The 54,518-nt window shown below is 67.0% G+C and carries 58 protein-coding genes, 1 tRNA gene and 1 riboswitch (1 of these 60 running past the window's edge); of the genes, 24 read left to right on the top strand and 35 right to left on the bottom strand.

Features of this window, described 5'->3' with window-relative positions; all coding sequences use genetic code 11:
- Both M8231_RS00305 and M8231_RS00300 read left to right on the top strand, forming a co-directional pair.
- On the top strand, positions 1-337 hold the 3' portion of the coding sequence (locus M8231_RS00305) for a glutathione S-transferase family protein (protein ID WP_249751686.1). 302 nt of this gene lie to the left of the window's left edge; 337 of the gene's 639 nt are visible here — the last part of the coding sequence; the start codon falls outside the window, past its left edge; its stop codon occupies positions 335-337.
- The gene (locus M8231_RS00300; protein ID WP_250201997.1) at positions 334-1,362 is read left to right on the top strand and encodes an oxidoreductase; all 1,029 of its coding nucleotides are present in this window, start codon (positions 334-336) and stop codon (positions 1,360-1,362) included. The genes M8231_RS00305 and M8231_RS00300 overlap by 4 nt, the downstream gene beginning before the upstream one ends.
- Here M8231_RS00300 and M8231_RS00295 read toward each other — a convergent pair.
- Positions 1,359-1,889 carry a hypothetical protein gene (locus tag M8231_RS00295; protein WP_250201996.1) on the bottom strand — a complete coding sequence of 177 codons (531 nt, stop codon included), beginning with the start codon at positions 1,887-1,889 and terminating at the stop codon, positions 1,359-1,361. The two genes, M8231_RS00300 and M8231_RS00295, sit on opposite strands and share 4 nt — an antisense overlap.
- A 124-nt stretch (positions 1,890-2,013) precedes the next feature.
- Here M8231_RS00295 and M8231_RS00290 point away from each other — a divergent pair, with 124 nt between their 5' ends.
- Positions 2,014-2,169 (top strand): hypothetical protein, encoded by a 156-nt coding sequence (locus M8231_RS00290; protein ID WP_250201995.1) that lies wholly within the window; start codon positions 2,014-2,016, stop codon positions 2,167-2,169.
- A 10-nt stretch (positions 2,170-2,179) separates the two neighbouring features.
- Here the strand turns inward: M8231_RS00290 and M8231_RS00285 are convergent.
- From M8231_RS00285 to M8231_RS00275, 3 genes are all read right to left on the bottom strand, one after another.
- A protein-coding gene (locus tag M8231_RS00285) for an IS3 family transposase (protein ID WP_376785546.1) occupies positions 2,180-3,369 on the bottom strand; the annotation gives its coding sequence in 2 pieces (ribosomal slippage) (positions 2,180-3,111 and positions 3,111-3,369; 1,191 coding nt in all).
- Between the two features lie 186 nt (positions 3,370-3,555).
- Positions 3,556-5,028 carry a sensor histidine kinase gene (locus M8231_RS00280; RefSeq protein WP_249751689.1) on the bottom strand — a complete coding sequence of 491 codons (1,473 nt, stop codon included), beginning with the start codon at positions 5,026-5,028 and terminating at the stop codon, positions 3,556-3,558.
- Positions 5,025-5,774: a TVP38/TMEM64 family protein gene (locus M8231_RS00275; RefSeq protein WP_249751690.1), complete on the bottom strand. Its 750-nt coding sequence runs from the start codon at positions 5,772-5,774 to the stop codon at positions 5,025-5,027. The genes M8231_RS00280 and M8231_RS00275 overlap by 4 nt, the downstream gene beginning before the upstream one ends.
- Before the next feature lie 128 nt (positions 5,775-5,902).
- Here M8231_RS00275 and rpmH point away from each other — a divergent pair, with 128 nt between their 5' ends.
- The 4 genes from rpmH to yihA are packed head-to-tail and all read left to right on the top strand — an operon-like array spanning position 5,903 to position 8,924.
- Positions 5,903-6,037 carry a 50S ribosomal protein L34 gene (gene rpmH / locus M8231_RS00270; RefSeq protein ID WP_003164000.1) on the top strand — a complete coding sequence of 45 codons (135 nt, stop codon included), beginning with the start codon at positions 5,903-5,905 and terminating at the stop codon, positions 6,035-6,037.
- A gap of 30 nt (positions 6,038-6,067) precedes the next feature.
- Positions 6,068-6,481: a ribonuclease P protein component gene (rnpA, locus tag M8231_RS00265; RefSeq protein WP_249751691.1), complete on the top strand. Its 414-nt coding sequence runs from the start codon at positions 6,068-6,070 to the stop codon at positions 6,479-6,481.
- Entirely contained in the window at positions 6,478-8,274 is a 1,797-nt protein-coding gene (gene yidC / locus M8231_RS00260) for a membrane protein insertase YidC (RefSeq protein WP_249751692.1), read from the top strand. The genes rnpA and yidC overlap by 4 nt, the downstream gene beginning before the upstream one ends.
- Complete coding sequence (gene yihA, locus M8231_RS00255; RefSeq protein WP_249751693.1) at positions 8,271-8,924, top strand: ribosome biogenesis GTP-binding protein YihA/YsxC; 654 nt, start codon at positions 8,271-8,273, stop codon at positions 8,922-8,924. Before yidC ends, yihA begins: the two co-directional genes overlap by 4 nt.
- Before the next feature lie 203 nt (positions 8,925-9,127).
- Here yihA and M8231_RS00250 read toward each other — a convergent pair whose 3' ends face one another.
- Together M8231_RS00250 and M8231_RS00245 are read right to left on the bottom strand one after the other, a co-directional pair.
- Positions 9,128-11,968, bottom strand: coding sequence for a M16 family metallopeptidase (locus M8231_RS00250; protein ID WP_250201994.1), 2,841 nt, complete (start codon positions 11,966-11,968; stop codon positions 9,128-9,130).
- Between the two features lie 108 nt (positions 11,969-12,076).
- Positions 12,077-13,039 carry an ABC transporter ATP-binding protein gene (locus M8231_RS00245; RefSeq protein ID WP_250202636.1) on the bottom strand — a complete coding sequence of 321 codons (963 nt, stop codon included), beginning with the start codon at positions 13,037-13,039 and terminating at the stop codon, positions 12,077-12,079.
- 117 nt (positions 13,040-13,156) lie between these two features.
- Here M8231_RS00245 and M8231_RS00240 point away from each other — a divergent pair, with 117 nt between their 5' ends.
- From M8231_RS00240 to M8231_RS16835, 5 genes are all read left to right on the top strand, one after another.
- Positions 13,157-13,396 carry a zinc-finger domain-containing protein gene (locus M8231_RS00240; protein WP_249751695.1) on the top strand — a complete coding sequence of 80 codons (240 nt, stop codon included), beginning with the start codon at positions 13,157-13,159 and terminating at the stop codon, positions 13,394-13,396.
- A gap of 37 nt (positions 13,397-13,433) precedes the next feature.
- A complete protein-coding gene (locus M8231_RS00235) occupies positions 13,434-13,874 on the top strand; it encodes a VOC family protein (RefSeq protein WP_249751696.1) in 441 nt (146 codons plus the stop codon).
- On the top strand, positions 13,874-14,485 hold the full coding sequence (locus tag M8231_RS00230; protein ID WP_249751697.1) for a DUF6655 family protein: 612 nt from the start codon (positions 13,874-13,876) through the stop codon (positions 14,483-14,485). The genes M8231_RS00235 and M8231_RS00230 overlap by 1 nt, the downstream gene beginning before the upstream one ends.
- A gap of 48 nt (positions 14,486-14,533) precedes the next feature.
- On the top strand, positions 14,534-17,455 hold the full coding sequence (gene polA / locus M8231_RS00225) for a DNA polymerase I (protein WP_250201993.1): 2,922 nt from the start codon (positions 14,534-14,536) through the stop codon (positions 17,453-17,455).
- Between the two features lie 97 nt (positions 17,456-17,552).
- Positions 17,553-19,886 (top strand): bifunctional diguanylate cyclase/phosphodiesterase, encoded by a 2,334-nt coding sequence (locus M8231_RS16835; protein ID WP_284150800.1) that lies wholly within the window; start codon positions 17,553-17,555, stop codon positions 19,884-19,886.
- On the opposite strand, the gene M8231_RS00205 is transcribed toward M8231_RS16835, so the two are convergent.
- Genes M8231_RS00205 through M8231_RS00185 form a run of 5 tightly spaced genes read right to left on the bottom strand, consistent with a single transcriptional unit; the run spans position 19,883 to position 24,515 of the window.
- Positions 19,883-20,890 carry an adenosine kinase gene (locus tag M8231_RS00205; RefSeq protein ID WP_249751698.1) on the bottom strand — a complete coding sequence of 336 codons (1,008 nt, stop codon included), beginning with the start codon at positions 20,888-20,890 and terminating at the stop codon, positions 19,883-19,885. The two genes, M8231_RS16835 and M8231_RS00205, sit on opposite strands and share 4 nt — an antisense overlap.
- Before the next feature lie 41 nt (positions 20,891-20,931).
- A complete protein-coding gene (locus tag M8231_RS00200; RefSeq protein ID WP_250201992.1) occupies positions 20,932-21,408 on the bottom strand; it encodes a hypothetical protein in 477 nt (158 codons plus the stop codon).
- Positions 21,409-21,425: 17 nt separating this feature from the next.
- Positions 21,426-23,006, bottom strand: a complete 1,581-nt coding sequence (gene ubiB / locus M8231_RS00195) for a 2-polyprenylphenol 6-hydroxylase (RefSeq protein ID WP_250201991.1) — start codon at positions 23,004-23,006, stop codon at positions 21,426-21,428.
- Positions 22,994-23,782, bottom strand: a complete 789-nt coding sequence (locus M8231_RS00190; RefSeq protein WP_249751701.1) for a class I SAM-dependent methyltransferase — start codon at positions 23,780-23,782, stop codon at positions 22,994-22,996. Before M8231_RS00190 ends, ubiB begins: the two co-directional genes overlap by 13 nt.
- Positions 23,783-23,813: 31 nt before the next feature.
- Positions 23,814-24,515 (bottom strand): Crp/Fnr family transcriptional regulator, encoded by a 702-nt coding sequence (locus M8231_RS00185; RefSeq protein WP_249751702.1) that lies wholly within the window; start codon positions 24,513-24,515, stop codon positions 23,814-23,816.
- A gap of 149 nt (positions 24,516-24,664) precedes the next feature.
- On the opposite strand from M8231_RS00185, the gene M8231_RS00180 reads away from it, so the two are divergent.
- The 3 genes from M8231_RS00180 to M8231_RS00170 all read left to right on the top strand — a co-directional run bounded on the left by M8231_RS00180 (position 24,665) and on the right by M8231_RS00170 (position 26,311).
- Complete coding sequence (locus M8231_RS00180; RefSeq protein WP_249751703.1) at positions 24,665-24,970, top strand: 4a-hydroxytetrahydrobiopterin dehydratase; 306 nt, start codon at positions 24,665-24,667, stop codon at positions 24,968-24,970.
- Positions 24,967-25,761, top strand: coding sequence for an SDR family oxidoreductase (locus M8231_RS00175; protein ID WP_250201990.1), 795 nt, complete (start codon positions 24,967-24,969; stop codon positions 25,759-25,761). The genes M8231_RS00180 and M8231_RS00175 overlap by 4 nt, the downstream gene beginning before the upstream one ends.
- A gap of 473 nt (positions 25,762-26,234) precedes the next feature.
- A tRNA-Arg gene (locus M8231_RS00170) sits at positions 26,235-26,311 on the top strand.
- A gap of 28 nt (positions 26,312-26,339) precedes the next feature.
- On the opposite strand, the gene crcB is transcribed toward M8231_RS00170, so the two are convergent.
- Entirely contained in the window at positions 26,340-26,729 is a 390-nt protein-coding gene (gene crcB, locus M8231_RS00165; protein ID WP_039247165.1) for a fluoride efflux transporter CrcB, read from the bottom strand.
- 26 nt (positions 26,730-26,755) lie between these two features.
- Positions 26,756-26,817, bottom strand: a riboswitch (Fluoride riboswitch).
- A 103-nt stretch (positions 26,818-26,920) separates the two neighbouring features.
- The gene (locus M8231_RS00160; RefSeq protein WP_250201989.1) at positions 26,921-27,460 is read right to left on the bottom strand and encodes a LysR substrate-binding domain-containing protein; all 540 of its coding nucleotides are present in this window, start codon (positions 27,458-27,460) and stop codon (positions 26,921-26,923) included.
- A 123-nt stretch (positions 27,461-27,583) separates the two neighbouring features.
- Between M8231_RS00160 and M8231_RS00155 the strand changes: the two genes are divergently transcribed.
- Positions 27,584-28,597, top strand: coding sequence for an IS110 family RNA-guided transposase (locus tag M8231_RS00155; RefSeq protein WP_205681960.1), 1,014 nt, complete (start codon positions 27,584-27,586; stop codon positions 28,595-28,597).
- A gap of 528 nt (positions 28,598-29,125) precedes the next feature.
- Here M8231_RS00155 and M8231_RS00150 read toward each other — a convergent pair.
- Complete coding sequence (locus M8231_RS00150) at positions 29,126-29,446, bottom strand: LysR family transcriptional regulator (RefSeq protein ID WP_250201988.1); 321 nt, start codon at positions 29,444-29,446, stop codon at positions 29,126-29,128.
- A 207-nt stretch (positions 29,447-29,653) separates the two neighbouring features.
- Here M8231_RS00150 and mbhE point away from each other — a divergent pair, with 207 nt between their 5' ends.
- The 8 genes from mbhE to M8231_RS00110 are packed head-to-tail and all read left to right on the top strand — an operon-like array spanning position 29,654 to position 36,292.
- On the top strand, positions 29,654-31,966 hold the full coding sequence (gene mbhE, locus M8231_RS00145; protein ID WP_205618581.1) for a hydrogen gas-evolving membrane-bound hydrogenase subunit E: 2,313 nt from the start codon (positions 29,654-29,656) through the stop codon (positions 31,964-31,966).
- A 2-nt stretch (positions 31,967-31,968) separates the two neighbouring features.
- The gene (locus tag M8231_RS00140; RefSeq protein ID WP_039246136.1) at positions 31,969-32,376 is read left to right on the top strand and encodes an MnhB domain-containing protein; all 408 of its coding nucleotides are present in this window, start codon (positions 31,969-31,971) and stop codon (positions 32,374-32,376) included.
- Positions 32,373-32,753, top strand: coding sequence for an NADH-quinone oxidoreductase subunit K (locus M8231_RS00135; RefSeq protein ID WP_039246135.1), 381 nt, complete (start codon positions 32,373-32,375; stop codon positions 32,751-32,753). The genes M8231_RS00140 and M8231_RS00135 overlap by 4 nt, the downstream gene beginning before the upstream one ends.
- Entirely contained in the window at positions 32,750-34,261 is a 1,512-nt protein-coding gene (locus tag M8231_RS00130) for a proton-conducting transporter transmembrane domain-containing protein (RefSeq protein WP_250201987.1), read from the top strand. The genes M8231_RS00135 and M8231_RS00130 overlap by 4 nt, the downstream gene beginning before the upstream one ends.
- The gene (locus M8231_RS00125; protein WP_039246132.1) at positions 34,258-34,599 is read left to right on the top strand and encodes a Na+/H+ antiporter subunit E; all 342 of its coding nucleotides are present in this window, start codon (positions 34,258-34,260) and stop codon (positions 34,597-34,599) included. Before M8231_RS00130 ends, M8231_RS00125 begins: the two co-directional genes overlap by 4 nt.
- Positions 34,596-34,889: an MrpF/PhaF family protein gene (locus M8231_RS00120; RefSeq protein WP_052247720.1), complete on the top strand. Its 294-nt coding sequence runs from the start codon at positions 34,596-34,598 to the stop codon at positions 34,887-34,889. The genes M8231_RS00125 and M8231_RS00120 overlap by 4 nt, the downstream gene beginning before the upstream one ends.
- Positions 34,886-35,281, top strand: coding sequence for a monovalent cation/H(+) antiporter subunit G (gene mnhG / locus M8231_RS00115; RefSeq protein ID WP_205618580.1), 396 nt, complete (start codon positions 34,886-34,888; stop codon positions 35,279-35,281). The genes M8231_RS00120 and mnhG overlap by 4 nt, the downstream gene beginning before the upstream one ends.
- 27 nt (positions 35,282-35,308) lie before the next feature.
- A complete protein-coding gene (locus M8231_RS00110) occupies positions 35,309-36,292 on the top strand; it encodes a LysR family transcriptional regulator (protein ID WP_039246130.1) in 984 nt (327 codons plus the stop codon).
- Here M8231_RS00110 and M8231_RS00105 read toward each other — a convergent pair.
- From M8231_RS00105 to M8231_RS17020, 21 genes are all read right to left on the bottom strand, one after another.
- Positions 36,225-36,464, bottom strand: a complete 240-nt coding sequence (locus M8231_RS00105) for a DUF2274 domain-containing protein (protein WP_084140360.1) — start codon at positions 36,462-36,464, stop codon at positions 36,225-36,227. The two genes, M8231_RS00110 and M8231_RS00105, sit on opposite strands and share 68 nt — an antisense overlap.
- 1 nt (position 36,465) lies before the next feature.
- Positions 36,466-37,638: a TraB/TrbI/VirB10 family type IV secretion system protein gene (locus M8231_RS00100; RefSeq protein ID WP_140926855.1), complete on the bottom strand. Its 1,173-nt coding sequence runs from the start codon at positions 37,636-37,638 to the stop codon at positions 36,466-36,468.
- Positions 37,635-38,615 carry a P-type conjugative transfer protein TrbG gene (gene trbG / locus M8231_RS00095; protein WP_039248291.1) on the bottom strand — a complete coding sequence of 327 codons (981 nt, stop codon included), beginning with the start codon at positions 38,613-38,615 and terminating at the stop codon, positions 37,635-37,637. Before trbG ends, M8231_RS00100 begins: the two co-directional genes overlap by 4 nt.
- A complete protein-coding gene (trbF, locus tag M8231_RS00090; protein ID WP_430803293.1) occupies positions 38,612-39,295 on the bottom strand; it encodes a conjugal transfer protein TrbF in 684 nt (227 codons plus the stop codon). Before trbF ends, trbG begins: the two co-directional genes overlap by 4 nt.
- Positions 39,296-39,300: 5 nt before the next feature.
- Entirely contained in the window at positions 39,301-40,653 is a 1,353-nt protein-coding gene (gene trbL / locus M8231_RS00085; protein WP_039248287.1) for a P-type conjugative transfer protein TrbL, read from the bottom strand.
- Positions 40,654-40,656: 3 nt separating this feature from the next.
- On the bottom strand, positions 40,657-40,941 hold the full coding sequence (gene trbK-alt, locus M8231_RS00080) for a putative entry exclusion protein TrbK-alt (protein ID WP_039248284.1): 285 nt from the start codon (positions 40,939-40,941) through the stop codon (positions 40,657-40,659).
- A 10-nt stretch (positions 40,942-40,951) separates the two neighbouring features.
- Complete coding sequence (trbJ, locus tag M8231_RS00075) at positions 40,952-41,719, bottom strand: P-type conjugative transfer protein TrbJ (RefSeq protein WP_250201986.1); 768 nt, start codon at positions 41,717-41,719, stop codon at positions 40,952-40,954.
- A 2-nt stretch (positions 41,720-41,721) separates the two neighbouring features.
- Positions 41,722-44,175 carry a conjugal transfer protein TrbE gene (trbE, locus tag M8231_RS00070; protein ID WP_039248279.1) on the bottom strand — a complete coding sequence of 818 codons (2,454 nt, stop codon included), beginning with the start codon at positions 44,173-44,175 and terminating at the stop codon, positions 41,722-41,724.
- A 12-nt stretch (positions 44,176-44,187) separates the two neighbouring features.
- Positions 44,188-44,469 (bottom strand): VirB3 family type IV secretion system protein, encoded by a 282-nt coding sequence (locus M8231_RS00065; protein WP_039248277.1) that lies wholly within the window; start codon positions 44,467-44,469, stop codon positions 44,188-44,190.
- Entirely contained in the window at positions 44,469-44,801 is a 333-nt protein-coding gene (locus tag M8231_RS00060; RefSeq protein WP_039248274.1) for a TrbC/VirB2 family type IV secretion system protein, read from the bottom strand. Before M8231_RS00060 ends, M8231_RS00065 begins: the two co-directional genes overlap by 1 nt.
- Positions 44,798-45,778: a P-type conjugative transfer ATPase TrbB gene (gene trbB, locus M8231_RS00055; RefSeq protein WP_039248272.1), complete on the bottom strand. Its 981-nt coding sequence runs from the start codon at positions 45,776-45,778 to the stop codon at positions 44,798-44,800. The genes M8231_RS00060 and trbB overlap by 4 nt, the downstream gene beginning before the upstream one ends.
- A gap of 150 nt (positions 45,779-45,928) precedes the next feature.
- On the bottom strand, positions 45,929-46,390 hold the full coding sequence (locus M8231_RS00050; protein WP_052247845.1) for a hypothetical protein: 462 nt from the start codon (positions 46,388-46,390) through the stop codon (positions 45,929-45,931).
- A gap of 4 nt (positions 46,391-46,394) precedes the next feature.
- Positions 46,395-48,389 (bottom strand): conjugal transfer protein TraG, encoded by a 1,995-nt coding sequence (locus M8231_RS00045; protein ID WP_039248269.1) that lies wholly within the window; start codon positions 48,387-48,389, stop codon positions 46,395-46,397.
- 24 nt (positions 48,390-48,413) lie between these two features.
- Positions 48,414-50,153 carry a relaxase/mobilization nuclease domain-containing protein gene (locus M8231_RS00040; RefSeq protein ID WP_039248266.1) on the bottom strand — a complete coding sequence of 580 codons (1,740 nt, stop codon included), beginning with the start codon at positions 50,151-50,153 and terminating at the stop codon, positions 48,414-48,416.
- Positions 50,154-50,396: 243 nt separating this feature from the next.
- Entirely contained in the window at positions 50,397-51,119 is a 723-nt protein-coding gene (locus M8231_RS00035) for a lytic transglycosylase domain-containing protein (RefSeq protein ID WP_039248264.1), read from the bottom strand.
- Positions 51,120-51,123: 4 nt separating this feature from the next.
- Positions 51,124-51,456 (bottom strand): DUF736 domain-containing protein, encoded by a 333-nt coding sequence (locus tag M8231_RS00030; protein ID WP_039248262.1) that lies wholly within the window; start codon positions 51,454-51,456, stop codon positions 51,124-51,126.
- A gap of 39 nt (positions 51,457-51,495) precedes the next feature.
- Positions 51,496-52,041, bottom strand: coding sequence for a S26 family signal peptidase (locus tag M8231_RS00025; protein ID WP_039248259.1), 546 nt, complete (start codon positions 52,039-52,041; stop codon positions 51,496-51,498).
- Positions 52,038-52,559 carry a DUF2840 domain-containing protein gene (locus M8231_RS00020; protein ID WP_039248256.1) on the bottom strand — a complete coding sequence of 174 codons (522 nt, stop codon included), beginning with the start codon at positions 52,557-52,559 and terminating at the stop codon, positions 52,038-52,040. Before M8231_RS00020 ends, M8231_RS00025 begins: the two co-directional genes overlap by 4 nt.
- Complete coding sequence (locus tag M8231_RS00015; RefSeq protein WP_039248255.1) at positions 52,556-52,807, bottom strand: hypothetical protein; 252 nt, start codon at positions 52,805-52,807, stop codon at positions 52,556-52,558. Before M8231_RS00015 ends, M8231_RS00020 begins: the two co-directional genes overlap by 4 nt.
- Positions 52,804-53,457: a ParA family partition ATPase gene (gene parA, locus M8231_RS00010; RefSeq protein WP_039248252.1), complete on the bottom strand. Its 654-nt coding sequence runs from the start codon at positions 53,455-53,457 to the stop codon at positions 52,804-52,806. Before parA ends, M8231_RS00015 begins: the two co-directional genes overlap by 4 nt.
- Positions 53,454-54,518: a replication initiator protein A gene (locus tag M8231_RS17020; protein ID WP_240484732.1), complete on the bottom strand. Its 1,065-nt coding sequence runs from the start codon at positions 54,516-54,518 to the stop codon at positions 53,454-53,456. The genes parA and M8231_RS17020 overlap by 4 nt, the downstream gene beginning before the upstream one ends.

The raw sequence follows: 54,518 nt of genomic DNA, 5'->3' as shown, positions 1-54,518 counted from the left end.
CGCCGCCGGGCCGGTGGAGGCGGCGGTCACCGCCAAGTCGCTGGGCCTGCTGGCCCCGTCCGACAAGTCGGCCACGGTCGGCTACGGCTCGTTCGACCAGACGGTCGACGCCCTGGAATACGCCGTGGAACAGGGCGGGCCCTGGCTGCTGGGCGACCAGTTCACCGCCGCCGACGTCTATGTCGGCAGCCAGGTCGCCTGGGGCCTGATGTTCAAGACCCTGCCCGAGCGCCCCGCCTTCCAGGCCTACGCCGCCCGGCTGATGGCCCGTCCGGCCGCCGTCCGCGCGAGAGAGATCGACGACGCCCTGATCGCCGAGATGAAGGCCGGCGCGTGAAGCCCGTCGGCGTCGCCCTGGTCGGCTACGGCTATGCCGGAAAGACCTTCCACGCCCCGCTGATCGCGGCGGCCGAAGGCCTGCGGCTGGACGCCGTCGTGTCCAGCCAGGGCGAGGCCGTGAAAGCCGACTGGCCGGATGCGAAGGCGGTCGCCGACCTGGACGCCGCCCTGGCCGATCCCGAGGTCGGCCTGGTCGTGATCGCCGCGCCCAATGCGCTTCACGCGCCGATGGCCCGCCAGGCGCTGGAGGCCGGCCGCGCCGTGGTCGTCGACAAGCCCTTCACCCTGACCGTGGCCGAGGCGCGGGGCCTGGCCGACCTGGCCCAGGCGCGCGGCCTGCTGCTGTCGGTCTTTCACAACCGCCGCTGGGACGCCGACTTCCTGACGCTTCAGGCCCTGATCGCCGCAGGGCGCCTGGGGCGCATCCTCCGGTTCGAGAGCCATTTCGATCGCTTCCGCCCGCAGGTGCGCGACCGCTGGCGCGAGGCGGACACGCCCGGCGCGGGGATCTGGTACGACCTGGGCCCGCACCTGATCGACCAGGCGCTGGTCCTGTTCGGCCGGCCGCTGGCGATCACGGCGGACCTGGCGATCCTGCGCCAGGGCGGGCAGGCGACGGACTACGCCCACGCCGTGCTGCGCTACGAGGATTTCCGGGCCATCCTCCACGCCGACATGACCAGCCCGGCGCCGGACCTGCGCTTTTCCGTCCAGGGCGACCGCGCCGCCTGGATCAAGTCGGGCCTGGACGTGCAGGAGGACCAGCTGAAGGCGCACGGCCGCGCCGGGGGCGACGGCTGGGGCCTGGATCCGCGCCCCGGGACCCTGGTCGACGGCCTGACGGGCGCGCGCACGCCCACGGACGACGCCTCAGGCGACTATCGCCGCTACTACGACCAGATCGCCCTGGCCCTGCGCGGCCGCGCGCCCAATCCGGTTCCGCCGGCGCAGGCGATCGCGGTGATGGAGGTGCTGGAGGCCGGGCTTCTGAGCGCGCAGCGTCGGGGCGAACAGCCGCTCTAGGGATTGGGAACGGCGCAGGCGGCGCGGACGCCCGACTGACAGGCTTTGACCCGCTCCATCCAGGCGGCGTAGTCGCGGTCGTACTGGTCCTGGGCGGCGCGGGCCGCCTCGGCCTCGGCATGGGCGCGCTCCTCGGTCTGGCGCACCTCGATCTGATAGCGGGCCAGGGCGGCGTCGTGGGCCAGGCGGTCCGCCTCTTCCTGTTTGGCGGCCAGGTCGTTCTGGGCCACGATCTCGGCGTTCAGGGCGCGCGTGGCGGCCAGTTCGGCCTCGGTCTGCTGACTGTCGGGGGCCCGGCGATAGGCTTCTCCGCGCGCCTGCAGCAGCGCCTCGCGCGCGGCCGGATCGTGGGCGTCGGGAAGGGCGCGCTGGTCGCGATAGCCGTCGGGCGCGCGATAGGCCGTCGAGGCGGAGGGGGCGGGCGTCCCGGCCTCCCCCCCGTCCTGCCCCTGTTCGAGGGCGGACGCGACGCCGGCGACGCTCAGCGCGGCGGCCAAGGCCAGGGTCAAGGCAACGGACGCTTTCATCGCTCGCTCTCCCGAAGGGCTTCAGACTGGAACACTCAAGCTTGAAATGCGCAAGGCCGGAAAAGGTTGGCCAAGGCCCGATGATCGGGCATGGTCGGGCGTTCCTTCAGCCGCCGGCGCAGCCATGATCCTGAGCACCTCGTCCGGGGACTTCCCGATCCCGCCCTCGGTGGCGCGCCGCCTGCCCAATGTGCCGGCCCTGCCCGATCTGTCGGCGCCGAACGCGCGAATCCAGCTGGCGGACTTCCGCGACTGGCTGGACGCCTCGCCCGTGACGTGACCCCCGTTTCTCATCCAGCCATAACGAGAGTCCTAGGTTGATCTGAGCCGTGATTGGCTGGGTTGGCAAGAGGCCGGTCTGCGCAGCCATCAACCAGCGCAGCAGGCCGGCCGATGTTTCCGGTGAGCGCTTCTGCATAAGCCTGCGGCGTCAGCCACCCGAGCTTCGAGTGCGGACGCTGCTCGTTGTAATCGCGTCGCCACGCCTCCAGCACGGCGCGAGCGTGCGGCAGCGAGCGGAACAGCGTCTCGTTCAGCAGCTCGTCACGCAGCCGCCCGTTGAAGCTTTCGTTGAAGCCGTTCTGCTGGGGCTTGCCCGGTGCGATGTAATGCCAGCCGACGCCGGTGTCGTCGGCCCAGGCCAGGACAGCGTTCGAGGTGTACTCCGTGCCGTTGTCGCTGACGATGGTGTCGGGCCGCCCTCGCTGCCGGATGACGGCGTCCAACTCCCGCACGACCCGCGCGCCCGACAGCGAGGTGTCGGCCACCAGCGCCAGGCACTCGCGCGTGCAGTTATCGATCACCGTCAGGATGCGGAAGCGCCGCCCGTCCGTCATCTGGTCTGCGACGAAGTCCAGCGACCAGCGCTGGTTGGGCGCCAGCGGCAGGTCCAGTGGTCGCCGCGTGCCCATCGCTCGCTTCCGGCCGCCGCGCCGGCGCACCGTCAATCGCTCCTCGCGATAGATCCGCTGGACCCGCTTCCTGTTGACCGCATGGCCCTCGCGCCGCAGCAGCACGTGCAGGCGACGATAGCCGAACCGTCGACGTTCCTGGGCCAGGGCCTTCAGCCGGTCGCGCAGAGCGCCGTCGTCCGGGCGCGTCGCCTGATAGCGCACGCTCGTCCGATCGACGCCCAGAACACGACACGCCCGCCTTTCGCTCATCTCGTAGGCGGCCTGCAGATGGCCAGCCGCCTCGCGATAGCCGGCGGGCGTCACCACTTTTTTCCCAGCACGTCCTTCAGGGCCACGTTGTCCAGCATCGCGTCCGCCAGCATCCGCTTCAGCCGGGCGTTCTCATCCTCGAGCGCCTTGAGCCGCCGAGCCTCCGACACGTCGAGCCCGCCAAACTTGGCCTTCCATTTATAAAAGGTCGCCGAGCTGACCCCGTGGCGTCGGCACACCTCCGCCGTCGCCACACCGGCCTCCTGCTCCCGCAGGATCCCGATGATCTGCTCTTCCGTGAACCTCGATCGCTTCATTCTGTCCGTCCTTCGTTGGGCGGACTCTAGCTATTCCTGGAGGAGTTTCAGGGGGTCACGTCACCCGAACACGCCATCGACTACGAACGCCTGCGCCGCTGGCACCTGGTTCAGGAGGAGCTGGCCGCCCGCGCCCGGGCCGAGAACCGCGACTTCGTCGTCAGCGAGGACGGGCTGGAATAGGGCCTAGGCGGGCAGGCGCAGCTCGAACGCCGCCCCGCCCTCGGCCGCCTCCACCAGCCGCAGGTCGCCGCCGTGCAGGGCCGCCAGCTCGCGCGAGATGGTCAGGCCCAGGCCTGTGCCTTCCGACTGTTTGGAGCTGACAAAGGGCTCGAACAGGCGTGCGGCCAGGCGCGGGGGGATGCCCGGGCCGTCGTCGGCGATGCGGACGACGCAGACCCCGTTCTCGGCGAAGGCGCTGACGGTGATCGCCCCCTTGCCGCGTCGCTCGGGCGGGCGGGCGGGATCGGCCTCGATCGCCTGGCGGGCGTTGCGCATCAGATTGACCAGGATCCGATACAGCTGGTCGGGATCGGCCTCCACGGCGAAACGGGCCGGCACCTGCTTGACCAGGCGCACGCCGTCGGGGTCCAGGCCGGCGTCCTCGGCCGCCAGGGTCAGGGCCTGGGTCAGGACCACGCGGGTCTTCTGCGGCGCGGGCTCCTCGCTCTTGCCGTACTCCAGCACGTTGCGCGACAGGGCGGCGGCGCGGCCCAGCGCCCGCTCCAGCCGCGGCAGGGCCTTGGTCACCGCCGGATCGGGCGAGGCGGCCAGCCGCTCCGAGGCCATCTGGGCCGAGGTCAGCATGTTTCTGAGGTCGTGATTGATCTTGGCCACCGCCTCGCCCAGGGCCACCAGGCGCGCGCGCGAGCGCAGGGACTGGCGCACCTCGTCCTGCATCCGGGCCAGTTCGCGTTCGACCCGGCCGATCTCGTCGTGGCGGTCTGACGGGGTCTCGGGATCGCTCTCGGGATCGGCGGCGAACCGCTCCATCGACCGGGTCACGCGCCGCAGCGGGCGCAGCACCAGCAGGGCCAGGCCGCCATAGAGCAGGGCCCCCGCCGTGACCGAGATCAGCAGCGACACCAGCAGGCTGTTCAGCAGGAAGGCCCTCAGTTCCAGTTTAAGCGGCTGGGCCGGGGTCACGATCTCGATGAAGTCGCCCGACCGATAGCGCGGCTTGGCCTGGACGCGCAGCGACCGGTCGGGGTGGCCGAACAGGGTGCGCCAGGGGTCCAGCAGGCGCGAGCCCATGTTCTCGCGGCGCAGGTCGATCAGTTCGGGCGCGCGCGGCAGGTTGGGCGCCTGCAGCAGCAGCCGTCGCACCCCCTGCTCGGTCAGGGCCACGGCCTGGACCCCGCCGATCCGCATCAGTTCGGCCGCCGTGTCGTCCTCGACCGCGCTATAGGGCAGCGCCTCGACCCCGACGGAGGCCAGTTCGGCGGCCTGCAGCCGGTCGCGCAGCCAGCGCTCGTGGAAGGCGGCCAGGTTGGGGGCCATGATCAGCGCCTCGACCGCCAGGGTGAAGGCGACCGTCAGCAGCAGCAGTCGCGACGACAGGCCGTCGGGCGCGCGGGGGCGCAGGCGCTCGCGCCAGGTCTCGGCCGCCTCGGGCGACAGTTTCAGCCGCGCGGCGATGCGGTCGAACAGGGCGCTCATGCCGGGGCCGCTCCCTGACGGCGCCGCCGCGCCACCTGGACCAGCTTGATGCCCAGCGGCAGCAGCAGGGACAGGAAGACCACCCCCATCAACGGCCAGAAGAACTGGCGCAGCAGCACCTCCAGGTCTGGCCGGACCCCCGCCCGGATCAGCCCGCCCAGCCGCGACCCGATCCAGGTGTAGATGAAGGTCGACGGCAACAGGCCCAGGAAGGTCGCGATCACATAGGGCCTGAGCGGCACCGCCATCATCCCCGCCGTGGCGTTGATCAGGACGAAGGGCACGCTGGGGATCAGTCGCAGGGTCAACAGGGTGGTGAAGGCGTTGCGGTCGATGCCCTTGGCCAGCCGATCCATGAAGCCGGCGTCCGCCTCGAACTTGGCGCGCAGCCAGCCGCCGATTGAGGTGCGATAGACGCCGTAGATGACGACCGAGCCGATCGTCGCCCCCGTCGCCTGGGCCAGCATGCCCACGACCGGCCCGAACATCATCCCGCCCAGCAGGGTCAGGAACACCGGCCCGGGAATGGTCGAGGCGGTGGCCAGCGCATAGACGGCGACGAAGGCGACCAGGGCGATCCACCAGTGCTGGCGCGCATAGGCCTGGAGGTTCAGCCCATGCTCGCGGATCAGGTCCATCGACAGATAGCGGTTCCAGCCCAGGGCGAAGAACAGCACCACCACGCCGGCGATGGCGGCCAGCGGCGAAAGCCGGAGCGCCCATTCCTTCGCCGTTCGTTGCGCCATGCGGTCCGCATCCCTGAAAAGCCCGCCGCGCCGTTGACTCGCGCGTCTGCTCGACTTATACGCCCGCCCTTCCTGCGGCGGACGCCTTTTGCCCCGTCGCCCCAACCTTTTAGAGTCAGGAGCCGACCGTGAAGCGGACCTATCAGCCGTCGCGACTCGTGCGCAAGCGCCGTCACGGCTTCCGCAGCCGGATGGCCACCAAGAACGGCCAGAAGATTGTTGCGCGCCGTCGCGCCAAGGGCCGCAAGCGCCTGACGGCGTAAGCGGCTCTCGCGTCCGAAAGCCAAGGACGCATGAGCGACCCTTTACAGATCAAGCGTCTGTTGCGGCGGCCCCAGTTCCTGGCGGCCGCCAAAGGCGTTTCCGAGGCCCGCGGCGCGGTGGTGATCCAGCGCCTGGATCGCGGCGACGGCTCGGCGCACATCGGCCTGGGCTTCACCGCGACGCGCAAGGTCGGCGGGGCCGTGGTCCGCAACCGGGCCAAGCGCCGCCTGCGCCAGGCGGCCCGCCTGATGATCGCCCAGCACGGCCGTCCCGGCAGCGACTATGTCTTCATCGCCCGCATGGGCACGGCGGACCGTCCCTGGGACCGTTTGCTTGACGACGTGAAATCGACGCTTACAAGGCTCGCGACCCCCAAGACAGAGCGGGCCGACCGGCCTTCCCACCCTCGCGCCTCTTCCGGCCAGGACGACCGAACCCCATGAAAAACGAGAACTCGCGCAACACGATCATCTTCATCGTGTGCTCGGTCCTGATCCTCGGGATCTACTGGTTCACCGTGCTGCGTCCGCAGGCCGAGCGCCGCGCGGCCCAGCAGTCGGCCCAAGCCGAACAGTCGCAGACGGCCGAGAACGCCGCCAATACGGCGCTGAGCCCGCAGGGCCCGGTCTTCGTCACCGACCGGACCCAGGCGCTGGGAACGGCCGCGCGCGTGCCGATCCAGTCGGGCACGCTCAGGGGCTCGCTGTCGCTGCAGGGCGCGCGCATCGACGACCTGTTCCTGACCGACTACCGCGAGGTCCAGGACGATCCCGCGCCGGTCGAACTGTTCCGCCCGCAGGGCATGGAGCACGCCTATTTCGCCCAGTTCGGCTGGGCCGGCGCCAACATCCCCGGCGGCGTGCCGGGCCCCAACACGCCGTGGCGCCTGACCGCCGGCTCGACCCTGACGCCGACCACGCCGATCACCCTGACCTGGGACAACGGCCAGGGGCTGCGCTTCACCCGCATGGTGTCGGTGGACGACAAGTACGTCTTCACCCTGAAGGACACGGTGCAGAACCTGGGGACGCAGCCCATCACCATCGCCCCCTACGGCAGCGTCCAGCGCCAGGGCGTGCCGCCGGCGGCGGGGTCGTCCCACATCGTCCACGAGGGCGCCATCGGCGCCTTCGGCAAGCCGGGCGAGTACCGGACCGAGCAGAAGAAATACAAGGACTGGCTCAAGGAGCCGCGCATCGAGAACGCCTCGACCGGCGGCTGGCTGGGCATCACCGACAAATACTGGCTGGCGGCCCTGCTGCCCCAGCAGAACGAGGCGGTGCAGACCGAATTCCGCGTGCGCGACGCGAACGGCGGCCAACAGCTGGAAGCCAACCTGCTGGGCGCCAGCCGCACCATCCAGCCGGGCGCGACCACCACCGAGACCCAGCGCCTGTTCGCCGGCGTCAAGCGCGCCGAGGTGCTGAAGTCCTATGAGGAAAGCCTGGGCCTGCCGCGCTTCGTCTATGCGATCGACTGGGGCATGTTCTGGTTCCTGACGCGTCCGATCTTCTGGATCCTGGAAAACGTCTATGCGGTGGTCGGCAGCTTCGGCGTCGCCATCCTGGCGCTGACCGTGATCGTCAAGCTGGTCATGTTCCCGCTGGCGAACAACGCCTACGCCTCGATGTCCAAGATGCGCAACCTCCAGCCCAAGATGGAGGAGATCCGCAAGAAGCATAAGGACGACCCGCAGAAGCAGCAGCAGGAGATGATGGGCCTGTACCAGAAGGAGAAGATCAATCCGGTCGCCGGCTGCCTGCCGTTGCTGCTCCAGATTCCGGTCTTCTACGCCCTGTACAAGGTGCTGACCGTCACCATCGAGATGCGCCACCAGCCGTTCCTGGGCTTCATCCACGACCTGTCGGCGCGCGACCCCTCGACCATCTGGAACCTGTTCGGCCTGATCCCGTGGGATCCGTCGACCCTGCCGGTCCTGGGCGGCCTGCTGGGCGGACCGCTGCACATCGGGCTTCTGGCCATCGCCTACGGCCTGACCATGTGGCTGCAGACGGCGATGAACCCGCCGGCCACCGATCCGATGCAGCGCCAGATCTTCCAGTTCATGCCGCTGGTCTTCACCTTCATCATGGCGCCCTTCGCGGCGGGCCTGCTGGTGTACTGGGCGTGGTCGAACATCCTGACCATCCTGCAGCAGTACGTCATCATGCACCGCTACAAGGCCGAGAACCCGATCGACAGCTTCATCGGCCGGTTCAAGAAGTCCCCGGCGTGATCGAGGAAACCGAGTTCACGCCCGAGGAGATCGAGGCCGCGCGGGTGCTGTTCGCGCGGCCGGCGACCTTCGTCATGGGCGCGGCCAAGATCGAGCAGCTGCCCGATCCCGACCTGCCCGAGATCGCCTTCGCCGGGCGTTCCAACGTCGGCAAGTCCAGCCTGATCAACGGCCTGGTCGGCATGCACAAGCTGGCCCGCGCCTCCAACGAGCCGGGCCGCACGCGCGAGGTCAACTTCTTCGACCTGGACGGCCGGCTGCGCCTGGTCGACCTGCCCGGCTACGGCTGGGCCAAGGCGTCCAAGTCGACGACGAAGAAGTTCCAGGACCTGGGCCGCGACTATCTGCGCGGGCGGGTGACGCTGAAGCGCGTCTATCTGCTGATCGACGCCCGGCACGGCCTGAAGTCGGTGGACGCCGAGGCGCTGGACGCGCTGGACCTGGCCGCGGTCAGCTATCAGATCGTCCTGACCAAGGCCGACAAGCTGAAGAAGGGCGAGGGCGAGAAGATGCAGGCGGCCACCCTGAAGGCCGTCTCCAAGCGCCCGGCCGCCTTCCCCGTCGTGGCCCTGACCTCTTCCGAAAAGGGCGTCGGCCTGCCCGAGCTGCGCGCCGAGATCATGCGCACGACCGGCGCGACGATCGACTGATTTTCCATCCCGCCACCGTCACCCTCGGGCTTGACCCGAGGGCCGGGTGTTCCGCCGCATTGCGCCTTGGTGCGGCGCACGATCTCGCTCCACATCCGATCCTCGGGTCAAGCCGAGGATGACGAGGTTGGGACGCTCGACGACGAAGAAAAAGGCCCGGAGCGCGCGCTCCGGGCCTTCGTCGTTTCGGCGGGACGCCGGCCTCAGTCGCCCGAGGCGGAGCGCACCTCGACCGGCAGGCCCAGGGCGTCCAGCTGCGGCTTGACCACCGAGGCGTCGCCCACGACCACCCAGACGAAGCGCGACGGGTCGATCGCGGCCTTGGCCGCGGCGTCCATCTGATCCGCCGTCAAGGCGTTGGTGCGCGCCGCCACGGTTTCGGGATAGTCGTCCGGGCGGCCCAGCATGTCGTTGGTCCGCAGCGCCCCCAGGACGGCGCCCGAGGTCTCGTAGCTGCCGGCCAGACGGCGGGTGTTGCCGTTGACGGTCCGTTCCAGTTCGGCGGAGGTCACGCCCTTGCCGCCGCTCAGGAAGTCGTTGAACTGGGCGTTCAGGGCGGCGATGGCCGGGCCGGTCTGGTCGGCCTGGACCGGGGCGGTGACCAGATAGGGCACGCGGTGCTCGAAGCCGGCGACCGAGGCGTTGACCCCGTAGGACCAGCCCTTGGTCTCGCGCAGGTCCGAGTTGATGCGCGACAGGAAGTCGTTGCCCAGCACGTTGTTGGCCGCGTTCAGCACCAGCAGGTCGTCCGTGCCCGAGGCGTTCAGAACCTCGCCGCCCAGGATGTAGGACTGGGGCGACTGGGGCCGGTCGATCAGCACGATCTTGGGCGTCGCGGCCGGGATCGGGGCCGAGAAGTCCTTGACGGGCTTGGCCGAGGCGGGCGGCGTCCACTGGCCGAAGTTCGCTTCCAGCAGCGGCTTGATCTCGTTGAGCGGCAGGTCCGAAACCACGAAGATCTTGGCGTTGTCCGGGCGGATCCATTGCGCATAGGCGTTCTGGATGTCGGCGCGGGTGATGGCCTTGACCGAGGCCTCGTCGCCGTTGCCGCTGAAGGGCCGGCCATAGGGGCTGTCGGCGCCGTAGATCAGCGCGGGCAGGGCCCGGTTGGCCAAGGCGGCGGGGCTGGTGCGCTCGGCGGCGATGGAGGCCAGGCGCGTGGCGCGCAGCCGCTCCAGTTCCGCCGCGTCGAAGGTCGGACGCCGCACCACGTCGGCCAGCAGGGCGACCGACGACGCCAGGTTCGGGGTGACGGCGCTCAGCGACACCACCGACCGGTCCATCGAGGAGCCGGTCGAGATGCCGGCGCCCAGGGTTTCCTCCGCCTCGGCCAGCTGCGTGGCGTTACGGCCAGCCGCCCCTTCGTCCATCAGGTCCATCATCAGGGTCTGGACGCCCAGCTTGCCGGCGTCGTCCGCCGCCAGGCCCGCGTCGAAGTCGACCGCGATCTTGGTGGCCGGCACGGCGTCGCGATGGGCGTAAACGACCTCCATGCCGTTCGACAGGCGGGTGCGCTCCACCGCCGGGAAGTCGACGTTGGACACGGCGCCGATCTCGGGCTTGGCCATCCGCGCCACGCGCTCGATCGGCGGGGCGGGGGTGTGGTTGGCGCCCGACGGCGCTTCCGCCGCCTCCTGATAGGCTTCGCGTTCGCCCGGCAGGGTGGTCAGGGTGTAGGCCGGACGGGTCAGCCACTTCTGCATGGCCGCCTGGACCTGGGCCGGCGTCACCGCCGCATAGGCCTGCAGCTCCTTCTTGTAGTGCTCGGGATCGCCCGCATAGAGCTGGCCCTCGGCCAGGGCCACGGCCTTGCCGCCGAAGCCGCCGACCTGTTCCAGGCCCTGCACGGTGCGCGAGACGTACTGGGTCTTGACCCGTTCGACCTCCTCGGCCGTCGGGCCGTCGGCGATCAGGCCGTTCAGGATCTCGCGGGCCCGCGCCTCGACGGCGGCGGGGTCTTCGCCGGGCTTCACGTTCAGGGTGATGTCGAACATGCCCACGCGGTGGAAGGCGCCGTTCGAGGCGCTGACGGAAACGGCGGTCTGCTCGCCGCGCACCAGTTCGTTGTCCAGGCGCGAGCTGGCCAGGCCGCCCAGCACCGAGGCGCCGACGCTCAGCGGCACGCTGTCGGGATCCAGCATTCCGGGCACGGCCCAGTTGATCGAGACCTGGGCGTTGGCCACGCGGTCGTGGGTCGTCTCGTGGATCGGCGCGGCCAGGGTCGGGACCGGCGCCTGGGCCGGGTTGTTCACCGGGCCGCGCGGAATCGGGCCGAAGTATTTCTGGGTCAGCTCACGCGCCTTCTCGGGCGTGATGTCGCCGGCCAGGACCAGCACGGCGTTGTTCGGCCCGTAGTTGGAGCGGAACCAGTCGCGCACCGTCTCCATCGACGCCGCGTCCAGGTCGGCCATCGAGCCGATGGTCGAGTGGCGATACGGATGGCCTTCCGGGAACAGGGCCTCCAGCACCTTGTATTCATTGAGGCCGAACGGCTGGTTGTCGCCCTGGCGCTTTTCGTTCTGGACCACGCCGCGCTGGAGATCGAGCGTCTCCTGGCTGATGGCGCCCAGCATGTAGCCCATGCGGTCGCTTTCCATGAACAGCGCCTGTTCCAGCGCCGGGGTCGGGACCGTCTCGAAATAGTTGGTGCGGTCGAACCAGGTGGTGCCGTTCATGTCCGTCGCGCCCATGTTGCGCATCGGCGTGAAATAGCTGCCCGGCGCATTCTCCGACCCGCCGAACATCAGGTGCTCGAACAGGTGGGCGAAGCCGGTCTTGCCCGCCGGTTCGTCCTTGGAGCCGACGTTGTACCAGACCGACACCGCCACCACGGGCGCCTTGTGGTCCTCGTGCACCAGCACGGTCAGACCGTTGTCCAGGGTGAACTTGGTATAGGGGATGTCCACCTCGGCGACCAGTTCGGACACCGGCGCGGCCTGGATGGCGGCCTGGGCGACGGCGGGGACCGGCGCGGAAACAAGGGCGATCGGCGCGACCACCGCCATCAGGGCGGCGGCGGCGACGAAGGGGGCGACACGGCGCATGGGCAATTCCTCGGTTTGCGAGGGATCGACCTTAGACGCCGGACGACGCGTCACAACGGGGACAGGCTTTCATGACGAAAGTTTCATCTTCGCCGCGCGGGCGGACGCTCAGTCCCGGGTCGGATCGACCTGGGACGCGTCGCCATAGGTCAAGGCCAGGAAGACGTCCTCCAGGTCCGGGTCCTCGGTCGAGATGTCGGCGATGGTCACGCCCGCCTGGCGCACGGCGGCGATGACCTGTTCGACCGACGACTGGCCCTTCTTGTAGGCCACGGCGAACGCGCCGTTCGGCCGGGCCGTCACCTCGAAGCCGGGCAGGACCGGCGGGGTCGCCTGCGGCGTCTCGGGCGTCACCACCACGTTTCGGCTGTCCAGACGTCGCAGCAGCTGCGGCGTCGGCTCGCAGGCCACGACCTCGCCCCGGTTGACGATGGCGATTGTGTCGCAGAGCTCCTGCGCCTCTTCCAGATAGTGGGTGGTCAGGACGATGGTCACGCCCTCGGCGTTGATGCGCCGGACGTAGTCCCACAGCTGGCGGCGCAGCTCGACGTCCACCCCGGCGGTCGGCTCGTCCAGGATCAGGATCGGCGGATTATGGACCAGGGCCTTGGCCACCATCAGCCGGCGCTTCATCCCGCCCGACAGCGCCCGCACATAGGCGTTGGCCTTGTCCGACAGGCCCAGCGCCGCCAGCAGTTCGTCCGAGCGCCGTTCGTTGGCCGGCACGCCGTAGAAGCCGGCCTGCACCTCCAGCGACTCGCGCGGGGTGAAGAAGACGTCGGCGACGATCTCCTGCGGCACCACGCCGATGGCGGCGGCGGCGTCGCGCGGCTCCTTGTCGATGTCGCGGCCCCAGATCCTGACCGAGCCCTCCGATTTCTTGACCACCCCGGCCAGGATGTTGATCAGGGTCGACTTGCCCGCGCCGTTGGGGCCCAGCAGGCCGAACATCGACCCGCGCGGAATGACCAGGTCGACGCCGCGCAGCGCAGTCTTGGGCGCCGCCTTCTTGGAGCCGGCGTAGGTCTTCTTCAGGCCCCGCACCTCGATGGCGTTGTCGGGCAGGGTCACGGGATCGGTCATCGGCGCGCTTCGGTCGGGAAAATCAGGTCGTGCGGCGGTTTGACGCCGCCGGGCGGGCCGCATAGGTATGCGCGCGACGCCCTCCCGCCAAGAGACGAGCCCGAAATGCCGCCCCGCCACCCCGATGCGATCATCCCGCCGCCCGAAGAGATCGTGGTCTCGACCAAGCGCGTGGCCTGCGACGGCGGCGGCGGCGCGCTGGGCCATCCGCTGGTCTATATGGACATGGGCGAGGACGATTTCGTGGAATGCGGCTACTGCGACCGCCGCTTCGTCCTGTCGGCCCATCCGCACGACGAGAACGAATATCTGAGCCCGGCCGCCCGCGCGCCCGAGGCCCACTGACGGCCCGCCGACCGCCCTTCCTCCCAGGAGCCCGCCGATGCGCTACCTGCACACCATGGTCCGCGTGAAGGACCTCGACGCCTCGCTGCGTTTCTACTGCGACCTGCTGGGCCTGCAGGAGGTCCGGCGCATGGACAACGAGGCGGGGCGCTTCACCCTGGTCTTCCTGGCCGCGCCCAAGAACCTGGAGCAGTCGAAGGCGGAGCGCTGCCCCGAGGTCGAGCTGACCTTCAACTGGGACCCGGAAGACTATCAGGGCGGCCGCAACTTCGGCCACCTGGCCTACAAGGTCGACGACATCTACGCCGCCTGCCAGCGGCTGATGGACGGCGGCGTGACCGTCAACCGCCCGCCGCGCGACGGCAACATGGCCTTCGTCCGCTCGCCCGACGGCATTTCGATCGAACTGCTGCAGGAGGGCGACCCCCTGCCGCCGGCCGAGCCCTGGGCCTCCATGCCCAACACCGGGACCTGGTGATGCGGCGGGCGGCGGCCCTGCTGGCGGCCGGACTGACGCTCTCGGCCTGCGCCTCGACCACCGAGACCAATCCCGGCCGCACGGCGACCGAGCAGCTGCTGCTGGCCCGCGCCGCCGACCGGGCGGTGGAGGGCCTCAGCCTGCCGCTTCCCGCCGGCTCGGCGGTCTATGTCGACGAATCCTACTTCCAGGGCGAGGGCGCGCGCTATGCGATCAGCGCCATCCGCGCCGCCCTGTCCGACGCCGGCTTCCGCCTGGCCCCGAGCAAGGACGCCGCCGACGCCGTGTTCGAGATCCGCGCCGGCGCCCTGTCGCTGGAGCAGATGCGCCGCGTCTTCGGCATCCCGGAGATGCGGGTGCCGATCAACGAGACCTTCAACGTGGTCTCCCTGCCCGAACTGTCGATCTACAGCCACCGCGACCGGGTCGGCGTGGCCGAGTTCTCGGGCTTCCTCTACGAGGCCAAGACCGGCGCGCCGCTGGGCGCCGTCCTGCCGATGATCGGCAGCTATAGGATCCGCAGCCACAAGGCGATGATGATGGTCACCTGGGGCCAGCAGCAGGCCCAGCCGGGCCAGCGCGACCCCGGCTCCAGCTGGACCGAATTCTGATCCGGTTTCCCGGCTGACGCGGGGGCTTCGCCGCCCTATGTTCCGGCCATGACCGACGCCGCCGACACGCCGCCCGCCATTGAACAGGACCGGGAGCTGACCCAGGACGGGCCCGCCCTGCGGCTGTGGATGATCGACGCCTCGGCCTACATCTTTCGCGCCTACCACGCCCTGCCGCCCCTGACGCGCAAGTCCGACGGCCTGCCGGTCGGGGCGGTCCAGGGCTACTGCAACATGCTGTGGAAGCTCCTGAAGGACATGAAGGGCGCCGACGGCCCGACGCACCTGGTGGCCATCTTCGACCATTCCGAGAAGACGTTCCGCAACACCCTGTACGACCAGTACAAGGCCCACCGCCCGCCGCCGCCCGAGGACCTGATCCCGCAGTTCCCGCTGGTGCGCGAGGCGACCGCGGCCTTCGGCGTCCACTGCGTCGAACTGCCGGGCTACGAGGCCGACGACCTGATCGCCACCTACGCCTGCAAGGCGCGCGACGCGGGCGGCGAGGCGGTGATCGTCAGTTCAGACAAGGACCTGATGCAGCTGATCGGGCGCGGCGTGGTCATGTGGGATCCGATGAAGGACCGCCGCCTGGCCGAGCCGGAGGTGTTCGAGAAGTTCGGCGTCGGCCCGGAGAAGATGGTCGACCTGCAGGCCCTGATCGGCGACAGCGTCGACAACGTCCCCGGCGCCCCCGGCATCGGCCCCAAGACGGCCGCCCAGCTGCTGGACGAATACGGCGACCTGGACACGCTGCTGGCCCGCGCCGGCGAGATCAAACAGCCCAAGCGCCGCCAGACCCTGATCGACTTCGCCGACCAGATCCGCCTGTCGCGCGAACTGGTGCGCCTGACCTGCGACGCCCCGGCGCCCGAGGCCGTCGACGACTTCGCGGTCAAGGATCCGGACCCGCAGACCCTGTCCGAATTCCTCGACAAGATGGAGTTCCGCTCGCTGGCCCGGCGCGTCGGGGACGGCAAGGCCGAGGCGACCGAGACCTCCGCCTTCGCGCCCAAGCGCGCGCCCAACCTGTCGGCCCCGGTCGCCAGCCCGCGCTATGCGCCCAAGGAGGTCGCCGCGCCGTCCGAGCCGCACGTCTTCGACCTGGACGCCTATGAATGCGTGCAGACCGAGGAGGCGCTGGACCGCTGGATCGAACGCGCGCGCGAGGCCGGCGTCGTCGGCCTGGACACCGAGACCGACGCCCTGTCGGCCACCCATGCGGGCCTGTGCGGCGTGTCGCTGGCGCTGGGGCCGAACGACGCCTGCTACATTCCCCTGACCCACGAGCACGAGCCGGCGGCGAACGCCGGCGGGCTGGACTTCGGCGGCGAGGCCGACACGCGCGAACCGCTGACCCAGCTGGACAAGCCGACAACCCTGGCCAAGTTGAAGACCCTGCTGGAGGATCCGTCGGTCCTCAAGGTGCTGCAGAACGCCAAGTACGACGTCGCCGTCTTCGCCCGGCGCGGCATCCGCGTCGCCCCCTACGACGACACCCTGCTGCTGTCGTATGTGCTGGAGGGCGGCCTGCACGGCCACGGCATGGACGAGCTGGCGCGCCTGCACCTGGGCCACGAGCCGATCGCCTTCAAGTCGGTGGCCGGGACGGGCAAGAGCCAGAAGTCGTTCAAGCACGTGCAGCTGGCCCCCGCGACGCAATATGCGGCCGAGGACGCCGACGTGACGCTGCGCCTGTGGCGCATCCTGAAGCCCCGCCTGGCCCGCGAGGGCCTGTCCACCGTCTATGAGACGCTGGAACGGCCGATGCCGACCGTCCTGGCCGACATGGAGCTGGCCGGCGTGCGTGTCGATCCCGACCGGCTGAAGCGGCTGTCCTCGGAGTTCGGCCTGCGCATGGCCGAGCTGGAGCAGCAGGCGCACGAGATCGCCGGCCGCCCCTTCAACGTCGGCTCGCCCCGCCAGATCGGCGAAATCCTGTTCGGAGAGTTGAACCTGCCCGGCGGCAAGAAGACCGCCAGCGGCCAATGGGGCACCGACGCCAGCGTGCTGGAGGAGCTGGCCCTCACCCACGACCTGCCCCGCGCCATCCTGGACTGGCGCCAGCTGTCCAAGCTGAAGGGCACCTACACCGACGCCCTGACCGCCGCGGCCGATCCCGCCACCGACCGGGTCCACACCTCCTACCAGCTGGCGGCCGCCTCGACCGGCCGGCTGGCCAGTTCCGATCCCAACCTGCAGAACATCCCGATCCGCACCGAGACCGGCCGCGAGATCCGCCAGGCCTTCATCGCCGCGCCCGGCCATGTGCTGATCAGCGCCGACTACAGCCAGATCGAGCTGCGCCTCCTGGCCCACATCGGCGACATCCCCGAGCTGAAGCGCGCCTTCAAGGCCGGGCTGGACATCCACGCGGCCACGGCTTCGGAGATGTTCGGCGTCCCCGTCGAGGGCATGCCGTCCGAGACCCGTCGCCGCGCCAAGGCGATCAACTTCGGCATCGTCTACGGCATCTCGGCCTTCGGCCTGGCCGCCCAGCTGGGCATCGACCAGGGCGAGGCGGGGGCCTACATCAAGACCTATTTCGAGCGCTTCCCCGGCATCCGCGGCTACATGGACCGGACCAAGGCCGAGGTGCGACAGGCGGGCTTCGTCTCCACCGTCTTCGGCCGCCGCATCCACATCCCGGCCATCCACTCCAAGTCCGGGGCCGAGCGCCAGTTCGGCGAGCGCGCGGCCATCAACGCCCCGATCCAGGGCGCCGCCGCCGACATCATCCGCCGCGCCATGATCCGCATGCCGGGCGCCCTGACGGACGCGGGCCTGTCCACCCGCATGTTGCTGCAGGTCCACGACGAACTGGTCTTCGAAGCCCCCGAAGCCGAGGCCGAGGCCGCCATCGCCGTGATCAAGCGCGTCATGGAGACCGCCGCCGAACCCGCCGTCGCCCTGAGCGTCCCGCTGGACGTCGAAGCCCGCGCCGCCGCCAACTGGGACGAGGCGCACTGAGGCGCCGACGCCGGGCGCGTCGCGCGAGAACAACCTCTGGATTCATGATCCCGCAACCCTGCGATGCCAACATGGCGTCGAAGATCGGGGGATCGTCATGTTTCGCGTCATCGAATGCGTCTGGGTTCAACATGACCGCCTGACCGTCCTGATGGCGGCGGCGATCTGGGCCGTCGGAAGCCTGGCCTTCTTCCTGGCGCTGGCCCACGCACGCGAGTGCGGGCCCCAGCGGCGCGCCGGATGGCTGGCGATTGGCGGACTGGCCGGCGGCGTCGGCGTCTGGGCGACCCATTTCGTCGCCATGCTGGCCTACGACGGCGGCGTCGCCATCGACTACGACCCGTTTCTGACCACCCTTTCCGCCAGCATGGCCGTGGCCGGTTTCTGGCTGGCGCTCAGAGTGCTCGGCGATCTGCGGCCGATCCGTTGCCTGGGCGCGGCGGTCGTCGCGGTCACGGCAGTGGCCGCGATGCACTTCACCGGCATGGCCGCCATGCGCGTGGCCGCGCACATCCGATACGAGACGGGGCCGATCGCCGCGGGCGGGCTCATCGCCCTGGCCCTGTTCGCCGCGGCCTTCCTCGGCTTTGCGCGCTTTCCGGGCTGGCGCGGCGTCGCGATCGGCTCGGCGTGCGCCGTCCTGTCCGTGTGCACGCTCCATTTCACGGCGATGGACGCGACCGTGCTGATCCCCGACCCCGCCCTGCCCTTCGTCGCCTCGGGCGGCGCCCGGTCGTGGCTGATCGGCGCGACCGTGGGCGCCGCCGCCGTCCTGATCGCCCTGACGGTGACGGCGACGCTGATCGACCGGCACCTGACCGACCTGCGCGGCCTGGCCCAGGCCACGCTGGAGGGGCTGGCCATCCTGCGCGACGGCGTGATCGTGGAGACCAACGATCGCTTCGCGGAGCTGGTCGGGCGGGACCCCTCGCGCCTGATCGGCGTCGGCGCCGACGAGGTTCTGGCGGCCGCCGACGGCCTGCCGATGGCGAGCGCGCGCGAAAAGCCCGTGGAAGCGGCCCTGCGCCAGGACGACGCCGATCGCATCTTCGAGGTGGCGTCGCACCTGATCGAGTATCGCGGACGCCCGTCGCAGGTCCTGGCGGTCCGCGACCTGACCGAGACCAAGGCGGCCCAGCGCCGCATCGAACACCTGGCCCGTCACGACGGCCTGACCGACCTGCCCAACCGCACCCTGTTCCAGGAGCGGCTGGAGCACGCCCTGACCCGTGCGGCGCGGACCGAGGAAGCGCTGGCGGTCCTGGCGCTGGACCTGGACCGGTTCAAGGCGGTCAACGACATCTTCGGCCACGCCGAGGGCGACCGGGTGCTGAAGTCCGTGGCCGACATCCTGAGGCGGTGCGTGCGCGCCAGCGACACGGTCGCGCGTCTGGGCGGCGACGAGTTCGTGGTGTTGCAGGTCGGCGCGGATCAGCCCCAGGCCGCGCAGGCCCTGGCCGATCGCATCCTGGCGGCCTTCCGCACCGAGATGGATCCGGCCCTGGACCCGACCGCCGTCGGCGTCAGCGTCGGCGTCGCCGTCCACCCCACGGACGGCCGCGACGCCGAAGCCCTGCGTCATGCGGCCGACATCGCCCTGTATCGCGCCAAGACCTCGGGACGCGGCCAGGCCGCCTTCTTCGATGCGCGGATGGACGAGGAGGCGCGTCTGCGACGACAGCTGGAAACCGATCTGCGTCACGCCATCCTGCGCCGTCAGCTGCGCCTGGACTACCAGCCCCTGGTCCGCACCGCCGACGGCGAGCTGTCCGGCTACGAGGCGCTGCTGCGCTGGGACCACCCCGAGCGCGGCGCGGTGGGGCCGGACGACTTCATCCCGATCGCCGAGGAGACGGGGGCGATCATAACCATCGGGGAGTGGGTCCTGCGCGAGGCCTGCCGCGAAGCGGCGCGGTGGCCCGATCATCTTCAGGTGGCGGTCAATGTCTCGCCGGTGCAGTTCCAGGTCGCCACGCTGGCCGATCTGGTGGCGTCGGCCCTGTCCGAAAGCGGCCTGGACCCAAGCCGGCTGGAGCTGGAGATCACCGAAAGCGCCCTGCTGAAGGAGCGCGCGAGCACCGTCGCCACCCTGCACCGGATCAAGGCGCTGGGCGTCAGCGTGGTCATGGACGACTTCGGCACGGGCTATTCGTCGCTCAGCAATCTGCAGAGCTTCCCGTTCGACAAGATCAAGATCGATCGCAGCTTCATCGCCAGCATGGAGGACGACGCCGCGGCCCGATCGATCGTGCGCGCGATCGTCGGCATCGGCCGCAGCCTGGACCTTCCCATCGTCGCGGAGGGCGTCGAGACCGAGGCCCAGCGTCGCCTGGTCCTGGAGGAAGGCTGCGCCAACGCCCAAGGCTTCTTCTTCGGCAGGCCGGGGCGGGTCGCCTTGCCCCGCGTCCTGCCCGGCATACGGTTCGGCTAGAGCAGCCCCTTCTCCGCCGCCAGGTCCGACAGCCTGGTCATCGGGCGCGGACCCCAGTGGGCGATGACCTCGGCGGCGGCCAGCGAGCCCAGGGCGCCCGCCTCGGCCAGCGGACGGCCCCGCGCCAGGCCCAGCAGGAAGCCGGCCGCGTACTGGTCGCCGGCGCCGGTGGTGTCGACCACCTTGTCGACCGGATAGGCGGGGACCGCCACCCGTTCGTCGCCGCGCAGGATCACCGAGCCCTCGGCGCCGCGCGTCACGGCGGCGATCTCGACGAGAGCGGCCAGCTTGTCGGCGGCGGCGTCGAAGTCGTCGGTCTCGAACAGGGCGCCCAGCTCGGCCTCGTTGGCCAGGACGATGTCGGCCGACTGTTCAATGAAGTCCAGCAGCTCGGCCCGCCAGCGGGCGACCACGAAGGTGTCCGACAGGGTGATGGCCACCTTGCGTCCGGCCCGGTGCGCGGCGGCGGCGGCGCGCTCGAAGGCGGCGCGGGCCGGGGCCGGGTCGAACAGATAGCCTTCCAGATAGACGATGGCGCTGTCGGCGATCAGGGCCTCGTCGATGTCGTCGGCGAACAGCTGGTTGGCGGCGCCCAGGAAGGTCGCCATGGTCCGCTGGCCGTCGGCCAGCACGTTGACCAGGCACCGGCCGGTGCCGAAGCCTTCGGCGGCGCCGCCCTTCAGCGCGGGCGTGTCGAAATGCACCCCGGCGGCGCGGATGTCGTGGGTGAAGACCTGGCCCAAGGTGTCGTCGGCCACCTTGCCGATATAGGCCGCGCGGCCGCCGAACGAGCCGACGCCCGCGACGGTGTTGCCGGCCGATCCGCCCGACGCCTCCACCCCCGGCGCCATGGCGTCGTACAGGGCGGCGCTGCGGGCCGCATCGACCAGCTGCATGGAGTTGGGGGCCAGGTCCTGGGCCTTCAGGAAGGCTTCGTCGCAGGGGCTGAGCACGTCGACAATGGCGTTGCCGACGGCGCAGACGTCGTATCGGATATCGGTCATGCCGGGGCCTTAGCCGACGCGGGGCCCGGCGTCACCCCAAACTAGGCCTCGGCGGGACGGAACAGCAGGGCGGCGATCTTGCCGTCGTCGCCGAAGCCGATGATCCACTCGGTCGCCTGGTTGTCGAAGGTGACGCGGAACAGCTGGGCCTGGCCCTCGGGCCGCACGTGTTCGATGGTCCGAAGCGCGCCGAAGCTCTTGATCAGCGGCGTCACTTGATCCGCCTGCTGGCGGATTTGCGCGGCCAGGTTCTGGGTGAACGCCGAATAGTCGGGCCCCGGCCCCTGGATCGCGACGATCACGCCGCGCAGGGCGGCCTCGGCCTCGGCCACATCGGCGGGCGCGGCGGCGGCCGGGGCCTGGACGGGGGCTTGCCCCGGACGCTGCGGAGCGGGCGTCGCCTGGGCCGCGGGGGCGTCGAAACTGTTGGGCACGGAGCCGGCGGCGGCCTGGGCCAGAACGGGCGCGGGCGCCAGAAGCGCGGCGGCCAGCGCCAGGGTCTTGAGGGCGGTCTTCATCGGAAAGCTCCAGGCAGTCAGGACACGAGCGGCCAGAGCGAAAGCCCCAGCGCCGCGAGCGCGGCGACGACCGCCACGGTGACGCAAGCCGTCAGCCAAGCGGGAGTTCCCGGCTTTTCCATGACCACCGTCGTCGGACGGGGCGGCTCCTGCACCAGGCGCGACAGGGCGCGGGCGGCGGCCAGGACCTCGTTCAGGGCGTCGCGCGCCTGGGCCTGGGGCCCCAGCTCGCGGCGGATCCAGCGTTCCACCACCGGCTGGGCGGCCTTCCACAGGTCGTGGTCGGGCTGAAGCCGGCGCGCCACCCCTTCGACCGACACCATCGTCTTCTGCAGCAGGATCAGTTCGGGCCGCAGCCGCATGTCGAACAGGGCGGTGATCTCGAACAGCTGGCCCAGCAGCCGGCCCATCGACACCTGGCTGGCGGCGCGGCCGATGACCGGCTCGCCCACCGCCCGCAGCGCCTGGGCGAAGGTCTCGACCGAATGATGCGGCGGCACGTATCCGGCCTCGAAATGGACGCGGGCGATCCGGTCGTAGTCGCGACTGATGAAGCCCCACAGGATTTCCGCCAGATAGCGCCGCTCGGCCGGCCCCAGCCGTCCGACGATGCCGAAGTCGATGGCCGTCAGATGCGCCGGGGCGCTGGCGAACAGATTGCCCTCGTGCAGGTCGGCGTGGAACGCCCCGTGGTCCAGCGCCTGCACCAGGAAGGCGCGCACGACGTTGTCGGCCAGCAGATCGACGTCCAGCCCCGGCAGCTCCGCCAGCGCCGGATCGGTCATCGGCGTGCCTTGCGCCCACTCCAGCGTCAGAACCCGCCGGCCCACCCCGTCCCAGATCACGGCGGGCGCGGACATGTAGCCGTCCTTGGCCATGACCTCGGCCATCTCGCTGGCGGCGGCCGCCTCCAGCCGCATGTCCAGCTCCAGGTCCAGCGAGCGGGCGATCGTCTCGACGAAGGCGGACGGCTCCAGCCGCCGGGCCAGGGGAACCAGCCGCCACACCAGCCGCGCGGCCAGACGCATGGAATCCAGCCCGTCGGCCACGCGCCGTTCGACGCCGGGGCGCAGCACCTTGACCGCCACCTTGCGCCCGTCGGCCAGCCAGGCGGGATGCGCCTGGGCCAGGGACGCCGCCGCCACCGGCTCGCCCAGGTCGGTGAACAGGGCCTCCGCCGGCCGGCCCAGCGAGCGCTCGATCTCGCGGCGCGCCTCGGCCAGCGGAAACGGCGGCAGGGCGTCCTTCAGCCGGCCCAGGTCGCGGGCGAACTGCAGGCCGAAGATGTCGGCGCGGGTGGCCAGCACCTGGCCCAGCTTGATCGCCACCGGCCCCAGGTGCTCGAACGCCTTGCCCAGCCGCTGGCCGGGTCGCCCCTCGCGGCCCGCCCGACCGGAAAACATCTGCACGAAGCGGGCGAACGGCCGCGTCCAGGCCGGCAGCAGCGGCGTGACCTCGCGCGGGACCAGGGCGTCGTGGCGCGCCAGCACCCACAGCCAGGCCAGCAGGCGCAGGAAGGCGCCGACCGGATGGCGCACCGGCTCGGCGACGGGTGCGGGCGGCGGCGTGCGATAGACGGGGCTGCTCAGATCGCCCACCCGTGATGGATGGCCGCGACCCCGCCCGACAGATTGGTCACCGACACGCGGCTGAACCCCGCGTCCTCGACCAGGGCCTTGAACGCCGCCTGGTCGGGAAAACGGCGGATGCTCTCGACCAGATACTGATAGCTGTCGCGATCCTTGGCGACCCACTGGCCGATGCGCGGGATGGCGTGGAAGGACCAGGCGTCATAGGCGCGCCGGATCGGCCCGGTCGTGGGACGCGAGAACTCCAGGCACAGGAAACGCCCGCCCGGCTTCAGCACCCGTCGCGCCTCGGCCAGGGCCTTATCGATATGGGCCACGTTGCGGATGCCGAAACTGATCGAATAGGCGTCGACCGAGGCGTCCGGCAGCGGCAGGGCCATCGCGTCGCCCACCGACCAGCTCATCTCGGGCTCGCCGCCCTTGTGGACGCCCGCCAGGATCATCTCGGCGTTGTAGTCCATCACGATGACCGAGGCGTCCGCCCCGCCGCGCCTGGCCTGCGCCGCGCGCGCCATTTTCGAATAGCGCCGGGCCATGTCGCCGGTGCCGCCCGCCACGTCCAGGATGGTCTCGCCCGGACGCGGGTTCAGCTTGGCCGCCGCCGCGTCCTTCCACAGCCGGTGCACGCCCGCGCTCATCAGGTCGTTCATCAGGTCGTAGTTGGAGGCCACGGAATCGAACACCCCGCGCACCATCTTCACCTTCTCGCGCGCGTCCACGTCGCGAAAGCCGAAGGAGGAGCTGTCGCCCGACGAATGGGGGCGGTTCGGGGCTGCGTCGGTCATGGCGTGGATGTAGCGGCTCGCACGTCCGCCGTCACGCCGCCTTTGGCGTCCGCAGGTCCAGTTCGTCCATCACCGCGCGCATCTGGCCGTAGCAGCCGCAGGCGGCCGCCTTCAGCCCGTTCCGGTCCAACACCCGCACCCAGCCGCGCCCGCGCTCGATCAGGCCCCGATCCTCCAGGCTGCCGCCCACCTCCGAGACCGTGGCGCGGCGCACGCCCAGCATTCCCGCGATGTCGGCCTGGGTCAGTTCGAAACGCGCTTCTCCGGCCCGGTCGTGAAGCGACAGCAGCCAGCGCGCCAGCCGTTCGTCCAGGGCGTGGCGGGCGTTGCAGGCCGCGACCTGCTGCACCTGGGCCATCAGCGCCTCGGTGAAGCGCGCCAGCGCCAGCCTCAGGCTTTCGCTGTCGTCCATGGCGGCCGAGAAGGCGTCGGCCGAACAGCAGGCGGCCTCGCCCGGCAGAAGCGCCACGGCCTGGCTGGCGGCCCGGGCGTTCAAGGGGCCGCAGGTCACGCCGACCACCCCCTCGCGCCCGATCACGGCCGTCTCCACCCGCTTGTCGTCGTCCAGCAGCGTCATCAGGGAGATCACGCCCGTGGTGGGGAACCACACGGCGTCCACGTCCTGCCCCTCGCGGAACAGCACCTGGCCGTGGTCGAAGGCGCGCGTCTCCAGGACCGGCGCAAGGCGCGCGCGGTCGGAGGCCGAAAGGGCGGCGAGCCAGAGATTGGTCATGCGGCGTCCTTCCTGGGTTCCATATGGCGGCGCTTGGGGATGAACGCCGAAGCTTGGCGGGGCGTTCCGGGACCTTTGCGGGGCGATGTCGTGGCGCTTGCGAGGCGTCCGCGGGCGCCCTACGCCAGGGACAAAATGAGGAAACGCGCATGACCGACGCCCGTCTTGACCTTGCCGAAGCCCTGGCCGCCCTGCCCGCCTGGCGCGCCGATGACGGTCCTCGGGAGGCGCTCGTCCGCCGGCTGGTCTTCGCCGACTTCAACGCCGCCTTCGGCTTCATGACGCGCGTGGCCCTGCTGGCCGACAAGATGGACCATCACCCGGAATGGTCGAACGTCTACAATCGCGTCGACGTGCTGCTGACCACCCATGACGCGGACGGCGTGACCCGGCGCGACGTCGAGATGGCCCGCTTCATCGACCAGGTCGCCGAAGCGATGGGAGCCGGCGCATGAGCGCGCCCCGTCCCGGCCGGGTCGCCGGCAAGACCGCCCTGATCACCGGCGCCGCGGGCGGCCTGGGCCAGGCGATGGCCTTCATGCTGGCCCGCGAGGGCGCGACCGTGGCCGTGACCGACATCGAGGGCGACCGCGCCGCCGACCTGGCCGCGCGCCTCAACGCCGCAATCCCCGGCGCCGCCTTCGCCTACGCCCACGACGTGGCGAGCGAGGCGGATTGGGAACGGGTGATCGCCGCCGCCGTCGCCGACCTGGGCGGCCTGTCGGTCCTGATCAACAACGCCGGCGTCGGCGGCCCCCTGGCCTTCGTCGAGCAGGATACGGTCGAGAACTGGCAACGCCAGTACGAGATCAACCTGCGCTCGGTCATGCTGGGCGCCAAGCACGCCATGCCGCATCTGCGCGCCGCCGCGCCCGCCTCGATCGTCAACATCTCCTCGATCGCCGGCCTGGCCGCCGCGCCGGGCATGGGCGCCTACAACGCCACCAAGGCCGGGGTGTGGATGTACACCAAGACCCTGGCGCTGGAGGCCGCCAAGGCCGACTGGAACGTGCGCTGCAACTCGGTCCACCCGGTCTTCATCAGGACGCCGATCCTGGACCCCTTCGTCGCCATGGCCGGCGGCGACGAGGCCAAGGCCCACGAGCGCCTGTCGCGCGGCATCCCGCTGAAGCGAATCGGCGAACCGGACGACGTGGCCTACTGCGTCCTGTACCTGGCCTCCGACGAATCGAAGTTCGTCACCGGCGCCGAGTTCAAGATCGACGGCGGCATGACGGCGCAATAGGTCGCGCGCGACCTATTGCTTCTTTGTTGGCCTACCGCGCTTCGCGCTGCTTGAGGCTGCGACGCCTAGCTTACCGCGCTTGCGCTGCTTGAGGCCGTGAAGGCGCGCCTGTCGCTTATTCGGGATTGAGGCCGCCCGCGCCTTGCTGTAAGCGGCGTCTTCCGGCGTCACCGCCGTGCACGCACCCGTAGCTCAGCTGGATAGAGTACTGCCCTCCGAAGGCAAAGCTAAGTCAAGCGCGCTGTGGGTGAAGGCAAAGAAAATCGAGGGAAACCAAGCGATTGGCGGAACTCGAAGGAAGCAGGAAAACTGCTTCCGTGGTCGCGGAAGCACTGCGGAAGCAAATTGAAGGAGGATATGGAGTACGAACGGCGACAATCGGCAGCGGATTTTTGGCCACCCCGTTTGCATTCGTTCGATTGCTGGATTCTCGATTGACCCTGATCGGTCACGAGCCCTATCTGAATACCGATGCACCCATAGCTCAGCTGGATAGAGCGCACCCCTCCGAAGGGTGAGGTCTCAGGTTCGAATCCTGATGGGTGCGCCATTTCGGTACAGACAATTTACTACGGCGCTTAGAGAGCGACCCTTCCAGCGAGGAAGCGGACCAGCCTGAGCCCGGCGAATAATGCTCCGGTAGATAGCGCAACCGACGCCGCCACATAGATAGCAGCGTAGATCGGCTGCCCCCGCTCCCATAGCAGCGCTGTTTCCAGAGAGAACGTCGAGAAGGTTGTGAATCCACCGATGACGCCTGTTGTCAGGAACAGGCGCGCAGGCTGCGGAAGCCCAGTCTTGATGGCCCAATACTCGACGACCATTCCTACTAGGAAAGATCCGGTAATATTGATGGCAAGCGTGCCAAAGGGAAAGCTCGTGCCGAAACATTTGAGCGCCAGTAGGCTGACGCCGTGACGAGCCATGCCCCCGATACCAGATCCTATGAAGACGAGAAGAAAACCCACGCATGCCTCCCTTAGCGCCCAACGGCGCGAAAGCAGGCGTCATCAGCACCAGCGCGGTTATAAGGGAGACACCATTCCCTTTGAGAAAATATCAGTGCGAGAGGCAGGCGACAACAGGTGGCACCACTCACGCCGCGTTGTGCGCCAGTTTCACTTCGAGGATGCGGACTCCAGCCGGGGTGGTCATAAACTCAATCCGCCAAACCCCAAGGCGCGATGCTGTTGGAAATCGTCTTGGCGATTTTCTGATACGCCTTGTGGCGTGGCGAAGCCGTCCGCCAGACCATGGTCAACTCCCTGACCGGCGCGCCGATTGAGAGCGGTCGCGATACCACCTGCGTCTCCCGCTGGACGTCTGACCGCACATAGAGAGCCGGCAGAAGAGATATTCCCATACCGCAAGTCACCATGAGCCTGAGCGTGTCCAGCGTCGTGCCCGCGTAGTCCGTAGCATGGGCTGCGCCGACCTTATCGCAAAGCCGGGCGATCTGATCGTGAATTCGGTGCCCCCGTTCCATACTCAGAATCGTTTCGCCTGCCAGATTCTTCGGATCAACGGTGTCGAATGCGGCCAGGCGATGATCGGCCTGAACGACAAGGTGCAGGGGCTCACACAGCAAGACGACGCTGGTGAACTCGGGATCGTCCAGTCTTTCGGGAAGCAGCAGCACATCGTGAGCACCATCGGATAATTTGCCCGGCAGATTTTCGAGCCGATCCTCCCTGACCATGATGCGTAAATCGGGGTAAGACTCCCGAAGCTGTGGCACATGACGTGATGGTGTGGACGACCTCCACCTGACCAGCTTTTCTGGGGTGTCGTCATCAGGGACGTCACGTCTAGGAGCGGTATCATGCAGACCATCGCTGTCGTCGGGCTCGATCTGGCGAAGACTGTTTTTCAGGTTCACGGAGTTGGGGCTGACGGCACTGTCGTCGTGAGGCGGCAACTGCGACGCGGCCAGGTCTTGGGCTTCTTCCAGTCGATCGGCCCCTGCCTCGTCGGCATTGAAGCGTGCGCCTCTGCCCATCATTGGGCGCGTGAGCTGATGGCGATCGGCCACGAGGTGCGGCTCATGCCGCCAGCGTATGTGAAGGCCTATGTGAAGCGCGGCAAGACCGACGCCGCCGACGCTGAGGCAATCGCCGAGGCCGTTACACGGCCGACCATGCGGTTCGTGGCCGTGAAGTCCAAGGCGCAGCAGGCTGTGTTGATGCTGCACAAGACCCGGGATCTCCTGGTTCGCCAGAGAACGATGCTGATCAACGCTCTGCGGGGCCACCTCGGAGAGTTCGGCATCATCGCCCCTCAAGGCCCGGCGGGGGTGCAGGCGGCTCTCAGGGCTCTTCGGGAAGAGGAACAGGATCTGCCCGATCTGGCGCGTGCCGCGCTGGGAGGCCTGGCAGACCAGCTTGACCATCTCGGCGCAGAGATCGGACGATTGGAACGCCGGATTCTTGAGTGGCACCGCCAGGATGAGACGAGCCGGCGGCTAGCGACCATCCCGGGCATCGGGCCGATCACCGCCAGCGCCATGGCCGCCAGCGCGCCGGATCCGACGCTGTTCAAATCAGGCCGGCAGTTTGCGGCTTGGTTGGGGCTCACCCCGCGCGCCAACAGTAGTGGCGGAAAGGAACGCCAGGGCGGCATCAGCAAGATGGGCGACAGCTACCTTCGACGCCTTCTGGTCGTTGGGGCGACGGCTGTCCTGCGAATGGCCCGCCAGCGAGGACGCGAGGGCTGGGTGGGCAATCTGCTCGAACGCAAAAAGCCCAAGGTCGCCGCCGTAGCCTTGGCCAACAAGACCGCTCGCATCGCCTGGACCCTGATGGCGCGACAGGAGGACTACAGGCCCATGACGGCATAGAGATCGGCCCGGTCTTCACCAGGGACCGACGCCGCAGACGAAGAGTGGTGAGACGTGATGACGAACCGGCCGCAGCCGGGGACAGGTGAAACCCAGGGGGTCAGAGCGCCTTGAGCGCGTTGACGTGATTAGGGAGCCCGTCCGCGGACTTCATCAAGGCCAGCAGCGCACACAGCTGCATCAACAGGCCGAACACATGACTGCACTCGACCGAGCGCCAACGTCGTTTTCACTCTTGCGTCTGGGAGGTCGTCCACACATGATGACGAACCGGCCGCAGCCGGGGACAGGTGAAACCCAGGGGGTCAGAGCGCCTTGAGCGCGTTGACGTGATTAGGGAGCCCGTCCGCGGACTTCATCAAGGCCAGCAGCGCACACAGCTGCATCAACAGGCCGAACACATGACTGCACTCGACCGAGCGCCAACGTCGTTTTCACTCTTGCGTCTGGGAGGTCGTCCACACATGACGTCCCTGATGACGACACCCCAGAAAAGCTGGTCAGGTGGAGGTCGTCCACACCATCACGTCACACAGCGAGCGAAAGCACATAGCCTCCTACGGTCTGGACCACACCTAATCGCAACGGGCCACGCGGCACGTCCGCTTCATCGTGGCGGGCGATTTCCCGAATGTCCTCGACTTCGGCAACAACGCTTCTCGCGCGTCGCGCGATCTCCGAACCGACGGGTGTCATTAACACTTTGGTCCGCGTGCGCTCTACAAGCTGGACCCCTAGCCGGTTCTCCATCTCCTTGAGCTGCATGCTCAACGTGGGCTGCGTCACGTTGCACGCGTCCGCTGCGCGGCTGAAATTTCCATGGTCGGCTACGGCGATGAGGTATCGCAATTGTTGAACGCTTGGCATGAGACATACTTATAGACGATCTCTATTAGATGCCAAGGAGCTTTCGATTTTCCTTTGGTCGCAATTTGTGGTTCTTGGGGCTCGCTCGCAGGTTCTGCCCGATGAGCGCCAGCCCATGCGTGTTGAGCAGGCAACCCGCCTCGGCAACGAGGCGCTGCCAAACGCGTCACCAAAACGAAACGAGTCTGCGTGTCCCTGATCTCCATTCTTCTACTATCAGCTTTGGGTTCCGTTGCTGCATGGCGGGTGGGGCGGCACGTTTCATCCGGTCTGAAGCACGTCGCTGCACTTCTACCTATCGCCCTTTTTGCCTGCTTCATCTTTCACATTGAGCCGGTGGCCTCCGGCGGGGTCGTCACCGATACGGCCGCATGGGTGCCCTCTTTGGGAATCGACCTGGCTTTCAGGCTGGACGGATTTTCGCTTCTGTTCGCTCTCCTGATTACCGGCATCGGCTCGCTCGTGACGATCTATGCCACGAGCTATTTTTCTGAGGCCGATGCACGCGAGCGCGCCCGCTTCGTCTTCCTGATCCATCTGTTTATGACAGCGATGCTCGGGACGGTGCTGTCGGACAACCTCATTGTCATGTTCGTGTTCTGGGAAGCGACAAGCCTGACCTCCTTCATGCTGATCGGCTTCGAGACCGCGAAGACGGAGGCCCGCCGCGCCGCGTTGCAGTCGCTGCTCATTACCTGTGGCGGCGGGCTGGCGCTGCTCGGCGCGATCCTGCTCATCGGCATGGAGCTTGGCTCATTTTCGTTGGCCGCCATCACCGCCCGGGCGCCGGAACTTGTCGCAAGCCCGTTGCTGCCGGCCGTGATCGTCCTGCTTCTGATCGGGACATTCACCAAGTCGGCGCAGTTTCCCTTTCACTTCTGGCTCCCGAAGGCCATGGCCGCACCGACGCCGGCCTCGGCCTATCTGCACTCTGCGACCATGGTGAAGCTGGGCGTCTATCTGCTTGCCCGCTTCGACGGCATCTTTGCCGGCGTCCCGGCCTACGGGGTGATCCTCGTCACCTTCGGCCTGCTCACCATGTCGATAGCGGCCTTCAACGCGATCCGCGCGACTGGCTATAAGGCCATTCTGGCGCAATCGACCGTGGCCTCGCTCGGTATTCTGGTGATGCTGATCGGCCTCGATGGTCCTGTGTCGTCCGTAGCGGTCATCGGCTTCATTCTATCCCACGCCCTCTACAAGGCGGCGCTGTTCTTCTGCGCGGGCACAGCTATCCACGCCACTCACATCACCGAGTTGCGCAAGCTCGGCGGTCTCGCCAAGCATCTGCCGTTCACGGCGGCAGCGGCGGTTCTGGCAAGTCTGTCCATGGCCGGACTGCCGCCCTTTGTGGGCTTCATCGCCAAGGAATACCTGTTTGAAGCGCAGCTCCAGAGCAGTTGGAGCGCGATCGCCGTGATCGTCGCCGTGCTGGTCAACGGCGTCATGGTTGCCGTCGCCGGTGCGGTGTCGCTTCGCCCCTTCTTCCGGGGGCGCGGCAAGATCGAGCATGTGCATCATGGGGAGACGCCCGGCCTTCTGATCGGGCCGATGCTGCTGGCTATCCTCGGCGTCGTATTCGGCATCGCACCGCACCTGATCGTGGACAACCTGATCGCTCCTGCGGCCGGTGCCCTGCGCGGTTCACCTGTCCAGGTTTCATTTTCGCTATGGCACGGCCTGACCCCGATGCTGGGTCTGAGCGCTGCCGTGGTGATCCTCGGTATCGCGCTGATGTGGAAGTGGAATGAGTTTCATCGCGCCATTGGTCAGATGAGGCTCGTCCAGAAAATCGATGCCGACCGGGCCTATTATCGGGTTGTAGATAGGGTGCTGGGGACAGCACGCGCCACAACCCGATGGCTCCAGAACGGGGATCAACGGCGATACACCCTAACCGTGGCATCGTCGCTGCTGATCGTGGCCGGTTATGCCCTTGTGACAGGGGGACCGCTGAACCTGACGTGGAGCGGCGGGGAAATCCTCCCGTTTCCGGCCATCATCCTGATTCTGGCGATAGTAGGATGTGTCGTAGCCATTAGATCGACCTCTCTGGTCACGGGGCTCGTCGGCATCGGCATTGTCGGCTACGGCTCGGCGCTGCTCTTTCTCGCCAACGGAGCACCCGATCTGGCGCTCACCCAATTCGCGGTCGAGACCCTTGTGCTGGTCGTGCTGATGGCCGTTCTCGTGCGCTTGCCGACCGATGCGCCCAAAACGCGATCGCCAAGGGAAAGCCGGATCGATGCGGGCATTGCAACTATCTTTGGCTTCCTCGTCTTCGGCGGCCTTGCAACCATGACGGCCCAGCCGTTCGACACCCGCCTGTCCGATTTCTATGGCGCGACCAGCTATCTCGAAGCGCGGGGGCACAACGTCGTCAACGTCATCATCGTTGATTACCGCGCCTTCGATACCGTCGGGGAGGTTGCCGTTGTGGCCTTCGCCACCCTTGCGGTTTGGGCGCTGCTCAAGCGCCGCCGTGCCGGAAAGGGGAGCTGACCATGCGCTCGGTGATCTTCTCCGCCATGGCCAGGGCGTTCTTCTGGATCATGCTGGCCGTCTCGGTGCTGATCCTTCTGCGAGGCCACGACCAGCCCGGAGGCGGCTTCGTCGGCGGCCTGGTCGCCGCCATGGCGATCGGTGTCGTGGCGCTTGCCGATGGCGTCGCCGCCGCCCGCCGTCGTCTCGTCGCACAACCTGTCGTCCTGCTCGGTCTTGGAGGGCTGCTGACCATCGTCAGCGGCATCCCGGGCTTTGTCGCGGGCGGGGGGTTTCTCGCGCATCAATGGCTCATCTTCGACAACGGATTCAAGCTCGGCACGACCATGGTGTTCGACCTCGGCGTCTATCTCGTCGTGTTGGGCGGGATGCTGTCCCTTGTCTTCCGCCTCTACGAGGATGCGCCATGAACCTGATCTATTCCGCCGGCTTCGCCGCCATCATGGCTTGCGGTGTTTACCTCCTGCTGTCCCGGCACGTCATGCGCATCGTGTATGGCGTGATCCTGATCTCGGCCTCGGTCAACCTCGTCCTCTTCCTCTCGGGCAGGATCGGCCCTAATCCGCCCCCCGTGATCCCGTCCGGAGAGACGGTCCTTTCTGCCGGGGCCGCCAATCCGCTGCCCCAAGCGCTGGTGCTGACGGCCATCGTCATCGGCTTTTCGCTGGTCGCCTTTGCTGTGGCGCTGGCGCTCCAGACCTTTCGAACCATTGGAACGCTGGACAGTCGGAAGCTGAACCAGGCGGAAGCGCTGGGCTCGCCCTATGAGGAGGGCAAGAGCCAATGATCGGGTTCATCACGTCAAATGTCATCCTCTGGCCGATTGTCGTGCCGCTCACCGGCGCGATGCTTGCGATGCTGTTTTGGTCATCGCCGGCCGCACAGCGTATCGTCACGGCCGCCGCATTGGCGGCGATGCTGGCGGCCGCTCTGCTCCTGCTCAACCGCGTCCTCTCCGATGGGCAGATCGCGTTGACCTTCGGGGGCTGGGCTCCCCCCTTCGGCATCAGCTTCGTCGCCGATCGACTTGGAACGGCCATGGTGATGGTGACGGCGTTGCTCGCCGCTGCGGTCATGCTGTTCGGTCGCGCCGATATTCGGGGCCGTCAGGAGCGCTCGGGGTTCCATCCCCTCATGCTCGGCATGCTCGCCTCGATCAACGGCGCATTCCTCACCGGAGATCTCTTCAATCTCTATGTCTGGTTCGAGATCATGCTCATCACGGCGATGGGCCTGCTGGTCATCGACCGGACCCGCGCGCAACTGGATGGCACGATCAAATATGCGGTGCTGAACCTCTTCAGCACATTGCTGTTCCTGCTGGCCATCGCCATCGTTTACGGGGTTACGGGAACGCTCAACATGGCGGACCTGTCCGTTGTCCTTGGTCAGACGCAGGACAATAACGCGCTAGCCCTGGCCGCCGCCCTGTTCCTCGTCGGCTTCGGCATCAAGGCGGGCTACTTCCCGCTCTTCTTCTGGCTTCCCGGCTCCTATCACACGGCCTCGATGACGGTAGCCGCGATCTTCGCGGGCCTGCTGACCAAGGTGGGCGTTTACGCGACCTTCCGCATTTTCTCGCTGTTCTTCGAAGGCGGCGAGGCCATGCGGGACGTGATGGCGATCATGGCGGCCGGCACCATGCTGTTCGGGGTGTTCGGTGCCGCCGTGCAGTGGGACGTTCGCCGCATCCTCTCATTCCACATCATCAGCCAGATTGGCTACATGCTGCTCGGCCTTGCGCTTGGAACCCCGGCCGCGCTGGGCGGTGCGGCCTTCTACATCGTCCATCACATCATCGTTAAGGCCAATCTGTTCCTGATCGCCGGAGCCATCTATCGCGCCAGCGGAACCTTCGACCTGCGCAAGTCGGGCGGCCTGATGGCGAGCCATCCGATGCTGGCCCTGCTGTTCTCAATTCCTGCCTTGTCCCTCGCCGGCATCCCGCCCCTGTCGGGATTTTGGGCCAAGGTCATGGTCATCGACGCCTCCTTTCAGGCTGGCGCCGGCTGGCTGGCGGCCGTTGGGCTGTTCGTCGGCCTGCTGACGATCTTCTCCATGAGCAAAATCTGGATCGAAGCGTTCTGGAAGCCCGCACCGTTGGGCCGCACCAGGCCCCGACCGGTGCCTGCCGTCATGCTGGTGTCCATCGCGACCCTTGGCGCGATCACTGTCTGGATCGGCCTGCAACCCGAGCCTTTGGTGAACTATGCCCTTGCGACAGGAGAAAGCCTTCTGGATCGGAGCGCGTATGTCCGGGCCACCTTTGCCGGCACCACGGGAGAACTGCCATGATAGGGCGCATCATCAGGCGGTGGTGGCTCGTCGCACTTCTGGCGCTCGTCTTTCTACGCGAGCTGGCCAAGTCGTCTTGGGCCGTGGCGAGAGCGGCCTTCGCCGTCGAGCAGCGGAACACACCCGCAATCATCGCTGTCCCGATCGGCCTTAGAACCGATTTCGGTATCGCGATGCTTGCCAATCTCGTGTCGCTGACGCCGGGCACGACCTCCCTTCATGTCAGCGATGATCGCAAGATTCTCTACGTCCATTGCCTCGACGCGCCAGTGGTCGACGAGATCGTGGCCGATATCAAGGACACGTTCGAGCGGCGCATAGCGGAGATTGAAGCATGATCGCGAATCTCGACCTTCTTCTTTCTCAAATCGCGGCGGGCCTGCTCGTCGTCCTGCTCGTCCCTTTGACGATGACCTTGCTGCGGATGCTGCGAGGGCCGAGCTATGCCGACCGCTTTGTCGCGCTTGATATGCTTACGGGCCTCGCTGTTGCCATGGGCGCATTGACCATGGCCGCCACCGGGCGTCGCGAGTTTCTCGACGTGGCGCTTGGTTTGGCGATCTTCGGGTTTGTAGGCACCTGCGCTCTTGCGGCGTTTTTGGAGCACAAGGGAGGCGGCAAATCATGACTCTTATCCTCGCCATGGTCGGGATCGTGCTGAAGCTCGCAGGCGTCGTTTTCCTGTTCGCCGCTGCTTTGGGTGTGCTGCGCTTCAAGGATGTTTTGCAGCGTATGCACGCCGCCACCAAAGCAGGCACGATAGGCGCGGGCCTGGTGATCCTGGGTTCGCTTGCCAATGCGTCGGACATGGAAACCATCGTCATCGGCCTGCTGGCAATCGCGTTTCTGCTGTTTACCGCACCCGTTGCTGGGCATTTACTCGGTCGAGCTGCGTACACTTCGGGGGCACCACTTCAGGGCCTCGCCTCAGAACATGCCTTAACTGGGGTTCTTCAGCGCATAGCGAAGCGGCGGGGCGATGAGGCACAATCGACCCACTTGGCGCAGCCCGATTCATGATGATCAGGTTTACGGTGTGACTTAGCCATGGCGAAGGTGTCAATCCACGCCATCGAGCTTCGCCATCTCCGCTACTTCGTGGCTGCCGCCGAGTATGGCAGCTTTCGAAAAGCTGGTGCGAGCATAGGCATTCAGCAATCTGCTCTCAGCCGTCGTATTCGCGATCTGGAATATCATCTCGGAGCGGCGCTATTCCACCGTCATAGCGGTGGGGTTACCCTCACGTTCGCCGGTCAGCAATTTCTTCGCCGTGCCCGGCAGATTTTGCGGAATGTCGGTGAGGGGTTGCACGATATCGCCTCTATCGGTCGCTCAGAGCATGGCCGTGTCAAGATCGGCATCTACTCCTCGATTGCCTCGGGCTTTCTAGCGGAGTTACTGCAGCGATATGCCGACGGTCATCCGAAGGTCCAGCTCGATCTGATTGATGACAATCCAGCCGAGCATGTTGCAGCCATTCGCCAGCTTCGCATCGACGTCGCGTTCGTCACCGGCGAGCGGACTTGGTCAGGTTGTCAATCAGCGCGGCTGTGGTCAGAGCGAGTTTTCGCAGTTCTCCCGACGAGTCATTTCCTGGCCGAAGAGGCGGAGGTCCGATGGGAGCAGCTCGCTGAGGAAATGTTTATCATCAACGACATGGCACCCGGCCAGGAAATCCATGACTATCTGATCCAAAGCCTCGCGGCATTCGGTCATCACCCGTCAATCAGGACACAGCGCGTCGGCAGGGAAAACCTGTTGTCGTTGGTCGCGCTAAACTGCGGCATCACCATAGTCAGTGAGGCCATGACCGCTGCGGCTTTTCCAAACATCTTGTATCGCCCCATCGCCGGAGAGATTCTGCCCTTTGGCGCCGTTTGGTCGGACAAGAACGAAAATCCCGCCCTACGTCGACTGCTGGATCTTGCTATGTCTATGGCAAGATTGCACGGAGCAAACTCGCTCACTCTGCCGAGCGAGACGATTGAACCGAGCGCCGCAGCCTCGCGAATCCCCGATCGGTTGCAATGAAACGCTCCAGCATGGGCACGATTAACTTCATGGGATCGCTGATATTCCGGCCAGTCTCCTGCCCGAGAGCGTCAGCATAGGCAAGAAGATCGCGGTGAAGAGTGGCCGGGAGTTCCACGGTCGTCTTTACGGGCTTTTCTTCGACAATCGCTCCCAATTTCAACTTCGCCATATCAGCCTCTGTAAGGTTCGAGTACTAAGTCGCGTGTGACGATGACCCGGACGGGATAACCGGGGCGGATCGTCAACGTGGGCGCGATCTGCAGTTGACGCCGAATAATTTGCTGGCCTGCATCATTGATCGTGTCTTGCGCCCCATCGCGGATCGCGCGGATCAGGCGGTCTTCATCGCTAACGGCACGTTGCGAGCCGACGGCCAGCAAGGTCGAGAGGCCTACGGCTTTCGCTAGATCCCACCAGTGATAGTCGACGCCATCCTGGAGGCCGGCATACCCTTGGGTATCGGCGCCCGGTTGCCTCTCCAAAACGATCGAACGGCCGTTCGGAAGGATCAGCCTGTTCCAGACGAGAAGAACACGGCGTTGCCCAAAGCCGACGTCGTTGCTGTATTCCCCGATAATTCGTGTCCCCTGGGGCACGATGAGCACGCGACCGGTAGGGCTATCGTAGATATTTTCCGTCACCTGCGCGGTAATCTGTCCGGGCAGATCGGAGCGTATGCCCGTGATCAGTGCGGCGGGGATGACGGCACCGGCCTGAAGAACGTAGGGAGAGGCGGGAGCCACTACACGATCGGCCGATACGGTGCGGCGATCGACCGGACCATTCAGGAATGCGAGCTGACGTTCCTGAGCCGTTCGTGCTGCGCCAGGCATTTCGAGACTAGGCATACCAAGCGTCGCCGTTTCCGCAGGCGCGGTGGTAGCTCCAGGCCCGGTTTGAAAAAAGACTCGGCTGATGCGCGCCGCTTCCATTTCCGCCAGTCGACGTTGTTCCTCCGGATCGGGTTGGGGCGACGCCACGGGCGGGGGAACGACGGGTTGACCACGATTTTGCGCATCGAGGATCGGGCGGCCGAGATCGCCAGGGAGCGGCGGACCGAGAACAGGGCCAGAATAATCCCGCGGAAGGCCTGCGAGGCCGTCGGCAGTCGGACGGTTCTCGGTCGAGTAAAGTTCCCGATCGCTGTCGCCAGCGTCGCGCGTCTGCAACGCATAGATCAGGGCACCGCCGATGCCGACGCTGACGATAAGTCCGGCGGTCGCGAGCACCTTGCGGGAGAGACGAGTTATGCGTGGCGGTTCAGCGCGTAGGCGCATGGGTTCAGCCGATTCAGCGGTCGCTCCTGTCAGCGCTTCGTCCCTATTCGTTTCATTGTTGCTCACGATGCGGGCCTCCCGTCGGTGCGGACGATCCTGACGGTTTGCTGGCGATCGCCGCCTCCGAGGCGCAGCTCGGCGGCGGCGAAGATCCGGTCTACGATCAGGATGTTCTGGTAAATTCGACTGTTGACGATCTGAGGTTCGCCGTCCGAGCCAAGGACGAAGATGGGCGGCATTTCGCCTTGGGCGATGCCGCGTGGAAACTCCACATAGACCCGCCGGCCATCGTCATAGACGGAGACCGGCCGCCAGGGCGGCGTGTCGCCGGTCAACCCATAGCGATACCGCCGCTGCGATGCCGCAGGAATGACGGGCGTTGCCGGAATATTCAGACGCTGGGAGGCCGGCAGCTTGGGATAGGCCCAAGCTATCGCCGGCATGTAAGGTGTTTCGGCGGCGCGCAGCTCGATCATGTATATGCGCCGGTCGGTCGTAATCACCAGATTGGTCGAGATGCCGGTCCTTGTGGGCTTCACCAGCACATGGACACGCCGGGTAATGCCCGATCCGCTTTCGGTGTCGCCGATGATCCAACGCGCTGTATCGCCAGCAGCGATCGGACCGGCGCCGGTGAGGCGTTCGCCTGGCTCGAGCGCGATGTTCGTGATCTGGCCCGGCGAGGCATACACCTGATAGAGGGCACCTTCGCTCCATGGATAAATCTGAATGGAGTTGTAGTAGCCTTCGCGTCGGGGCTCGATCCGCGCCGCGGCATTGGCGTTTCCGACGCGTCCAGTGGGTGAATTCGCGGCGGTCCCACCGCGCGCCGGCACCCAGGCCGGCGGTATGTGCAATGGACGCGGTCGTTCTTCAACGACAGGCGCTGGCGCAGCCGGTAGAGGCGGCACGCTTTCGTCGTAGCTGATCTGCGACGGCTTGGTGGTCGCGCATCCCGCCAGCGTGGTGGCGGAAAGAAGCGCAAGCACCAAGGCGGATTTACGGAAAGCCGGAGTGCCGGCTTTGCTGAGAGCCGGACTCATTGCGACATCTCCCGCGACCAGTTGATGGCGTTGACGTAGATTCCTAACGGATTGGCGCGCAGCCGTTCGGCGTCGCGCGGGGGCTGGATCACGATGGTGAGGATCGCGGTCCAGCGCTCGGTCGTGGCGAGCTGGCCGTTCTCGTAGCGCCTCTCTGTCCAGGCCACGCGGAAAGAGTCCGGCGAAGCGCGAATGACGCTCGACACTTCCACCGCGATCTGCTGCCGCCCGACTTTGGTGAACGGGTCATTGGCGCGGGCGTAGTCGTTGAGGGCGGCTGCGCCACGGTCTGTCGTCCATTCGTAGGCGCGAAGCCAATTCTGACGGACAATGATCGCGTCGGCCGGGATGGCGCGAACCTGCTCAATGAAGCGGCCGAGATGGAAGGCAATCTGCGGATCGGTCGGCCGATAATCGGCCACGGCGGGGGCGACGCTCTGGGCCTGGCCGAAACGATCGACCTGAACGACCCAGGGCACCACAGTGCCGCGCGCCGATTGCAAGACCAGTGCCGTGGCGAAACCCGCGGACAGGATCAGCGAGCCAAAGGCCATAGCGCGCCAGTTCCTGGCCTGCACACGGGCGGAGCCGATGCGGTCGTCCCAGACTTGTGCAGCCTTCTGATAGGGCGTCACCGGCTCGGGCGACTTGCCGTAGTGGGTTGTGGGGCGTTTGAACAAGCTCATTAGCGGTCACTTTCGGAGAGGTTGACGGAAGAGCCGCCGCCGTGGCTGTCGCCGGCGCGAACGGCATGAGCGGCGACTGTTGCGCCGTGCCCGATTGAACGGCTGCGCTGCATGCGCCTGGCCCAGGCGGGAGGACCTTCGCGGGAGCCGGCCGAACTGTCGGCAGCAGGTTCCCCGCCGATGGTCCCTTTGGTTGAGGAACCGCCCGTGGCCCCGAAGCCGGCCTTGGCGCCGTCGGAGAAGCTGGATTTCATGCTGTCGGCGGCGCGCGAGGTGGCGCGCTTCAGCGGGGAGACGGTCGCCGCGCTCGCAGCGCGGGCGACGCCGCCGAGACCGGATGCGACGCCCGCCGCGCCGGACTGGCCCAGGGAACCGAGGCTGTACGCGGCGCTCGCACCACCCGCGGCTGCGGCGCCTCCGCGGGCGACAGCAGCGCCGCCAGAGAGCGCCGCCGCGCTTCCCTTTACGGCCAGGCCGGCGGCGCCACCTGCGGCAAGCGCCGCCCCGCCGACCGCAAGGCCGGTACCAACGGCGGCGCCGGCGCTGAGCTGCGGCCCGCCCTGAACCAAGCCGGCGGCGATGCCGGGACCGAAGATGCCGAGACCCAGCAGGGAAAGCGCAGCCAGCACGACAGCCATGGCGTCGTCGATCGTCGGCGTCTGGCCTCCGAATCCGGTCGTGAACTGTGAAAACAGTGTCGAGCCGATGCCGATGATAACGGCGAGAACCAACACCTTGATGCCGGAGGAGACGACGTTGCCCAGCACGCGCTCGGCCATGAACGCGGTCTTTCCGAAGAGCCCAAAGGGGATCAGAACAAAGCCGGCAAGCGTCGTCAGCTTGAACTCGATCAACGTGACGAAGAGCTGGATGGCGAGAATGAAGAAGGCGAGGATGACCAGCGCCCAGGCGAAGAGCAGACACGCGATCTGGATGAAATTCTCGAAAAAGCTGATCCATCCCATCAGATCGGAGATGGACTCCAGCAGCGGCCGTGCCGCATCCAGCCCGGTTTGAGCGACCTTTCCGGGCCGCATCAGATCCTGAGCCGTGAAGCTCGTGCCCGATCCCTTCAGGCCGAGGCCGGCGAAGGATTCGAAAATGATTCTGGCGAGGTTGTTCCAGTTGCCGATGATGTAGGCGAAGGCGCCGACGAAGAGGGTCTTCTTGACGAGCCGCGCGATGATGTCGTCGTCAGCGCCCCAGCTCCAGAACAACGCGGCGAGCGTCACATCGATCACTATGAGCGTGGTCGCAATGAAGGCGACCTCGCCACCAAGCAATCCGAAGCCGCTGTCGATATAGGAGGTGAAGACCCCCAGGAAATTGTCGATGACGCCTGAGCCGCCCATGATTCAGCGCCCTTCCTGAGGCTGGGGCGCCGGGGGCGTCGCACGCCCGAGGAAGCGGTCGCGGGTTTCCGCCCAGACGCGCATGCAGGCCGGATCGCTGGCAGCCTCTTGGCCAAGCTGCTGGCACCGGCGCTGCGCATCCCGAAGCGGATCTCGCATCGCCTGAACCGGCCTGACCGGCTGCTGCGACGGAAGTGGTTCCTTTCGGGTCATCTCGATCGCTGTCGCCGTGATGGCGATGGCGACGAAGACGACTGCGCCCAGCCGGGCCAGCATCTTGCCGTCCATGGCTACGCCCTCAGTTGCCGTTGCCGTACATCCGGGCATTGCCCGGCTGATAGCCGGCACCGGGCGTCAGGAAGCGACGGCGCTGTTCGCGTCCCTGCTCGGCAGCGGCCCCACGCTCGGCCTCGGTCAACGCACCCGACCGGCCGTTGGCCGAGATCAGCGCGATCAGATCCGAGAGCTGTTGCGACTGGAGTGCGAGGAGCTGGTTGCCGGCCTGCGTCGCCTGCAGCGCTCCCGTCGCGCCCTGACTCTGGCCGACAAGGGAGGACATCTCGGCGCGGTTGGTGTCGATATTGGTGACGACGCCGGCCTGCACGCGCATGGCGTCCTGGAGACCGCCGACCGTATTCTGCCAGCGCGTGCGGGCGCCGGAGATCAGTTCGGCATCCGTAGCCGAGAGCGAAGCCCGGCCATATTGCTGCTGAAACATCCGGTCGACATTCTGGACGTCGAAGGCGATGTTCTGCGCCTGCTGCAAGAGCTGCTGCGTGCGTTGGACGTTCTGCTGAAGCTGCTGCAGCGACGAGTATGGAAGGCTGGCGAGGTTGCGCGCTTGGTTGATGAGGCCCTGCGCCTCGTTCTGAAGCGAGCGTATCTGATTGTTGATCTGTTCGAGCGAGCGCGCCGCCGTCAGGACGTTCTGAGCGTAATTGGTGGGATCATAGACCACCCACTGCGCCGCGGCCGGCGGCGACAGCATAGGCGCCATAGCGATCGGCATTGCCAACAGGGTTGCGGCGAGCCGAAGCGCGCGGCGGGGGGAACGATGGGTCGTCATGGTCAAGCCTCCTTCTCGGGCTGCGTGGGGATGAGGTTGGTGAGGTCGGGAATGAGATCGGCCGCCCAATCGACACCGCGCAGACGCAGCCAGGCCGCGAGGAAGCCCTCGCGACCATGCTCGGCCACGGTGCGTGCGATCAGCGATTGATCCGTCTTGGAGGAGGCGGCAGCGAACGCGAGGCCGACTTCAGAAAGCCCCAATTCGAAAAGTCGGTTGCCGCGGCGCGACTGACAGTAATAGTCCCGCTTGGGCGTCGCCCTGGCCAATATCTCGATCTGTCTGTCATTCAGACCGAAGCGGCGGTAGATCGCCGTGATCTGCGGCTCGATCGCGCGCTCGTTCGGCAGGAGCAGCCGCGTCGGACAGCTCTCGATAATGGCCGGTGCGATCCCACTGTTGTCGATGTCGCTAAGCGACTGGGTGGCGAAGATGACACTGGCGTTCTTCTTGCGCAGGGTTTTCAGCCATTCACGGAGCTGGCCCGCGAAGGCGTCGTCATCAAGGGCCAGCCAGCCTTCGTCGATGATGAGAAGCGTCGGCGAACCATCGAGACGATCGCCGATGCGGTGAAAGAGGTAGGACAGGACGGCCGGAGCTGCGCCTGTCCCGACGAGGCCTTCGATCTCGAACGCCTGGACGGATGCCGCTCCGAGATGCTCGACCTCGGCATCGAGCAACCGGCCGTAGGGACCACCGACGCAATAGGGGCGAAGCGCCTGCTTCAGATCGTTCGATTGCAACAGGACCGTCAGGCCTGTGATCGTGCGCTCTTCGGCGGGCGCGGAGGCCAGCGAGGTGAGCGCGGTCCACAGGTGTTCCTTCACCTCTGGCGTGATCGGCACGCCTTCGCGCGTAAGGATCGATGTCAGCCAATCGGCCGCCCAGGCGCGCTCCGGGATGTCATCGACGCGCGCCAGAGGTTGCAACGAAACGGAGGACTCGACGCCGTCAGTGAGGTCGCCGCCGAGGTCGTGCCAGTCTCCGCCCATGGCGAGCGCGGCCGCCCGGATCGAGCCGCCGAAATCGAAGGCGAAGACCTGGGAGCCCTCGTAGCGACGGAATTGCAACGCCATGATGGCGAGCAGAACCGACTTGCCGGCGCCGGTTGGTCCGACCACCAGCGTGTGGCCGACGTCGCCGACATGAAGCGAAAACCGGAACGGGGTGCTTCCCTCGGTCTTGCCGTAAAGCAAGGGGGGCGACCCGAAGTGCTCGTCCCGTTCCGGCCCCGCCCACACCGCTGAAAGCGGGATGATGTGGGCGAGATTGAGCGTCGAGATGGGGGGCTGGCGGACATTGGCGTAGACATGTCCCGGCAGGGAGCCCAGCCATGCATCGACGGCGTTGATGGTCTCGGCCATGCAGGTGAAATCCCGGCCCTGGATGACCTTTTCGACGAGACGCAGCTTCTCGTCGGCAATTCGGGGGTCATCGTCCCAGACGGCGACCGTGGCGGTGACATAGGCTTGGCCAGCATAGTCTGCGCCCAGTTCCTGAAGAGCGAGATCCGCATCCGCGGCCTTGTTCGCGGCGTCGGTGTCCACGAGGGCGGAAGCCTCATTGGTCATGACCTCTTTCAGGATCGCCGCGATGGACTTGCGCTTGGCGAACCATTGCCGACGAATCTTGGTCAGCAGCTTGGTCGCGTCGGTCTTGTCGAGCAGGATCGCGCGCGTCGACCAGCGGTAGGGAAAAGCCAGACGGTTGAGATCGTCGAGAATTCCGGGCGTGGTGGCAGTCGGGAATCCGACGACCGTCAGGATGCGCAGATGCGCGGTCCCCAGGCGAGGCTCGAGGCCGCCTGTCAAAGCTTGATCCGCGAGCAGCGAGTCGAGATAGATTGGGGTCTCGGGCACCCGCACCCGATGGCGCTTCGTCGAGACCGCCGAATGCAGGTAGGTCAAGGTCTCGGCGCTGTCGAGCCAGGCGCATTCGGGCATGAAGCCGTCGAGAAGCGCGATAACGCGATCGGTCCGATCGACAAAGCTGTTGAGGACCTCATGGGGGTCGAGACCGCCGCGGTCGCGTCCCTCGTAGAGCCACGCTTCCGTGCGAGCCGCATCCTCGGCCGGCGGCAGATAGGCGATGGTGAGGAAATAGCCTGAGATGTAGTGCGCGCCGGCTTCCTCGAAGTCGGCCTTGCGCTCGGCGTCGAGCAGACCAGACGCGGCATCGGGGAACAGGCTTTGAGGATAGGTCGAGGCTTCGTGACGCTGTGCTTCAACGAAGATCGCCCAGCCCGACCCAAGCCGACGGAAAGCGTTATTGAGACGGCCAGCCACCGCGACCAGCTCGGCAGCAACGGCGGAGTCCAAATCCGGCCCACGAAATCGAGCTGTGCGCTGGAAAGAGCCGTCCTTGTTGAGGACAACGCCCTCGGCGACGAGCCCGACCCAGGGCAGGAAGTCGGCCAGACGTGCGGCGGTCCGGCGATATTCAGCGAGGTTCATCATTCGGCGCGCTCCTCAGACCGCCAGATGGCCAGGGATGCGCAGGTGCCGTCGGCCGACCTCCACGAAGAGCGGATCGCGTTTGGCCGCCCACACGGCGGCGAAATGCCCGATCGCCCAGATCGCGAGCCCGACCAGCCAGAGGCGAAGGCCGAGACCCACGGCACCGGCGAGGGTGCCGTTCATGATGGCGATGGAACGAGGGGCGCCGCCGAGCAGGATATGCTCGGTCAACGCCCGGTGCACCGGAACGGTGAAGCCCGGGACCTCGGCGAGTTGTTCGAGGCCAGCCGCCATCAGACGAGCGCTCCGCCGCCGAATGAGAAGAAAGAGAGGAAGAACGAACTGGCGGCGAAGGCGATCGACAAGCCGAAGACGATCTGGATGAGGCGACGGAAGCCGCCGGACGTGTCACCGAACGCCAGGGTGAGCCCGGTGACGATGATGATGATCACGGCGATGATCTTGGCGACGGGGCCCTCGATCGATTGCAGGATGGATTGCAAAGGCGCCTCCCACGGCATGGAAGAACCGGAGGCGTGGGCGGCGGTAGAAAAGAGGATGCTGACGGATATGGTGGCTGCCGAGGTCGCAAGGACGTGGCAGCCGCGCGCGAGCGTGCGAATCATGAAGGTTCTCCTGTGCTGGGAGTCGCGGGGGTGATGCGGTAGTCGCCGTCGGGGCCGAGCCCTTCGACGCGGGCGAGATCCGCCAGTCGGCGCGCGGACCCACGGCCGGAGAGGACGGCCACGAGGTCGATCGTTTCGGCGATCAGTGCGCGCGGCACCGTGATCACCGCTTCCTGGATGAGCTGTTCGAGGCGACGCAGCGCGCCGATGCCCGAGCCGGCGTGGATGGTCCCGATTCCTCCGGGGTGGCCGGTGCCCCAAGCTTTGAGGAGGTCGAGCGCCTCGGAGCCTCGGACCTCGCCGATCGGTATGCGGTCGGGCCGAAGGCGGAGGGACGACCGGACCAGTTCCGAGAGCGTCGCCACGCCGTCTTTCGTGCGCATGGCGACGAGGTTGGGCGCGGCGCATTGCAGCTCGCGTGTGTCCTCGATGATGACCACCCGGTCGGCGGTCTTGGCGACCTCGGCCAAGAGGGCGTTGGTCAGTGTCGTCTTGCCTGTCGAGGTTCCTCCGGCGACGAGGATGTTGGCGCGGGAGGCGACAGCCTGGCGAAGGATGACCGCCTGATCGGTAGTCATGATGTTGGCGGCCACATAATCGTCGAGGCTGAAGACGGCGACGGCCGGCTTACGGATGGCGAAGGCGGGAGCGGCGACGACAGGTGGCAGGAGGCCTTCGAAGCGCTCGCCGCTGTCCGGCAGTTCGGCGGAGACGCGCGGGCTGCGTGGATGCACCTCGGCGCCGACATGGTGGGCCACGAGCCGGACGATACGTTCGCCGTCAGCGGGGGAGAGACGCTCCCCCGTGTCGGAGAGACCCTCCGACAGACGATCCACCCAAAGGCGACCATCGGGGTTCAGCATCACCTCGACGACGGCGGGGTCTTCGAGGAACCGCGTGATCGAGGGACCAAGCGCGGTGCGCAGCATGCGCGCGCCGCGAACAAATGCCTCAGGTTTGAGGTCTGTGGTGGTCATCTCAGCCCCGCTTCTTGACGGGGCGAAAAGTCGATCCCCGGATCGGGGTCGATTAAAGGAGCCTGAAATCAGGCCGATTCAACAAGTATCGGTCGTAGTAGTAGTGTGGCGTGCAAATACAGGAGAACGGCGGTTCGAGCCGATGGAACTCTACACCTGATCCTCTGCTTTGCCGCTCCCAGCTTTTGACGAATCGCCGTCGACATCTTCTGAAATCTCTTGGCGGAGCTTGGGACCCTGAGCCAGTCGCCGGCCTAGCGCCGCCACAAAGCGCTCGTAGCGCTCTCCCGCCTTGGCGCGCGCCGCCTGGGCCGCCGGTTCCGGAAGCGCCGGCGTGCTGTTGATCCAGAAGCGTATGAAGACGGCGAGCGTCTCCACCGAGATGCCGACGTCGCGTTCTATGCGGGTCATGCGGCGGTCAAGCTGATCAAGACGTCTGGCGACAATCGCCTCACGACGCTCCGCGTCGTCCGGCGACAGGAATGACGCGAGTGCCGCTTCAGCGACAAGGGATAGGGATTGTTCTCGTCGCGCCGCATAGTCCGACAGCATCGCCATGATCTCGGGGTCGAGATAGACGGAGATCTGGGTCTTTTTCTTTCGTCCGGTCACGAGATCACAACTCCATGCCGTCATTGGGATCGAGCGAAACCTGGCGCGCAACGCCATGCATGACGCGTGTCATACGTCGATTGCGGGTGGCCTCTTCTTCGAACTCGTCGGGCGGATCGATTTCGAACTCATTGTCGATCGGTGTCTTCTTCTCGACGGGTGCGACGCGGTTGAGTTCTGGTTGATGTCGCCGTTCGGAGTTCGTGGGGTCTTCATCCTCCTCCCGGTCATCAGGCGGCAACGCGCTGGCTGAATCCTCTGGAGGACCAGCCGGGATCGGTAGGCTGCTCCAATCGTCGGGACGCCCCTCGGGCGCGCGGACAAGCTCGGGCGGAGCCAGGACACGCTCCTTGAAGCGCCCGTCCTCGTAGTAACGAGCCTTCTTTGCCCTGATCGGCGGCGTGCCGGCGGCCATGACGATCTCGTCGGTCGGGGGAAGCTGCATGATCTCCCCTGGCGTCAGGAGTTGGCGCGCGGTCTCGGAACGCGACACCATCAGATGTCCGAGCCAAGGCGACAGCCGATGACCGGCATAGTTCTTCATGGCCTTCATTTCGGTGGCAGTGCCGAGCGCATCGGATACGCGTTTGGCGGTCCGCTCATCGTTCGTGGCGAAGCTCACCCGGACATGGCAGTTGTCGAGAATCGAGTTGTTCGGCCCATACGCCTTCTCGATCTGGTTCAGGGACTGAGCGATGAGGAAGCTCTTGAGCCCGTATCCCGCCATGAAAGCCAGTGCGCTCTCGAAGAAGTCGAGGCGGCCGAGCGCGGGAAACTCGTCAAGCATCAGCAGGAGGCGATGGCGGCCGGCTTTGGCTTGCAGATCTTCCGTCAGCCGCCGCCCGACCTGATTGAGGATCAGGCGGATCAACGGCTTGGTGCGGTTGATGTCCGAAGGCGGCACGACAAGGTAAAGGGTGGTTGGGCGCTTGCCGCCCACCATGTCGGTTATGCGCCAGTCGCAGCGCCGCGTGACCTGGGCGACGACGGGATCGCGATAGAGGCCGAGGAAGGACATGGCGGTCGAGAGGACCCCCGATCGTTCGTTGTCGGATTTGTTGAGCAGCTCGCGGGCGGCGCTGGCGATCACGGGGTGTGGCCCCGTTTCGCCGAGATGCGCGGTTTTCATCATGGCGGCGAGCGTCGACTCGATCGGTCGCCTGGGATCGGAGAGGAAGGCGGCGACGCCAGCCAGCGTCTTGTCGGTCTCGGCATAGAGGACGTGCAGGATGGCGCCGACCAGCAAGGCGTGACTGGTCTTTTCCCAGTGGTTGCGCTTTTCCAGCGAGCCTTCGGGATCGACCAGGATATCGGCGATGTTCTGGACATCGCGAACCTCCCATTCGCCGCGGCGGACCTCGAGCAGCGGATTGTAGGCTGACGAATTCGGATTGGTGGGATCGAACAGGAGCACGCGACCATGCCGCGCCCGGAAGCCGGCGGTGAGCTGCCAGTTCTCGCCCTTGATGTCGTGAACGATGGCCGAGCCCGGCCATGTCAGAAGTGAAGGGACGACGAGACCGACACCCTTGCCTGATCGGGTTGGCGCGAAGCACAGAACATGCTCGGGGCCGTCATGGCGCAGATACTCGCGCTCGTAGCGCCCCAGCACGACGCCATCCGGCCCGAGGAGGCCCGCGGCCTTGACCTCTCCCTTCTCGGCCCAGCGCGCCGAGCCATAGGTGGCGGCGTTCTTCGCCTCGCGTGCGCGCCAGACCGACATGCCGATCGCGACGGCGATCGCGATGAAGCCGCCGGACGCGGCGATCATCCCGCCCTTGGCGAAGATCTCCGGCGCGTAGGCGTCGTAGAAGTACCACCACCAAAAGATGGCTGGCGGATAGTAGATCGGGACGCCGGAGAGTTCGAACCACGGCGTGCCGAGTTGGGCCTGAAAGCCGAGGCTCCAGGCGACATACTGGGTGGCGCCCCAGGTGGTGATGAGGATGATGAGGAAGACGACGGTGATCTGCCCCCAGAGGATTTTTGTCGCGGACATGCAGAAGTCCTTTCGAGAATGGGGCTAGAGGCCGAGGCCTCGCTTGCGGCCGAAGCTCCAGTCGACGCCGCCGTCGCCGCGAGTGACGCCGGAGACCTGGCGGCCGAGATGTTTGTCGAGCGAGGGGGACCAGGGTACGAGCTGGAAGCCGAGGCCGTCGTCGATCATGGCGAACCGGCCCGAAGCCAGAGTCAGGCGCTGGCGATAGGCTCCGGCGACGTATTCGCCGGTCTGAGCGGCCTTGAACGGAAGACTGGTTTCGCCGGTGAGTTTGCTGGCGACCGCCTCAAGCTCCCGACGTCGCAGCGTCTCGATCAGCCTGCGGGAGAAGATCACACGCTGTCCCTGCCGCTCCGCCAGACCTTCGTTCGTCAGATGATCGGCACGGTCTGTCATCGCCTGCCGTACCTCGGCTCCAAATCCGCCATCCGATAGCGCGGCGGGCTCACGGGCGATGGCCTGCCGGTCGAGCCAGGTCGCGCCCCCGGCCGTAACCTGGGCCTGGATGTCGAGATCGGATCGAACGGCAAGCGCGACGCGGCGCTGGCCACGCGCGTCATCGAAGGCGCGCAGCTCGACGATCGAGCCGGGCGCGCTGTCTCCGGCGGCGTCGAGATCGGAAAGCCGGATGTGGTGGGTACTTCCGTCGACGCCATCGACGACGGCATAGGCTGTGCCCTTCAATTCATCGTCGAGGCCGCGCGCGATCAGGCGGCCGACAATGGGCGTGTCGAGGCTCTCGGCCGCCAGCACATAGGCGCCAGCCCCGCGCTCGATGCCGCGTTCGGTGAGCGCGCGGTGCATGCGCTTGATGATATCGCCACGCTCGCCGAGTTCGCGCAGGGTCGCCTCGGCCCTGTCATCTATCGTCCACTGCCCGGGCCCGACCTGTTGCGCGAGGCCGAGCGTCTCCAGCTTGCGAAGCCTGCCGACCTTCTGGACGCTGTAGGTGCCCGGCTGGCGATCGCGGTCCGGGGCGAGATCGATGACGCCCGTGTCACGCGCGTCGCGGGCAAGCTGCCGATCGAGCTGCGTCCAGCGTTCGGCCCCGACCTGATTGTCGAGCGCCCGCCGGATGTCGAGATCGGTGCGCGGCCCCAACTCCTGGGTAATGAGGTCGCGGGCGCGATCGCGCATCCCCTCCTTGATGTAGTCGCGTGAGATGACCAGGTCCTGGCCGTCGTCACGGACGCCCCGCACGATCAGGTGCACATGGGGATGCTCGGTGTTCCAGTGATCCACCGCGGCCCACTCGAGCCGCGTACCCAGATCCTTCTCCATCTGCCCGACCAGGTCGCGCGTGAAGGATCGCAGGTCCGACATATCCACTGCGTCGTCGGGCGACACGATGAACCGGAAGTGATGACGGTCGTCCTCGCAACGCTCGGCGAAGGCCCGGCCATCGACGTCTTCACTCCCAGGACCGAAGAGGCGAGCCTTCTCCCCGTCCCGGGTCACGCCGTCGCGGCGAAGATAATCGAGATGGGTGCCGAGGGGCGCCATGCGTCCGGAATGGCGGACGACGCGAGCCTTGATGACGGCGCCGCGCGTGCGGGCGGTGATGAAGCGATTGGCCTGGATGCTAGCGCGCTGGCCACGCCCGAAGCGGGATCGGCTCGCCGAGACCACACGGCCCGAGCGCGAGACCCCGCCGCCCGCCTTCTTGGCAGCGGCGAGCGCCTGGGCGATGAAGGGGCGCGCCGACTGCGCGCGTGTCGAGCGAATGCGCCCCGGACGAATGCGGAATTCGCGTTCATCGGCCATGATGCGGCCCCGCAATGTGCGAAAGCGCGAGGCGACCCAAAGGGTTGAGACAGGAGCGCACATTGCGCAGCACGGCGGCAACGTGCGCACAGACTCGAAAAAACCGGCAAAAACAACCGCCCGACCGACGCACAAGGTGCGCCCTTTTATCCTGCCATCGTGCGGTTGTTGTGCCTGCCTCCTGCCCTCGCGCCCTCCATGACACGCTGCAGCCCGACCCGGTGCGAATGCAAAGCCGCGCCATCATTGCGGGTCTCCGGTATCATCGCGGGCAAGAACGATGGACGCTGCCTGCGATCCTCCGTCGCCATCGGTCGCAGCCGGAAGGGACGAGCGGCTGTCGAGTGAGTGACCGCTGAATGGTGTCCCGATTGCAGAACGAGCGTCGGCGGATCGCGTGACGAACAGCGGGGCCTCGCGCCAATCGGGCGGCGGAGGTGCGGCAGCGGGCGCGCCTCTCGACGGCGCTGCGGAGCCGAGCTGAGGGGCGAGAAGAGCGACATAGGCGCGGGTCTCGGCGGGTAGCGCACGCCCCGTCGCGAGGTGCTCATCGTAGCGGCCGGGTCCTGCATTGTAGGCCGCGAGCATGGCAGGGATCGTGCCGTAGCGATCATACATCTCGCGCAGATAGGCCGTTCCCGCCAGGATGTTGTCGCGCGGGTCGTAAGGATTGCGACCGAGCCGATAGCGCACGCGAAGCCCCGTCCATGTGTCGGGCATCACCTGCATCAGTCCCATAGCTCCGGCCGAAGAGATCGCACGCACGTCGCCTGAACTTTCGGCGCGCTTGACGGCGATGATCCACGCTTCAGGAATGCCGAAGCGCTGCGAGGCTTCGGCGACATAACCGGCGTGCGGATCGACGGATGCCGTGCGCGCCGGTGGCGAGGTCTGCGCGCGAACGGGCAACGCCGCGTTCGCTGTCAGGACCAGGCCGGAAAGGAGAAGGAGGACGGCGCGCTGCATGGCGTCAGTCCTTTGCGTCGCGCTTGGACGGACGGCTCCAATGCAGGGACCAAGCCGAACCGGCATCGTCGTCACGGAAGAGATTGGCGCGGATCGGATGCCGGAAAGCGGGATCGTCTATGACAAGCGCGACGTACTCGCCGGCGCGTTCGCCGGTGCGCATCCAGCCCGCGCCGACTTCTGGACCTTCGTCACCGCCCTGGTGGACGCGGTAGTCCGGAGCGTTCTCCGTTTCGGACGGTTCGGCTGGGATAATGGCGAGATCGCAGGCCAGCGTCAGCGTGTGAATCTGCCCGGTGAAGCCGCTTGCTTCGCGAGTGAACATACCGATTTGCATGGGAAGTCTCCTGGGTTGCGGGTGAGAAAATGGAAGCAATCAGCGCATCGGTGCGCGCCAGACGAAGCGGCCGTCGCCGTCTTCATCGGTCCAGACGGGCGTCGCGCGGCCGATCACTGCGGTGTCGGCAAGCGGACCGAAGTAGCGGCCGTCGAGGCTGTCGGCGGCATCGGGATTCATGAGGAAGAGTTCGCCGTCTGCGAGCCGTCGGCAGCCCTGCCAGATTGGCAGCGCGCGGCCGAGGCGGTCGCGATCGCGCGCGTCGCCGAGCGGCACGTCATCGATGGTGATGGCCGTGCCGGTGCGACAAACGCGCTGCCCTGGCAGCGCCATGACGCGTTTCAGAAGCGGCACGTCGGGACCGATGTAGCCGCGCTGGACCATGAACCCGGCCAGCGGTTCGGGGGGCATGACGGCGACCAGATTAGTGACTTCGAGCCGACCGGAAGGCGCGATGCTGTAAAGTCCGACCGGAACGCTGGGTGTGACGTTCCAGACCAGCTTGATGGATGTTGGAGCGGCGATGGCGAGCGCTACGCCGAGCGCGGCGATGGCCGTGGCTTTGACATAGCCGGAGCGGGTCATCCTTCGATCCCCCGCCGCTTGAGCCACGCCAGATGGCGCTCGGCCGTGTATGGACGTGGCGCGTGACCGGCCTGTCCCCGATGGGCGACGTGACGCCAATGGTCCGGCGCGACGTCGCAGGCATCGACGCCGAGCGCTTCGATGGCGTCGATGTGCCGAAGCACGTCCTCGACCTTCGGCCAGCCCTCAACCTTCAGCAGGATTTCGCCGCCGGGGCGCACGAAAGGAACCGTCTGATAGGCCTCGCCCGCCACGATCGCGCGCAGAATGTCGATGCGCGAAATGATGGTGCCGTAGTCGTTGGCGGCCCAGCGGACGAAGGCGAAGACGGCGTTCGGCTGGAAGCCGACGACACGCCGACGGCGGTCGAGAATCTGTTCGTGGGCTTGGCGACCGAACCTGATCCAGTATTCGATCTTCTTCTCCACCCACGTCAGTTCGACATAGGTCATGTCGTCGTGGGGCTGTGCAGGCGGCATCGGACCGCCGCGCACGCGCGGGGCCGCGGTGCCGGTCATGAGGGGGCTCCATCGGTGGGAGGAAACTCGCGCTCGAGCAGCGTGCGCAGCATGTCGGCGACGGTGACGCCGCGCTGAAACGCGACGATCTTGATACGGCCGCGCAGATCCGCCGTGATGTCGATGGTGAGCCGCGCGGTGAAGCTGGACGCGGCGGGATCGCGGGGCGGCGTGTCGGCCGCCTTGATCCATTGCTCGGCGTCGGCGGGGCGCGTGGCGAAGCCACGTCGCGATGGGCGCTCGCTCATGTGCCTGCTCTCCCTGCGCGGAGGCGGCTGATTTCGTTCACAAGCGCCGCCACCTCGCGGGCCGCCGTCGTCGCGTCGTCCAGCTCGCAGACGAGGCGGCCGGTCTGCGCCGCCGATGCGAAGGCGATGCGCTGTCCGATGGTCGTGGCGAGCACCGGCGGATCATGATCGGCCAGCGTCTCGGCGGTCTCACGCGCCAGGACGGTGCGCGCGCCGCAACGGTTGAGAACGAAGCGCGCCAGAAGATCAGGCCGGTAGATGCGCGCTTCCGCAAGGAGCGCCAGCATTTCGGCCGACGCCCATCCGTCGAGCGGCGAAGGCTGCACCGGGATCAGGACGAGATCGGCCGCGAGCAGCGCCGAGCGCATCAGCGCGGCGACTCGGGGCGGGCCGTCGATCACGACATGATCGACATCGCGCGCCAGTTCTGGAGCCTCGCGGTGCAGCGTGTCGCGCGCCAAGCCGACGACGCCGAAGAGGCGCGGAAGGCCCTCGCGGCTGCGCTGCTGCGACCAGTCGAGCGCGGACCCTTGCGGGTCGGCGTCGATGACCGTGACGCGCTTTCCGCGACTCGCCAGTTCGCCCGCGAGGTTGAGGGCGAGCGTTGTTTTTCCCACGCCGCCCTTCTGATTGAGGAAGGCGACGATCATCGCACCCCTCCCGAGCGGCCTCGGGGCGAACGCTCACCGGTCTGGGATTGATCGCCGAAGAGCTTTGTTTGGGCGCCGTTCGGGGCTGTCACTTTGCGGCTCGAAGAGGCCGCGCTGAGGTTGCGCGCCGTCGCCCGGATGAGGTTTTCCACATCGCGCGCGCGCTCTTCAGAGTTAGATTCTTGGTTAGACTCTAAGTTAAGGGGGCGATTTCGGCTTTGATTTCGGTGCGTTAGACCCTGTTTGGGTTCCTGATAGCACGAGCCCAGGGTTCCCGATGGCACGATAGTGCGGGTTCCCGATAGCACGACCCCGTCCACAGGTTTTCCACAGGGAGGATGAGGCTCGAAGGCGAGTAGGACGCGACCGCCGATCTCCACCTCCAGAAAGAGGGCGTAGCCGGGGAGCGGCTGGCGACGGACGATATCGCGCAGCTCAAAGGCGAAGCGCTTGAACGGCGAGAGGCTGCCCGACTTCTGGTGAAGATGACGCAGATCGAAACGCCACCCGGCCCGCTGGCGGCCGCCGTGCTTGCGCACCAGGCGATAGAGCCAACGGTCGAGGCCGCCGGTCAGATCGAAATAGGCGCGGTCGATGGTCAGGACGAGCGCGTCATCGAGCACGGCCTTGTAGAACCAGTCGGGGACGATCAGTTCGATCCCGTCGGGGCGACCGTTACCGTCGGTGCGCTCCTGCCACTCATTGATCCAGGAGAAGCGATGGCGGCGTCCTTCGGCCGGTTGTCGGATCGAGGTGGAAACGGTGGTCGACTGCAGGCGGTCGAGCGCGGCCTTCAGCCGTTGGTAGTCGCGCAAGCTAGTGCCGCGGCCGACATAGGTGAGAATCTCGTAGGGAGTGGCGGCCATCAGGCGCGATGTGCGCAGCCCGGCGTCACGCGCCTCGACGATCTGGCTCGCCGCCCAGATCAGGATGTCCGCGTCCCAAATGGTCGCCATGCCATGATCGGGCACCGCTTCCACGCGGATCGCGACGTCGCCGGCGGCGAAGTCGATGGGCGCGATGCGATGGGATTTGGAAAGAGAGAAGAAGGGATAGGCCAT

It is taken from the genome of Brevundimonas albigilva (genome assembly GCF_023573565.1).
Classification (GTDB): Bacteria; Pseudomonadota; Alphaproteobacteria; order Caulobacterales; family Caulobacteraceae; genus Brevundimonas; species Brevundimonas albigilva.
This window is presented reverse-complemented; position numbering and strand designations above follow the sequence as displayed.

What these genes read in the sequence shown, in the direction of transcription:
- M8231_RS00045 (WP_039248269.1), bottom strand. Translation starts at nt 48,389, where the DNA reads ATGTCCGCGACAAAAATCCTCTGGGGGCAGATCACCGTCGTCTTCCTC.
- parA (WP_039248252.1), bottom strand. Translation starts at nt 53,457, where the DNA reads ATGATCGTCGCCTTCCTCAATCAGAAGGGCGGCGTGGGAAAAACAACG.
- M8231_RS00155 (WP_205681960.1), top strand. Translation starts at nt 27,584, where the DNA reads ATGCAGACCATCGCTGTCGTCGGGCTCGATCTGGCGAAGACTGTTTTT.
- M8231_RS00200 (WP_250201992.1), bottom strand. Translation starts at nt 21,408, where the DNA reads ATGAAGACCGCCCTCAAGACCCTGGCGCTGGCCGCCGCGCTTCTGGCG.
- M8231_RS00020 (WP_039248256.1), bottom strand. Translation starts at nt 52,559, where the DNA reads ATGACCGGCACCGCGGCCCCGCGCGTGCGCGGCGGTCCGATGCCGCCT.
- trbJ (WP_250201986.1), bottom strand. Translation starts at nt 41,719, where the DNA reads ATGACGACCCATCGTTCCCCCCGCCGCGCGCTTCGGCTCGCCGCAACC.
- M8231_RS00120 (WP_052247720.1), top strand. Translation starts at nt 34,596, where the DNA reads ATGATCGCGAATCTCGACCTTCTTCTTTCTCAAATCGCGGCGGGCCTG.
- M8231_RS17020 (WP_240484732.1), bottom strand. Translation starts at nt 54,518, where the DNA reads ATGGCCTATCCCTTCTTCTCTCTTTCCAAATCCCATCGCATCGCGCCC.
- M8231_RS00240 (WP_249751695.1), top strand. Translation starts at nt 13,157, where the DNA reads ATGCCGCCCCGCCACCCCGATGCGATCATCCCGCCGCCCGAAGAGATC.
- M8231_RS00250 (WP_250201994.1), bottom strand. Translation starts at nt 11,968, where the DNA reads ATGCGCCGTGTCGCCCCCTTCGTCGCCGCCGCCGCCCTGATGGCGGTG.
- trbK-alt (WP_039248284.1), bottom strand. Translation starts at nt 40,941, where the DNA reads ATGGACGGCAAGATGCTGGCCCGGCTGGGCGCAGTCGTCTTCGTCGCC.
- M8231_RS00025 (WP_039248259.1), bottom strand. Translation starts at nt 52,041, where the DNA reads ATGACCCGCTCCGGCTATGTCAAAGCCACGGCCATCGCCGCGCTCGGC.
- rnpA (WP_249751691.1), top strand. Translation starts at nt 6,068, where the DNA reads ATGAGCGACCCTTTACAGATCAAGCGTCTGTTGCGGCGGCCCCAGTTC.
- M8231_RS00140 (WP_039246136.1), top strand. Translation starts at nt 31,969, where the DNA reads ATGCGCTCGGTGATCTTCTCCGCCATGGCCAGGGCGTTCTTCTGGATC.
- M8231_RS00030 (WP_039248262.1), bottom strand. Translation starts at nt 51,456, where the DNA reads ATGCAAATCGGTATGTTCACTCGCGAAGCAAGCGGCTTCACCGGGCAG.
- M8231_RS00105 (WP_084140360.1), bottom strand. Translation starts at nt 36,464, where the DNA reads ATGGCGAAGTTGAAATTGGGAGCGATTGTCGAAGAAAAGCCCGTAAAG.
- M8231_RS16835 (WP_284150800.1), top strand. Translation starts at nt 17,553, where the DNA reads ATGTTTCGCGTCATCGAATGCGTCTGGGTTCAACATGACCGCCTGACC.
- M8231_RS00275 (WP_249751690.1), bottom strand. Translation starts at nt 5,774, where the DNA reads ATGGCGCAACGAACGGCGAAGGAATGGGCGCTCCGGCTTTCGCCGCTG.
- trbL (WP_039248287.1), bottom strand. Translation starts at nt 40,653, where the DNA reads ATGGGCGGCTCAGGCGTCATCGACAATTTCCTGGGGGTCTTCACCTCC.
- M8231_RS00130 (WP_250201987.1), top strand. Translation starts at nt 32,750, where the DNA reads ATGATCGGGTTCATCACGTCAAATGTCATCCTCTGGCCGATTGTCGTG.
- M8231_RS00185 (WP_249751702.1), bottom strand. Translation starts at nt 24,515, where the DNA reads ATGACCAATCTCTGGCTCGCCGCCCTTTCGGCCTCCGACCGCGCGCGC.
- M8231_RS00230 (WP_249751697.1), top strand. Translation starts at nt 13,874, where the DNA reads ATGCGGCGGGCGGCGGCCCTGCTGGCGGCCGGACTGACGCTCTCGGCC.
- M8231_RS00280 (WP_249751689.1), bottom strand. Translation starts at nt 5,028, where the DNA reads ATGAGCGCCCTGTTCGACCGCATCGCCGCGCGGCTGAAACTGTCGCCC.
- M8231_RS00015 (WP_039248255.1), bottom strand. Translation starts at nt 52,807, where the DNA reads ATGAGCGAGCGCCCATCGCGACGTGGCTTCGCCACGCGCCCCGCCGAC.
- M8231_RS00205 (WP_249751698.1), bottom strand. Translation starts at nt 20,890, where the DNA reads ATGACCGATATCCGATACGACGTCTGCGCCGTCGGCAACGCCATTGTC.
- M8231_RS00190 (WP_249751701.1), bottom strand. Translation starts at nt 23,782, where the DNA reads ATGACCGACGCAGCCCCGAACCGCCCCCATTCGTCGGGCGACAGCTCC.
- mnhG (WP_205618580.1), top strand. Translation starts at nt 34,886, where the DNA reads ATGACTCTTATCCTCGCCATGGTCGGGATCGTGCTGAAGCTCGCAGGC.
- M8231_RS00160 (WP_250201989.1), bottom strand. Translation starts at nt 27,460, where the DNA reads ATGGTCAGGGAGGATCGGCTCGAAAATCTGCCGGGCAAATTATCCGAT.
- polA (WP_250201993.1), top strand. Translation starts at nt 14,534, where the DNA reads ATGACCGACGCCGCCGACACGCCGCCCGCCATTGAACAGGACCGGGAG.
- yidC (WP_249751692.1), top strand. Translation starts at nt 6,478, where the DNA reads ATGAAAAACGAGAACTCGCGCAACACGATCATCTTCATCGTGTGCTCG.
- M8231_RS00125 (WP_039246132.1), top strand. Translation starts at nt 34,258, where the DNA reads ATGATAGGGCGCATCATCAGGCGGTGGTGGCTCGTCGCACTTCTGGCG.
- M8231_RS00110 (WP_039246130.1), top strand. Translation starts at nt 35,309, where the DNA reads ATGGCGAAGGTGTCAATCCACGCCATCGAGCTTCGCCATCTCCGCTAC.
- M8231_RS00175 (WP_250201990.1), top strand. Translation starts at nt 24,967, where the DNA reads ATGAGCGCGCCCCGTCCCGGCCGGGTCGCCGGCAAGACCGCCCTGATC.
- M8231_RS00035 (WP_039248264.1), bottom strand. Translation starts at nt 51,119, where the DNA reads ATGCAGCGCGCCGTCCTCCTTCTCCTTTCCGGCCTGGTCCTGACAGCG.
- M8231_RS00295 (WP_250201996.1), bottom strand. Translation starts at nt 1,889, where the DNA reads ATGAAAGCGTCCGTTGCCTTGACCCTGGCCTTGGCCGCCGCGCTGAGC.
- M8231_RS00180 (WP_249751703.1), top strand. Translation starts at nt 24,665, where the DNA reads ATGACCGACGCCCGTCTTGACCTTGCCGAAGCCCTGGCCGCCCTGCCC.
- M8231_RS00065 (WP_039248277.1), bottom strand. Translation starts at nt 44,469, where the DNA reads ATGGCGGCTGGCCTCGAACAACTCGCCGAGGTCCCGGGCTTCACCGTT.
- M8231_RS00060 (WP_039248274.1), bottom strand. Translation starts at nt 44,801, where the DNA reads ATGATTCGCACGCTCGCGCGCGGCTGCCACGTCCTTGCGACCTCGGCA.
- M8231_RS00040 (WP_039248266.1), bottom strand. Translation starts at nt 50,153, where the DNA reads ATGGCCGATGAACGCGAATTCCGCATTCGTCCGGGGCGCATTCGCTCG.
- trbG (WP_039248291.1), bottom strand. Translation starts at nt 38,615, where the DNA reads ATGAGTCCGGCTCTCAGCAAAGCCGGCACTCCGGCTTTCCGTAAATCC.
- M8231_RS00135 (WP_039246135.1), top strand. Translation starts at nt 32,373, where the DNA reads ATGAACCTGATCTATTCCGCCGGCTTCGCCGCCATCATGGCTTGCGGT.
- M8231_RS00235 (WP_249751696.1), top strand. Translation starts at nt 13,434, where the DNA reads ATGCGCTACCTGCACACCATGGTCCGCGTGAAGGACCTCGACGCCTCG.
- M8231_RS00290 (WP_250201995.1), top strand. Translation starts at nt 2,014, where the DNA reads ATGATCCTGAGCACCTCGTCCGGGGACTTCCCGATCCCGCCCTCGGTG.
- trbE (WP_039248279.1), bottom strand. Translation starts at nt 44,175, where the DNA reads ATGATGAACCTCGCTGAATATCGCCGGACCGCCGCACGTCTGGCCGAC.
- trbB (WP_039248272.1), bottom strand. Translation starts at nt 45,778, where the DNA reads ATGACCACCACAGACCTCAAACCTGAGGCATTTGTTCGCGGCGCGCGC.